The following is a 41211-nucleotide window of genomic DNA, read 5'->3' as shown; positions in this document are numbered from 1 at the left end:
TTGCGGAGGTGTTGACCGCCCCAGGTATAGACCTAGGGAACGGTGTGGTGCTTTCCCCTTTGCTTCGGCCCCGACAAGCCCCCCAAAAAAAAAGTGGGGGGGGGTTCCCGGCCACAGGCAAAACCCCCCCCACGCGTCGCGCTGCGTTACTTCCTGCTGTAGTTCGGCGCCTCGACGGTCATCTGGATGTCGTGCGGGTGGCTCTCCTTGAGGCCCGCGGAGGTGATCCGGACGAACCGGCCCTTGGACTCCATCTCGGCGACGGTGGCCGCACCCACATAGCCCATCGTCTGGCGGAGGCCGCCGACGAGCTGGTGCAGGACGTTGGAGAGCGGGCCGCGGTACGGGACCTGGCCCTCGACGCCCTCGGGCACGAGCTTGTCGTCGGAGGCGACCTCGGCCTGGAAGTAGCGGTCCTTCGAGTACGACCGGCCCTGGCCGCGGGACTGCATGGCACCGAGCGAGCCCATGCCGCGGTACGACTTGAACTGCTTGCCGTTGATGAAGAGCAGCTCGCCGGGCGACTCCTCACAGCCCGCGAGGAGGCTGCCGAGCATCACGGTGTCGGCGCCGGCGGCCAGTGCCTTGCCGATGTCGCCGGAGTACTGCAGACCGCCGTCGCCGATCAGCGGGACACCGGCGGGACGGGCCGCGAGAGAGGCCTCGTAGATGGCGGTGACCTGCGGGACGCCGATACCGGCGACCACGCGGGTGGTGCAGATGGAGCCGGGGCCGACACCGACCTTGATGCCGTCGACACCGGCGTCGATCAGCGCCTGCGCGCCGTCGCGCGTGGCGACGTTTCCGCCGATCACGTCGACGTTCACGCTCGACTTGATCTTCGCCATCCAGCTCAGGGCGTTGCTGTTGTGGCCGTGCGAGGTGTCGACGACCAGGAAGTCCACGCCGGCGGCGGCGAGCGCCTGGGCGCGCTCCAGCGCCTCGGGGCTGGCGCCCACGGCGGCACCGACGAGCAGGCGGCCCTCGGCGTCCTTGGCGGCGTTCGGGTACTTCTCCGCCTTGACGAAGTCCTTGACGGTGATGAGGCCCTTGAGCACGCCCCCGTCGTCGACCAGCGGCAGCTTCTCGATCTTGTGGCGGCGCAGCAGCTCCATGGCGTCGACGCCGGAGATGCCGACCTTGCCGGTGACCAGCGGCATCGGGGTCATGACCTCGCGGACCTGGCGGCTGCGGTCGCTCTCGAAGGCCATGTCGCGGTTGGTCACGATGCCGAGCAGCTTGCCGTCGGGGTTGGTGACCGGGACGCCGCTGATGCGGAACTTGGCGCACAGCGCGTCCGCCTCGGCGAGCGTCGCCTCCGGGTGCACGGTGATGGGGTCCGTGACCATGCCGGACTCGGAGCGCTTGACGAGGTCGACCTGGTTGACCTGGTCCTCGACGGACAGGTTCCGGTGGAGCACGCCGACGCCGCCCAGACGGGCCATCGCGATCGCCATGCGGGACTCGGTCACCTTGTCCATCGCCGCGGAGAGCAGCGGGATGTTGACCCGGACGTTGCGCGAGATGCGGGACGAGGTGTCGACCGCGTTGGGGAGCACCTCGGATGCTCCCGGCAGCAGCAGTACGTCGTCGTAGGTCAGCCCGAGTGTCGCGAATTTACCGGGCACTCCGTCGACGTTTGCAGTCATGACACCTTCCCCAATGGCCTTGATCGGTGCGGATGTCCATGCTAACGGGCCTCGACGGTGTCTCATTCCACGATCAAGATCAGAGAGCAGCTTTGGACGTTCGTACGTATACGTGAGGGCCACCGGCCCTCATCGACCCTTACTGCTCGGCCAGTGCCCGCAGACGGCTGAGCGCGCGGTGCTGCGCCACCCGTACCGCCCCCGGGGACATCCCGAGCATCTGCCCCGTCTCCTCGGCCGTGAGGCCGACCGCCACGCGCAGGACCAGCAGCTCGCGCTGGTTCTCCGGAAGGTTGGCGAGCAGCTTCTTGGCCCATTCGGCATCGTCGCTGAGCAGCGCGCGCTCCTCGGGGCCCAGGGAGTCGTCGGGCCGTTCGGGCATCTCGTCGGAGGGGACGGCCGTCGATCCCGGGTGCCGCATCGCGGCCCGCTGCAGGTCCGCGACCTTGTGTCCGGCGATGGCGAAGACGAAGGCCTCGAAGGGCCTGCCCGTGTCCCGGTAGCGCGGCAGCGCCATCAGGACGGCGACGCAGACCTCCTGCGCGAGGTCCTCGACGAAGTGGCGAGCGTCACCGGGCAGCCGGTTCAGCCGCGTACGGCAGTAGCGCAGCGCCAGCGGATGCACGCGCGCCAGAAGGTCGTGCGTGGCCTGCTCGTCCCCCTCGACGGCGCGATGGACGAGCGCACCGATCTCCCCTGGCCCTACGGGCATGGGGGATCCCATGGTCTCGTCGTCGCGCATCGCTCCATGGTGCCTTGCCGCCTCGGCGTCCGCGGCACCGCGTCCGTTGTTGTGCACCGAAGCGTTATGAGCAGGTGCGCCGGAACTCATCTCCTGCGCCCTCCCCTTCCGCTCGATCGACTCGTCCCCGAGGAACTCCACATCTCAAGGATGCGGCATCCCGCGCGGAAGTGACACAAGCCGCGGCGACCGAGGCCCGCCGACCTCCGTGACGGGACCCCGGGCCAGGGCCCCGTCCGCGCCCTGGCGGACGGGGAAACGGCAGGTCGTCACCGCCCAGGGCGTGCTGCGAGCGTCCCGCCCGGCGACGCCCGGCGCGCGCGGTCGCTGCGTTGTCGGGGCCGCCCGAGTACACCCGGCGCACGCGGTCGCTGCGTTGTCGGGTCGTCCGAGTACACCCGGCGCACGCGGTCGCTGCGTTGTCGGGTCGTCCGAGTACACCCGGCACGAGGACGACCCTCCGCCTTGCGATCGCACGCTTCCCCGAGCTCTCGGCTGCGCGCGAGCAGGGGGACCGCCGTGATCCGCGGGGCCCGCCCTTCGGGCGGACGGCGCCGCGTTCGCAACGCGCCCTAGCGGACCAGGCCCCACCGGAAGCCGAGGGCGACGGCGTGCGCCCGGTCCGATGCGCCCAGCTTCTTGAAGAGCCGCCGGGCGTGCGTCTTCACCGTGTCCTCGGAGAGGAAGAGCTCGCGTCCGATCTCCGCGTTGGACCGGCCGTGGCTCATGCCTTCGAGCACCTGGATCTCACGTGCGGTGAGCGTCGGCGCCGCGCCCATCTCGGCCGACCGCAGACGGCGCGGGGCGAGCCGCCAGGTCGGGTCGGCGAGGGCCTGGGTGACCGTGGCCCGCAGCTCGGCGCGCGAGGCGTCCTTGTGCAGATAGCCACGGGCGCCCGCGGCGACCGCGAGCGCGACACCGTCCAGGTCCTCCGCGACGGTGAGCATGATGATGCGGGCGCCGGGGTCGGCGGACAGCAGCCGGCGGACGGTCTCCACACCACCCAGACCGGGCATGCGTACGTCCATCAGGATCAGGTCCGAGCGGTCCGCGCCCCAGCGGCGGAGGACTTCCTCGCCGTTGGCCGCGGTGGTCACGCGCTCCACGCCGGGCACGGTCGCGACCGCGCGGCGAAGAGCCTCTCGGGCAAGCGGGGAGTCGTCGCAGACGAGGACGGATGTCATGGCCGCCCTCCGCAGCTGATGCGCGTCACCTAGAGCCTCCAGGGCTGGTACGTATCGTCACCTGTGCGGTTGACGCTCTCGGACACCTGCCCGAGCGCTTGTTCCTTCAACCGCCTCCGCACTCTCAACGACGGTCACTCGAAAGAGTTACGGGTCGGACGGCCGCCTTCGGCACTCTACGTGAGGGAGCGCGCACGGAAGAGAGCGCCGCAGGTCATCCGCCCTTCACTGGAAGCTATGCCCCATTTAGCGAGTTTTCTTCCCTTTCTGTGGTGTCTGTGGCTAGATTCGCAATGAGTCATATTTACATCTACTTAGACAGTAGTTGTACGGTCGGGTCGAACCCGCAGGAGCGGGTACGCGAGACCCACGGGGGAGTGAAGGGCCCCCGGCACATCAGCCATCCACCCGCCCACCAATCCGTTCGACACGGTTTCAAGGGGACAAGCGCAATGGCAGATTTCTCCCGCCTTCCGGGACCCAACGCCGATCTTTGGGACTGGCAGCTGCTCGCGGCCTGCCGCGGAGTCGACAGTTCCCTGTTCTTCCACCCCGAGGGAGAGCGTGGCGCGGCACGGAGTGCGCGTGAGAACTCGGCGAAAGAGGTCTGCATGCGGTGCCCGGTACGCGCGGAATGCGCGGCACACGCACTCGCCGTACGCGAGCCCTACGGCGTATGGGGCGGCCTCACCGAGGACGAACGCGAAGAGCTCATGGGACGGGCCCGCAATCGCCTGATCACGGCTTCGGCCACGGCGTCGGGTTCGGCAGGCGTAGGGCGCGCCTGAACTTCTGATCGCCCGAAGGTATGAAGGAACGTTTCTGCTGCTCCGGACGGGCCGGGGTCGCGCCTCTCCCGGCCCCACGGGGCCGCGGCGCACGCGGCCCGGGGCCCCTGTGGGGGCGGCGGCGGACCGTCAGCGTCCGGCCGCCCGGGTCAGTTCGTCGAGGGTCGCCGCGACCGCCGGGACCTTGGCCAGGTCGGGCAGCGTGAGGGCGACGATCTCGCGTTCCACGGCCGGCTCCACGACCACGGTCCGCGCCCCCTTGGGACGTACGGACTCGATGGCGAGCTGAGGCAGGACCGCGACGCCCAGGCCGGCGCCGACGAGCCCGACCACGGCCGGGTAGTCGTCGGTGGCGAAGTCGATGCGCGGGGTGAACCCGGCCTTCTCGCACACCTCCACGAGCTGGCGCCGGCAGCGCGGGCAGCCCGCGATCCAGGACTCCTCGGCCAGCTCGGCGATGCCCACCGCGTCCGCGTCGGCCAGGCGGTGCCCGTCGGGCACGAGGCCCACCAGGCGGTCGGCGAGCAGCGGCCGGACGATCAGGTCGTCCCACTCCGCCGGACCCGCTCCGTAGCGGAAGGCCAGGGCCACGTCGCAGTCGCCGTCGCGCAGCATCTCCACCGAGCGCGGCGGTTCGGCCTCCACGAGCGAGACCCGCGTGCCCGGGTGCGCCGCGCGCAGAGCGGCGAGGGCGGTCGGGACCAGCGTGGAGCTGCCGCTGGGGAAGGAGACCAGCCGGACGCGTCCGGCGCGCAGCCCGGCGATCGCGGCCACCTCCTCCTCGGCGGCGGTGAGCCCCGCGAGGATGCCCGAGGCATGCCGGACCAGGGCCTCGCCCGCCTGCGTGAGCCGCATCTCGCGGCCGGTCCTGATGAGCAGGGGCGTACCTGCGGAGCTCTCCAGCGCCTTCATCTGCTGGCTCACCGCGGGCTGGGTGCAGCCGAGTCGGCGTGCGGCGGCGGAGAAGGAGCCGGTCGCGGCGACGGCGCGCAGGACGCGGAGATGACGGGCCTCGATCATGGTTCGAGCATAAGCGATGCTTGGAATTCAAGGCGAATACCCCTTGGAGGCTTTGGGCCCGAGAGGACTTATGGTGCCTTTATGAAGGTTCTGAGCGTGAATGTCGGGCGGGCCATGGCCGTGGAGTACACGGACACCGCGTCCGGGATGACCGGCATCGACAAGCGTCCGGTGAAGGGTCCGGTACGGGTCGAGGCGCCGGGCCCGCGCGGTGTCGGGGCGAGCGGGCTCGCCGGGGACAGCGTGTGCGACCTCCGCTTCCACGGCGGGGACGACCGCGCCGTGTCCGCCTTCGCCCGCGAGGACATGGACGTCTGGGAGCGCGAGCTGGGCCGGCCGCTGGCCGACGGCTCCTTCGGGGAGAACCTCACCACACTCGGGCTCGACGTGAACGGGGCCCTCATCGGCGAGCGTTGGCGGGTCGGCCCCGAGGTGGTTCTCGAAGTGACCGGCGGCCGCATCCCCTGCCGTACCTTCGCGGGCTTCATCGGGGAGAAGGGGTGGGTCCGGCGCTTCATGGGGTCGACCGCGGGCCCCGGCGCCCTGCTGCGCGTGATCGAGCCGGGCTCGTTCACGGTCGGCGACCCGCTCGAGGTCGTCCACCGTCCCGACCACGACATCACCGTCTCGCTGCTGCACCGGGCCGTGACGACCGAGCGCTCGCTACTGCCGCGCACCCTGGTCGCCGCCGCGTGGATGGACGCCGAACTGCTCGAACTGGCCCGTACCCACACGGAGAAGTACGGCACCGGCTCCTGAGCGCGGGGGTCCCGGCGCGGGGCACTAACGTGCCGCCCATGACGACTGCACTGATTACAGGCGCGACGGCGGGTATCGGGGCCGCCTTCGCGCGGAGGCTGGCGGCGGACGGACACGACATCGTGCTCGTGGCCCGCGATGTGAAGCGGCTGCGGGAGCAGGCGACCGAACTGCACGACCGGCACGGCATCGAGGCCGAGGTCCTCGCGGCGGATCTGTCCGAGGAGAAGGGGATCGCGGCCGTGGAGGCCCGGCTCTCCGACCCGAAGCAGCCGGTGGACCTGCTGGTGAACAACGCGGGCTTCGGCAACAAGGGCCGGTTCCTGGAAGTCTCCATGGCCGACGAGTTGAAGATGCTGACGGTGCACTGCGAGGCGGTGCTCCGGCTGACGTCGGCCGCGGCGGAGTCCATGCGCGCCCGCGGCCGGGGCGGGGTCGTCAACGTGGCCTCGGTGGCGGCGTTCGTCCCGCGGGGCACGTACGGGGCGTCGAAGGCGTGGGTCGTGCAGTTCACGCAGGGCGCGGCACGCGACCTGGCGGACAGCGGCGTACGGCTCATGGCGCTCTGCCCGGGCTTCGTTCGGACGGAGTTCCACGAGCGGGCCGGGATGGGGACGGAGAACATCCCGGGCTGGATGTGGCTCGACGCGGACAAGCTGGTGGCCACCGCGCTGCACGATCTGTCGCGCGGGAAGACGGTCTCCATCCCCGATCCCCGCTACAAGGCGCTGATGGGTGTGGTGAAGCTGACGCCGCGTGGTCTGCTCGGCGGGGTCTCCTCCAGGGCCGGCCGCAGCTACGGCCCCAGATAGCGGAATGGGGCGCTCCATGGTCCCGCCGCGTCCGGCCCTCAGGCTCCGATTACCTCGCTCGCGTCCAGTCGGACTCCCGTCACGGTGCCGTCCCGCCAGGTCACGTGGATCGTGCGGCCGGTGACCCGGACGGTGGCGAGGGTCGTGACGGGGTCCGGGTCCGGTTCGGCGGCCAGGGGCCCCGGGCCGCCCCGGACCTAGACTGGAAGGGTCCCACCCGGTCCGGGAGGTGCCATGACATTCGTACAGATAATCGATTGCAAGACCAGTCGGTTCGAGGATCTGAACCGGCTCATGGACAAGTGGGTCGAGCAGACCCAGGGCAAGCGGACGGCCAGCCACAGCGTCATCGGCAAGGACCGATCCGACTCGGAGCATCTCGTGGAGATCGTGGAGTTCCCCTCCTACGAGGTGGCGATGACCAACTCGCAGCTCCCCGAGACGGACCGCATCTTCCGGGAGATGGTCGCGCTCTGTGACGAGATGCCGACCTTCACCGACCTGGACATCGTGCGGGACATCCAGCTGTACAAGGGCAACGCCCAGCGGTTCTTCGAGCTCATCGCCGCCGAGGGCGAGCTTCCGCCGCTCGACGAGGTCCTCGCCGAGGGCTATCACGACCACGACCCGACCAACGAGCAGGACACCATGGGCATGGACGCGATCCGGCGCCAGGTGGAGATGTGGCGGGGCGGGTTCGACTTCGACTTCACCGTGAACGACCAGATCGCCGAGGGCGACCGGGTGTGCACGCGGTGGACCTGGGTCGCGACGCACAAGGGCGACTTCATGGGCCTCATGCCCACCGCACCCCGCACGAAGGTCTCGATGACCGGCACGACGATCCACCAGTTCAGGAAGGACGGCAAGATCGCGGAGGGCTGGTGGCAGTACGACCTGCTCGGCCTCATGGAGCAGCTCGGCGCCGTGGACGCGTCGGAGACGTAGAGGCGGCGGATCCCCTGGCGGTTCGGGCGGCAGGCCCGGAGAACACCGAGGTCCGGCGCCCCCTTCTCGGGGACACCGGACCTCGGTGATCGGTTGGGCGCGCGTCAGTGCGAGTGGCCGTGACCGTGGCCGTGGCCCGCGTCCGCCGACTCCTCTTCCTTCTTCTCCACCACGAGGGTCTCGGTGGTGAGGAGGAGGGAGGCGATCGAGGCGGCGTTCTCCAGCGCGGAGCGCGTCACCTTCACCGGGTCGATGACGCCGGCCTTGACCAGGTCTCCGTACTCACCGGTCGCGGCGTTGAAGCCGTTGCCCTTGTCCAGCTCCGCCACCTTCGAGGTGATGACGTAGCCCTCGAGGCCGGCGTTCTCGGCGATCCAGCGCAGCGGCTCGACGGCGGCGCGGCGGACGACCGCGACACCCGTGGCCTCGTCGCCGGTCTTGCCGAGGTTGCCCTCCAGGACCTTGACCGCGTGGACCAGAGCGGAGCCACCACCGGAGACGATGCCCTCCTCGACCGCGGCGCGGGTCGCGGAGATGGCGTCCTCCAGACGGTGCTTCTTCTCCTTCAGCTCCACCTCGGTGGCGGCGCCGACCTTGATCACGCACACGCCGCCGGCCAGCTTCGCGAGGCGCTCCTGGAGCTTCTCGCGGTCCCAGTCGGAGTCGGTGGACTCGATCTCGGCCTTGATCTGGTTGACGCGGCCCGCGACGTCCTCGGAGTTGCCGCCACCGTCGACGATGGTGGTGTCGTCCTTGGTGATGGTCACGCGGCGGGCGGTGCCCAGCACGTCCAGACCGGCCTGGTCGAGCTTGAGGCCGACCTCCTCGGCGATGACGGTGGCACCGGTGAGGGTGGCCATGTCGCCGAGCATCGCCTTGCGGCGGTCGCCGAAGCCCGGGGCCTTGACGGCCACGGCGTTGAAGGTGCCACGGATCTTGTTGACGACCAGGGTCGACAGGGCCTCGCCCTCGACGTCCTCGGCGATGATCAGCAGCGGCTTGGAGGAGCCGGCCTGGATGACCTTCTCGAGGAGCGGCAGGAGGTCCTGGATCGAGGAGATCTTGCCCTGGTGGATCAGGATGTACGGGTCGTCGAGGACGGCCTCCATACGCTCCTGGTCGGTCACCATGTACGGGGACAGGTAGCCCTTGTCGAAGGCCATGCCCTCGGTGAAGTCGAGCTCCAGGCCGAAGGTGTTGGACTCCTCGACGGTGATGACACCGTCCTTGCCGACCTTGTCCATCGCCTCGGCGATGAGCTCGCCGACCTGCTGGTCCTGCGCGGAGAGCGCGGCCACGGCGGCGATGTCCGACTTGTCCTCGATCGGACGGGCGGTCGCGAGCAGCTCGTCGGAGACGGCCTTGACCGCGGCGTCGATGCCCTTCTTCAGGGCGGCCGGGGAGGCACCGGCGGCGACGTTCCTCAGGCCCTCGCGGACCAGAGCCTGGGCGAGCACGGTGGCGGTGGTGGTGCCGTCACCCGCGATGTCGTTGGTCTTGGTCGCCACCTCCTTCACCAGCTGGGCGCCGAGGTTCTCGTACGGGTCCTCGATCTCGACCTCACGGGCGATCGTGACACCGTCGTTGGTGATGGTGGGAGCGCCGAACTTCTTGTCGATGACGACGTTGCGACCCTTCGGGCCGATCGTCACCTTCACGGTGTCGGCAAGCTTGTTGACGCCGCGCTCAAGGGCGCGACGGGCGTCCTCGTCGAACTTCAGGATCTTCGCCATGGGAGCGATTCAGCCCTCTCGGATGTCGAAAAACTGGTGAAACCGAACTGCGCCCCGGACGCCCGGTGCGGGGTCAGGGGCGCAGCTCAAAGCATGTGCTTCAGGTACTTCGGTGAATTACTTCTCGATGATCGCGAGCACGTCGCGAGCCGAGAGGACGAGGAACTCCTCGCCGTTGTACTTCACCTCGGTGCCGCCGTACTTGCTGTACAGCACGACATCGCCGACCTTGACGTCGAGCGGCAGGCGCTCGCCGTTCTCGAAGCGGCCCGGACCCACGGCGAGGACAGCACCCTCCTGGGGCTTCTCCTTCGCGGTGTCCGGGATGACCAGGCCAGAGGCGGTGGTCTGCTCGGCGTCGAGCGGCTGGACCACAATGCGGTCCTCGAGCGGCTTGATGGCAACCTTGGAGCTGGTGGTCGTCACGATCCGACCTCCCCCTTCGGAGATCTCACGGGGCTAACTGTCTGGGGTGGCGACCAGGTGGATCCGTCGTCGCGGGTGCCGGACCTGCCCGTCGCTGTGTTGGCACTCTCCAGTGGTGAGTGCCAGAGCCGAGACTATGACTGCGATTAGCACTCGGTCAAGCGGAGTGCCAATTCAGTGCCGCGTGGCGATTCGGTCCCGGTACGGGCAACGGCGCGACGGAGCCGAAGGTTCCGTACAAGGGTGCGAGCGTGACGACCCCCCGGCCCTCGGTGCGCACCGGTGCCGCCACCCTGACCGGACCGCTCTTCCTGGTCCGCGAGGGCGTACTCGCCCTGGCCGCCCTCACCTTCCTCGCGATGCGGAAGTGGTGACCCACGCGCATCCCGCGCACCCGACCGGAACGCCCTCACCCCCGGTCGGCCTCACCGGCCCTTGACGGCGCCGCGCCGTCGTCCGGGCGGGAGAGCGTGTGCAAGACGCCGGCCGCCGTCCTCGAGAGCGCCCCGCTGCCCGCCCCCGCCTCCCCGACCCGTGCGGCCGCCTTACGGCCCAGCCGCTCGATCGGGTCCACGGACGAGGCGCTCCCCGTCACCCCCGCGAGCGCGCCGGCCAGCACCAGGACCGCCGCCACCCGGCGCGCGCGTCTCACACGTAGTCCTCGAGCTTCGCGACCGCGTACCCCTTGGCCGTGATCGTCTTCATCACGCGGCGGACCATGTCGGCCATCGAGCCCTTCCAGTCTCCCTTGCCGCGGAAGTGCGTGAGCACGATGTCACCGGGGTGCAGGTCCCGGTCCCACTCGCGCCACTCCATCCGGTCCGGGAAGGCCTCCGCGGCCCAGAGCGGGACCGCCTTCACACCACACGTCTTCGCCGCGCGCAGCGTGTCCTCGTTGTAGTTGCCGTACGGCGGGCGGAAGAGCGGGGGCCGCTTGCCGTACCGCTTCTCGATGACGTCCTGCATGCCGCAGATCTCCCGCTTCTGCGCCGCGTACGAAAGGCCGGGCAGATAGCGGTGGTTGAGGGTGTGGTTGTGCAGGGAGACCCCGGAGTCCCGCATCTTCTCGAAGTACCCGTAGTCGTCCTTGACGACGTAGTCGCTGAGGAAGGCGCTGTAGGGGATCTGCAGCTCGCTCATCATCCGCAGCAGCTCGGGGTCCTTCTCCGCACCGTCGTCGATCGTCAGGAAGACGACCTTCTGCTTGGTCGGCACGGTGGTGAAGACCGGCGGCAGGCCCTCGCCGTCGGTCTCGAAGCCCTTGCGCGTGGTGATCTTCGGCTTCACCACGGGCGGGGCCGGAGCCTCCAGGGGCGGGCGTTCGAGCCCCCACTTCTTGGCGGCGAGCACCCGCGCGGCGCGGCGCTCGCGGACCTTCTCGACGTACGAGTCGAGTGCGGCGGCCGCACCCTGGCCCTGCTGCTGGCCGGCGGCGGGAGGCGCGGGCGCCTTGCGTCCGCTCTCGGCGCCCCCTTCCTCGCCGGAGGGGCCCGCACAGGCGGATCCGAGCGCGGCGACGACAAGCGCCGCAGCCACCGAACGACGGAGGAACAGCGCCCGCTTAGTGCGCATCTGTTCTTTTTGTCTTACTAGCTGCATGGCGCCGCATCCTGTCAGCGCCGAGACCCCCAGGGCCGCCGACACCGCCGCCCGGCGCCCACCATCCCCCGGCTGGCCCACAATGGGACGGGTGACCGACCTCGCCGCCTTCACCGCCCTGCTCTCCCCCGAGGGCCAGACGCTGCTCGACGCCCTGCGCGACTACGACCCGGCCCGGGAACTCGCCGTCGCCTCCCGGCTGCGCCGTGAGCACCCCGCCGAGCTGGTCTCGGCGGCGCTCGGACAGGCCCGGCTGCGTCAGCGCGCGGTGGCGAAGTTCGGCGCCGAGGACGCGTACCGGATGTACTTCACCCCCAACGGCGTCGAGCAGTCGACGCGGGCGACGGTGGGGGCGTACCGCGCGGAGCGGCTCCGCGGGCTCGGGGTGCGCCGCGTGGCGGATCTGTGCGGCGGGATCGGCGGGGACGCCCTCGCGTTCGCCCGGGCCGGGATCGCGGTCCTGGCCGTGGACCGCGACCCGCTGACGGCCGAGGTCGCCCGCGCCAACGCCGACGCGCTCGGGCTCGCCGACCTGATCGAGGTGCGGTGCGCGGACGTGACCGAGATCGACACAAGCCCGTACGACGCCGTCTTCGTGGACCCCGCCCGCCGAGGCGGGCGGGGCAGGATCTTCGACCCCGAGGCGTACTCGCCACCGCTCTCCTGGGCCGTCGAGGCCGCCCGTACGGCCCGGCACGCGGCGCTGAAGATCGCCCCCGGCATCCCGCACGAGGCGGTGCCGGAGGAGGCCGAGGCCGAGTGGATCTCCGACGGCGGAGACGTGAAGGAGGCCGTGCTGTGGTTCGGCACTTCTCCCGGCACCCGCCGCGCCACCCTCCTCCCCTCCGGCGCGAGCCTGACCGGCCGCAGCCTGCCCGATCCGGCGGTCCGCCCGATGGGCCGCTACCTCTACGAGCCGGACGGCGCGGTCATCCGCGCGCATCTGGTCGCCGAGGTGGCCGAGGAGCTCGGCGGGGGCCTGATCGACGAGACGATCGCGTACGTCACGGCGGACGCCCTCACGCCCACCCCGTACGCCACGGCGTACGAGATCACCGACGAACTGCCCTTCAACCTCAAGAAGCTGAAGGCGCTGCTGAGGGAGCGGGAGGTCGGCACGCTGACGGTGAAGAAGCGCGGTTCGGCGGTCGAACCCGAGGAGATCCGCCGCCGGGTCAAGCCGAAGGGCCCGAACGCCGCCACCGTCGTCCTGACCCGGGTCGCGGGAGCCCCGACGATGCTGATCGGCCACCCGGCGACGTAACGGCACGGGCGGTACGACCGACCTCCGCACGACCGCCGTACGGCCCCTGGCTACGCCGCGAGCCGTACCGCCAGCCGGTAGTGCCCGATCGCCTTCACGACGCCGGTCAGGCCGCTGCCCCAGAGCCCGAGCCCCGCGCCCACGAAGTACACGACCGCGCCGTAGCCGCCGCTCCCCGGGCCGGTCGCCTCCGCGGGCACGGCCAGCGAGATCCACAGGCCGAGGGCGCACAGCGCGAGGGACACCAGCAGCCAGACCACGCTCAGCACGGGCTCCCGCAGCCGCGCGTCGGCCGCGCGGTCGCCGTCCAGGGCCGCCCACAGCACCAGCCGTTCACGCGCCTGCCGGTCACGGCGGACGCCCCGGGCGAGGAAGAAGACGGCGGGGACCACGGCACCGAGCCCGAGCGCCACGAAGAAGCAGGCGAACAGGCCCGAGAACGGGTCGAGGGACTCGTCCAGCATGATGAACCCGGCGCCGCAGATCCCCCAGCCGAGCTGGAGGGCCGCCACCCACAGCAGAAAGACCGACAGCCGCGCTCCGCCCAGCAGATGGCGGTTGAGCTCGGTCATCGCCCGTGCCCGGTCGGCCAGTCGGGCCGCACGGTCGGGCCAGCTCCGTATCTCGGCGGGCGGCGGAGGCGGAGGCAGGGGTGCGCGTGGGGACATGCGGCCGAGACTACCGAGCGCCCGACGCGCCCGACGCGCCCGGACCGTCCGCCCGTTCCGCCCATTCCCGCAGCAGCTCCCGCTCCCGCCGTTCCGCCCGTTCCGCCCGCTCCCGCAGCAGCTCCCGCTCCCGCTCGTTGCGGGTCAGCGAGGCCGCCCGCTCGAACTCCGCACGGGCCTCGTCCGACCGCCCGAGCCGTTCCAGCAGGTCTCCACGGACGCTCGGCAGCAAGTGGTACCCCGCCAGGGTGCGTTCCTCCGCCAGCTCGTCGACGAGGGCGAGGCCGGCCTCCGGGCCCTCGGCCATCGAGACGGCGACCGCGCGGTTCAACTCGACGACCGGCGAGGGGGCGACGGCCGCGAGGCGTTCGTACAGCGCGGCGATCGTCCGCCAGTCCGTCTCCTCGTAAGCCGGCGCCTTCGCGTGGCAGGCGGCGATCATGGCCTGAAGGGCGTACGGACCGTACGCACCGCTCTCGCCGGCCCGCCCGAGCGCCTCGAAACCGCGCAGGATCAGCCGCCGGTCCCAGCGGCTCCGGTTCTGGTCGGCGAGGAGGACCGGCCGTCCGTCCGAACCGGTCCTGGCCGCGGTCCGCGAGGCCTGGATCTCCAACAGGGCCGCCAGACCGTGGACTTCGCCCTCCTTCGGCATCAGTCCCGCGAGCACCCTGGCCAGCCGCAACGCGTCCTCGCACAGCGCCGGCCGCAGCAGGTCGTCGCCGGCGGTCGCCGCGTACCCCTCGTTGAAGACGAGGTAGATGACGTCCAGGACGGAGCCGAGCCGGGCGGCCCGCTCCTCCCCGTACGGCACCTCGAACTCCACGCCCGCCGTCGCCAGCGTCCGTTTCGCCCGCACGATCCGCTGCGCGACCGTCGCCTCCGGTACGAGGAAGGCGCGGGCGATCTCGTCCGTGCGCAGCCCGCCGACCAGCCGCAGGGTCAGCGCGATCCGGGCCTCGGCGGAGAGCACCGGGTGGCAGGCGGTGAAGATCAGCCGCAGCAGGTCGTCGTCGATGTCGCCGGGCCCGGACGGCTCGGGGTCGTGCGACTCCTCGGTCAGCTCCCGCCCGACCTCGGCCAGCTTGCGCGCGTACGTCTCCCGGCGCCGTACGAGGTCGACGGCGCGGTTCTTGGCCGCGGCAGTCAGCCAGGCCGCGGGCCGGTCGGGGACGCCCGTTCGCGGCCACTGCTCCAGGGCGGCCACGAAGGCGTCCTGGGCGATCTCCTCGGCGATGCCGACGTCACGGACGATCCGCGCGACGGACGCGATGATCCGTGGCGACTCCATCCGGAAGACGGTCTCGACGGCGCCGGGGGCGGGTGCGGTCATGGGTCCACCATGGCATCACCCGCCCCGGCCACGTCACATCTCCTCGATCTCGCGCACCTCACACGTCACCTTCCACTGCGGCGGGTGGATCTCCAGGAACCGCTTCGACCACTCGACCGCCTCGTCGATGTCCCGGCACTGGCTGATCGAGTAACCCCCGACGACCTCCTTGGTCTCGGTGAACGGGCCGTCGGTGTAGGAGATCTTCCCGCCGTCCCACACGACGCGCCTGCCCTCCTTGGTCGGCTTGAGCCCGGCCGTCTCCAGCATCACCCCGGCCTTGGTGATCTCCTCGAAGAGCGCGCCCATGCGCTCCTCGAAGCCGGGGTCGGCGTCCTCCATGGCGAAGGAGCCCTCTTCGATGCGGACCATCGTCAGGTAGCGCGGCATGGTCGTTCTCCTTGCGTGGCGGCGGGGCTGTTCCCCGCCTTTCACTCATACGTCGAACGGGCTCGCCCCGCATCGACACGCGGTGCGGAAAACCTTCACACGTAGTCCTCCAGGCGGGCGACCGTGAAGCCCTGCTCCTGGATGTGGCGGAGCATGTTGGCCGTCATGCGCGTCATCGACGTGCCCTTGAGCTCGGCCGGGCCGCGGAAGTGGGCCAGGATGATGTCGCCCGGGTGCAGCTTCCCGTCGGCGCGCTGGTACTGCATGTTCTTGATCTGCATCGACTCGCGCCACAGCACGATCGCGTCGACACCGCACTCGCCCGCGGCCGCGCGGGTGTCCTCGTTCCAGTTGCCGTACGGCGGGCGGAAGAGCCGCGGCTTCGCGCCGTACTCCTTCGCCAGCTTCGTCTGCTGGCCGCATATCTCCCGGCTCTGGGCGGCCCGGCCGAGGGTGCGCAGGTCGGGGTGGGTCAGGGTGTGGTTGGCCACGCCGTTGCCGAGGTCGCCCAGGCGGGCGAAGTACGCGTAGTCGGCGCGTATGGCCGAGTCGGTGAGGAACATCGTCACCGGGACCTCGAGCTCCTCCATCATCGTCACGAACTCGGGGTCCTTCTCGGCCCCGTCGTCGATCGTGATGAAGACGATCCTGTCCTTCGTCGGTATCTCGCTGATGACGGGGACGGGACCGCCCGGGCTCCGCCTGACCGGCTTGACCCGGGGCGGCGCGGGCGGGGCGGCGAAGGGCTTGAGTCCCCACTTCCGGTACGCCGCCGAGGCCTCGGCGGCACGGTCGGGAGCCGGGGCGCCTGTCCCGGCCGAGGCCGTCGCCGGCGCGGACGGTCTCGTGCCGGTGGGCTCCGCCCCCGCCGAGCCGCCGCAGCCCGTCACGAGGAGCGTGGCGACGGTCAGCGCCGCCCAGGTCACGATCTTCTTGTCCACGCCGTGTCTCACGCCGTGGATGATGCCGAACGCGGCCGGGGGGTTGCCTCAGTCCACGGACTCGAAGCGCCAGCGGTGCACCGGCCTGGTGATGAGGTCCGCCGCCGGCTCCGGCAGTTCGGGCAGCTCGGCGTCCGGCGCCGGGGCGTCCCACCAGGTCAGCACGAGCACGCGGTCCTGCGGGGCCCGGAAGGTCTCGCGCCGTAGCGGCTCGTACGGAAGCTCCCGCGACCGCGCCCACTCCAGGAGTTCGGCGCCCCGGCCCTGGACGGCCCGGGCCTCCCACATGAGCGTGAGGATCACGGGTAGAGGTTCTCCTTGCTCATCTCGTGCACATGGTCGTGGTCGTGGGTGTGACCGTGTCCGTGGTCGTGGCCGTCCGCGCCCGGCACGTGCGGGTCCGTCACCGGGAGCGAGGAGTCCGCCGACAGCTCCAGGTCGGAGGCCGGGCGGTTCCGGGCCACCATCTCCGCGCCCAGGGCCGCCACCATCGCCCCGTTGTCCGTGCACAGCCCGGGCCGCGGCACCCGCAGCCGGATCCCGGCCCGCTCGCACCGCTCCAGGGCCAGCGCCCGCAGCCGCGAGTTGGCCGCGACTCCGCCGCCGATCATCAGGTGGTCGACGCCCTCGTCCTTGCAGGCGCGCACGGCCTTCCGGGTGAGCACGTCGACGACGGCCTCCTGGAAGGACGCGGCCACGTCCCGTACCGGCACCTCCTCGCCCGCCGCCCGCTTGGCCTCGATCCAGCGGGCGACCGCCGTCTTGAGACCGGAGAAGGAGAAGTCGTACGCGGGGTCCTTCGAGCCGGTCAGTCCGCGCGGGAAGGCGATCGCGTTCGGGTCGCCCTCCCTCGCGAGCCGGTCGATGACCGGGCCGCCGGGGAAGCCGAGGTCGAGGACGCGCGCGATCTTGTCGAAGGCCTCGCCGGCCGCGTCGTCGATGGTCGCGCCCATGGGCCGGACGTCGGCGGTGATGTCGGGGGCGAGCAGCAGCGAGGAGTGCCCGCCGGAGACGAGCAGCGCCATCGTGGGCTCGGGCAGCGGGCCGTGCTCCAGCTGGTCGACGCAGATGTGCGAGGCCAGGTGGTTCACGCCGTACAGCGGCTTGCCCAGCGCGTACGCGTACGCCTTGGCCGCCGAGACGCCGACGAGCAGCGCTCCCGCGAGACCGGGGCCCGCCGTCACGGCGATGCCGTCGAGGTCGCGGGCGGAGACCCCGGCGTCCTTCAGGGCGCGCTCGATGGTAGGGACCATCGCCTCCAGGTGGGCGCGGGAGGCGATCTCGGGCACGACGCCGCCGAAGCGGGCGTGGGTGTCGACGCTGGAGGCGACGGCGTCGGCGAGCAGCGTCGTGCCCCGGACGATGCCGACCCCGGTCTCGTCGCAGGAGGTCTCGATACCGAGTACGAGCGGTTCGTCAGCAGCCATCGGAATCAGTTCCAGTTTCGGTCTCAGTTGCTTGAACGGTCAGTCGCATCACCAGCGCGTCGACGTTGCCCGGCTGGTAGTAGCCGCGCCGGAAGCCGATCGGCTCGAAGCCGAAGCGCTCGTAGAGCTTCTGGGCCCGGGTGTTGTCCACCCTCACCTCCAGGAGCACCTCTTCGCACTCGAACGCGGTGGCGTGGTGGAGCAGGTCGGTGAGCAGCCGCGCGCCGAGCCCGGTGCCCCACTGGTCGCGGGCGACGGCGATCGTCTGGACGTCGCCGAGGCCGCCGGCGGCGGCCAGCCCCGCGTACCCGACGATCCGCCCCTCGGCCTCCGCCACGACGTAACGGCGGGTGGCGCGCGGGCCACGGGCGTGGGCCAGCTCGGACCAGAACATCCCCTCGGACCAGGCGTCCTCGGGGAACAGCTCGTGTTCGAGCACGAGCACGGGCTCGAGGTCCCACCAGCGCATCTCGCGCAGCGCCGCGGCGCCGGACGCGGACGGTCCGGAACCCGCGGGCTGTCCGGCGGACGGTCCGGAACCCGCGGACGGTCCGGCTGCGGGCTGTCCTGCGGTCACTTGGGCGTGACCACCTTGTAGTTCTTCGGCACCTGGGCATCGGGGCGGCGCAGGTACATCGGCAGCGGGTCGAGGAAGTCGGCGCCCGCCGCGAGCCGCTCCGCCGCGAGCGCGGCCAGCGCGCCGGCCGACTGGTGCTCGGGGTCGCGGGCGTCCGGGAAGACCTCGGGGTACAGGCGCGCCCCCGCGCCGACGACCGGCAGCCCGGCGACCTCTTCGGCGATCTCGGCGGGCCGGTCGACAGCCGCGTCGGTGACGCGCGTACGGGAGTTCTCGTACCGCGCCCAGTAGACCTCCTTGCGGCGCGCGTCCGTCGCGACGACGAACGGCTCCTCGATCCCGGAGGCGTACGCGAGCCCGTCCAGGGTGCAGAGCCCGTGCACGGGTACGCCGAGGACGGAGGCGAAGGTCGAGGCGGTGACGAGTCCGACGCGCAGGCCGGTGTAAGGCCCCGGCCCGACGCCGACCACGAGGCCGGTGACCGCGTCGAGCTTCAGCCCCGCCTCGTTCAGGACCCGGTCGACGGCGGGCAGCAGCAGCTCCCCGTGACGGCGGGCGTCGACCTGCCGCGACTCGGCGACGACGGATTCGCCGTCGTGGAGGGCGACGGTGACGGCGGGCGTGGCGGTATCCATGGCGAGCAAGAGCACGCAAACAGCCTACGGCTCCCGGCCGGTCCGCACGGCGCCCCGTCCCGGTCGCCGGCGACTGCTACCGTCACGACCGATACGTACGTACGAAGGAAAGGTGGGCGGCAGGGTGGCACGGAGCAGCTCGGGATTCGTGGCCGGGCTCACGGCGGCGGCGATCGCCGCGGTCGCCTTCCTCGCCTACCAGGCGTCGGCGAACGCGCCCGCGGACGTCTCGGCCAAGCCGAGGACCACCGCGGCCCCCTCCTCCGCCGCCACCGGTGGCCCGCAGAAGCCCGTCAAGGACCCGCTCGCCGTGCCGGCAAACTCGGGCAGCGGAACGCGTGTCGTGTACGCGCTGGGCGAGCGGCGGGTGTGGCTGGTGGACGCGAAGGGCCAGGCCACGCAGACCTTCTCGGTCATGCCGAGCACGGTCCACCCGGCGCCGGGGTCGTACAAGGTGACCTCGCGCTCGGGCGCGGTGACCGGCTCGGACGGCGTGGCGATCGAGCACGTGGTGCGGTTCGCGAGCGTGGAGGACGTCTCGGTCGGCTTCAGCGCGGCCGTCGACGGCTCGCTCTCCACGCCCGACCCGACGCGGAAGACGGGCGGCATCCGCATGAAGCGCGCGGACGGCGACGCGATGTGGATGTTCGCGACGATCGGCGCGAAGGTCGTGGTCGTCGCGTAGGACGTCGTGGTCGTCGCGCGGCTCCAGGACGTCGTGGTCGTCGCGCAGGAACGCGACGACCGGACGCACGCGGAGCCGAGACGCCGACGCCGGCCGCCACTCCTGGCGGCGAACCGTTCGGCCGGTCGCCTCCACCGGTACCGAGCCGCCCTCGGCGCTGCCCCTGCCCCCGAACCTCGCGTGTGCCCCCGAACCTCGCGCGCCGGGCGCGCGCGGCCCACGCGCCGTGGCGTACACGCCGGGCAGTACCGGCCCTTCACCCGTACGGGCTACGCCGCCTCGCGCTCGATGTCCCGCTCGACGGTGTCCGGGCGGAGGGTCTCCGGGCTGTCGGACTCTCTCGGCGGGGTCGACACTGCGGTCGCCGCGGCACAGGAGGCCAGCAGCTCACTCATCGAGATCCGCGCCTCCGCGCGCTCGCGCTCTGGCGTCGCCATGCATGCCTCCCGTAGGTTAGGTACACCTAACCAGCTCGTGCATCCATGTGACCACGGCTCGTACGCTCGCCGCAACATCTTCCCGACACCTTGTCGGAACCTACGTACGTTCAGCTCAGCGCGAGGTTCTCGTCCGCCCACCGGGCGCCGATGCCGCGCAGCACGACCGTGCGCCGGTCGTCGTCCGTGTCGCCCACCACGCGGTGGATCAGGATGTGCAGCCGGTCGTCGGTGAGGTCCTCGACCTTGCCGTCGCCCCACTCCACGACGACCACCGACTCGGGCAGCGAGACGTCCAGGTCGAGGTCCTCCATCTCGTCGAGCCCGCCGCCGAGGCGGTACGCGTCGACGTGGACCAGGGCCGGACCGCCGACCAGGGACGGATGGACGCGGGCGATGACGAAGGTCGGGGACGTGACGGCGCCGCGCACGCCGAGGCCCTCGCCCAGGCCGCGGGTCAGCGTCGTCTTGCCGGCGCCGAGTTCGCCGGTGAGCATCACGAGGTCGCCCGGGCGCAGCAGCTTCGCCAGACGACGGCCGATCTCCTGCATCTCCTCAGGGGAGTCGATGTCAAGGGTGGCAGCGGAGTGCGGTTCTTCCATACGGCCCAACCTAACTGCTGCCGGCGCCCGCCCTGGCCGCGGTCGCGGGCACCGCTCCGACCTTCGCCAGCAGGTCCGCGAGCCGGTCCGTCACCGCCTCGGGGTGCTCCAGCATCACCAGGTGCCCGGCGTCGGGCACGATGACCAGCTCCGCTTCCGGCAGCAGATCGGCGATCGCCTCCGTGTGCGAGCTGGGGGTGACCAGGTCACGGTCGCCGGCGAGCGCGAGCACGGGCACGTCGAGGAAGGCCGTGAGCGCCGCCGCCCTGTCGTGCTCGGCGAAGGCCGGGTAGAACTCCGCCACCACGTCGATCGGGGTGGACTCGATCATCCGCTCGGCGAACCGGGCGACGGCCGGGTCCACGTCCCTGGACGAGAAGGAGTACTTCTTGATCAGCCCGGCGAACAGGTCGGCCGTGGCCCTGCGGCCCCGTTCGACGAGTTCGGCCTGCGCACCGAGCGCCTTCAGGACGCCCGGGAGAACCCTTCGCACCGCGTTGACCCCGGCCGTGGGCAGCCCGTAGTTCACCTCGCCGAGCTTCCCCGCGGACGTCCCGACGAAGGCGACGCCGACGACCCGCTCGCGGACGAGGTCGGGGTGGCGGTCGGCGAGGGCCATGATCGTCATGCCGCCCATGGAGTGCCCGACCAGGACCAGAGGCCCCTCGGGCGCGGCGGCGTCGATGACGGCCTTGAGGTCGCGGCCCAGCTGGTCGATGGCGACCGGCACGCCGTCCGGCCCGGACTGGGAGACGCCCCGACCGGAGCGGCCGTGGCTGCGCTGGTCCCAGTAGACGGTACGGACGAGTCCGCGCAGGGCGTCCCGCTGGAAGTGCCAGGAGTCCTGGCCGAGGCAGTAGCCGTGGCTGAAGACCACGGTGACGGGCGCGGGCGCCTTGCGCCCGAAGAGTCTGCGGCGGCGCGGCGCCGGCGCGTCCGACTCGACGGCGTCGGTCTCGTAGTACAGCTCGGTGCCGTCGTCGGCGACCGCCTTGCCGGGGATGCCGCGCAGGGAGCCGTAGGGCGCGGAGGTGTCGAGGGCGAGCCGCGCCTTCTGCCGCATGCCGCGCCCGACCGTGAGCCGCTCCACGGCGACCCCGGCCGCCGCGCCGGCGGCGAGGACGCCTATCGCGGCACCGGCGAGACCGGCACGCCGCCAGTTGTCGGTACTGGACTCGCTCACTGCCGCTCCCTGTTCGGTCGGTGCTTACCCGTTCGCTCGGTCGGTGCTTACCCGTTCGCTCGGTCGTTCGCTCAGCCGTTCACATAGACGCGCGGGACGCGCGCGCCGATGCGGGTGACGATCTCGTACGCGATGGTGTCGGCGGCCTCGGCCCAGTCCTGGGCCGTCGGCTCGCCCCGGTCGCCGGGTCCGAAGAGTACGGCCTCGGTGCCGGGCTCGACGGTGTCGCCGTCGAGGTCCACGACGAACTGGTCCATGGCCACCCGCCCGGCGACCCGGCGCACCCGGTCGCCGACCAGGACGGGGCCGCGGCCGGAGGCGTGGCGCGGGATGCCGTCGGCGTACCCGACCGGCACGAGACCGAGCCGGGTCTCGCGCTCGGTGACGTAGTGGTGTCCGTAGCTGACGCCGTGGCCGGCCGGGACCTGCTTCACGAGCGCGACGCTCGCCTTCAGCGTCATCACGGGCCGCAGCCCGAAGTCGGCGGGGACGCCGAGTTCGGGGCTGGGCGAGACGCCGTACATGGCGATGCCGGGCCGGACCAGGTCGAAGTGGGTCTCCGGCAGGGTGAGGGTGGCCGGGGAGTTGGCGATGTGCCGGACCTCGGGCCGGACTCCGGCCTTCTCGGCGTAGTCGAGCATCGTGCGGAAGACGTCGAGCTGGGAGGCGATGGAGGGGTGTCCCGGCTCGTCGGCGCACGCGAAGTGCGACCAGAGCCCGGTGACCGTGACGCGGCCGTCCTTCTCCGCCTTGAGCGCCTCGCCGACGAGTTCGGGCCAGTCGGCGGGCTGGCAGCCGTTGCGCCCCAGGCCGGTGTCGGCCTTGAGCTGGATACGGGCCCGCCGCCCGGTCTCCCGCGCCGCCTCGACGACCTCGCGCAGGGCCCACATCCCGCTGACGGCCATGTCGAGACCGGCTTCGATGCCCTCGGCCCAGGGGTCGCCGGGGGTCCAGAGCCAGCACAGGACCGGGACGTCCGTGATCCCGGCGGCGCGCAGGGCGAGCGCCTCGTGCGGCGTGGCGGTGCCGAGCCAGGCGGCGCCTGCGTCGAGTGCGGCGCGGGCGCAGCGGACGGCGCCGTGTCCGTAGGCGTCGGCCTTGACCACGGCCATGACCTGGGCCTGGGGCGCGACACGGGCGCGCAGCGTGCGGACGTTCGCACGCAGCGCACCGAGGTCGATCTCGGCGCGGGCTCTGCGGGGCGGGGGTGTCTCAGTCATCGCGCCCAGTCTCTCAGGTGTCGGCTCCCGTACCGCTTTCCCGGGCTGTAGCCCCGATCACCCTCACCCGTGCCGCCTCCTACGTCACCACGTCCCGCCACGCGTCCGGCAGGCACCCTCACCCGTGCCGCCCCCCTACGACACCACGTCACCACGTCCCGCCACGCGTCCGGCAGGCACCCTCACGCGTGCCGCCCCCTACGACACCACGTCCCGCCACGCGTCCGGCAGGGCCGCGGCCACGTCGCCCGCTGCGATCGGGGCGCCGCCCGAGGCGCGGCGGGCCGCCAGGCCGTGGAGGTAGGCGGCCACCGAGGCCGCGTCCCGGGCGCGCAGGCCGGCCGCGAGCAGTGACCCGGCGAGCCCGGACAGCACGTCCCCGCTGCCCGCCGTCGCCAGCCACGACGTGCCCGTCGGGTTCACCCGTACCGGACCGGAGCCCTCCGCCACCAGTGTCGTCGACCCCTTCAGCAGCACCGTCGCGCCGAAGCGCCCCGCCAACTCCCGTACCGCCGCCAGCCGTTCCGCCTCCACCGAGTCCCGCGAGGCGCCCAGCAGCGCCGCCGCCTCCCCCGCGTGCGGGGTGAGCAGGGTGGGCGCCGTGCGCGCCTGTACCGCCTCCGCGTCCAGCTCGCGCAGTCCGTCCGCGTCCACCAGGACCGGCACGTCCGAGGCCAGGACGTCCGCGACCCCCGGCCCGTCGCCGAGACCCGGCCCGACGACCCACGCCTGCACCCGCCCCGCCTTCCCCGGCGGCCCCTCGTGCACCAGCGCCTCCGGGTGGCGGGCGATCACCGCGTCCCCCGCCGGCCCCACGTACCGCACCGCGCCCGCACCGCCCCGCAGGGCGCCCGTCACGGCGAGCACCGCGGCGCCCGGGTAGCGGGCGGAGCCCGCGACGACGCCCACCACACCCCGCCGGTACTTGTCGCTCTCCGCGCCCGGTACCGGCAACAGGCGGGCCACGTCCTCGTGTTGCAGCGCCTCGACGTCCGGCACGGACGGCAGGCGGTCCGCGAGGCCGATGTCCACGAGCCGCAGCGCCCCCGCGTACTCGCGCGCCGGGTCGATCAGCAGCCCCGGCTTGTACGCCCCGAACGTCACCGTCGCGTCCGCCCGCAGCGCCTCCCCCGTGACCTGCCCGGAGTCCGCGTCCACCCCGCTCGGCAGGTCGACGGCGACCACGACCGCGTCCGAGCCGCGCGCCGCCCTGGCGACCGGGACCGCGTCCGGCCGCAGGCCGCCCTGCCCGCCGATCCCGGTGATCCCGTCGAGGACGAGGTCGGCGACGGCGAGCGCCCCGAACGGGTCCTCCGCCACCCGCCCCCCGGCCGCGAGCAGGGCGGCAAGGCCGCTCTCGTGGGCCCGCGAGCCGAGCAGTACGGCCGTCACACCCGCCCCGCGCCGGGCGAGCCGCGCCCCCGCGTACAGGGCGTCGCCGCCGTTGTCCCCGCTGCCGACGAGCAGGACGACCCTCGCCCCGTAAACATGGCCCCGGCCGAGCAGCGAGAAGCAGGCGGCGGCCAGACCCGCCGCCGCCCGCTGCATGAGCGCCCCCTCCGGCAGCGTCGCCATCAGCTCGGCCTCGGCGGCCCGTACGGTCTCCACGCGGTAAGCGGTACGCATGCACCGCAGTCTGCCGCACCTCCCGAGCGCCCGCCCGGAGGCAGGGGTTGACGCCGTTCGATGCACGACTTAGGTTAGCCTCACCTAATCAACGACGACCGGGTGACGTGGACGCCCTCACAGACCCGCGCGCGACACCTCCCGCCGGCCCCGGGGCCCGTACCCGCAGCGCCCTACCCCTCCGCGATCACCACCGCCGACGCCACCCCCGCGTCATGGCTCAGCGAGACGTGCCAGTGGCGGACGCCCAGTTCCGCCGCCCGCGCCGCCACCGTGCCGCGTACGCGCAGCCGCGGCTGACCGCTGGGCTCCAGATAGACCTCCGCGTCCGTCCAGTGCAGGCCCGCGGGCGCGCCCAGGGCCTTGGCCACCGCCTCCTTGGCGGCGAAGCGGACGGCAAGGGACGCGGTGCCCCGGCGCTCGCCGCTCGGGAGCAGCAGCTCGCCGTCGACGAAGAGGCGCCGCAGCAGCCCCGGCGTCCGTTCGATCGACAGGGCGAAGCGGTCGATCTCCGCCACGTCGATCCCCACCCCGATGATCATTCGCTCACTCCACGGTCACAGATTTCGCCAGGTTCCGCGGCTGGTCCACCTCGTTGCCCCGTGCCGTCGCCAGTTCGCAGGCGAACACCTGCAGCGGCACGGTGGAGACCAGCGGCTGTAGCAGCGTAGGCGTTGCCGGGATGCGGATCAGATGATCGGCGTACGGTACGACGGTCTCGTCGCCCTCCTCCGCGATCACGATCGTCCGCGCCCCGCGGGCCCGGATCTCCTGGATGTTGGAGACGATCTTGTCGTGCAGGACGGAGCGCCCGCGGGGCGACGGCACGACCACCACCACCGGCAGGTCCTCCTCGATGAGCGCGATCGGGCCGTGCTTCAGCTCACCGGCGGCGAAGCCCTCCGCGTGCATGTACGCCAGCTCCTTCAGCTTCAGCGCACCCTCCAGGGCGACCGGGTAGCCGACGTGCCGGCCGAGGAAGAGGACGGTGTCCTTGTCGACGAGGGAACGGGCCAGGGCCCGTACCGGCTCCATCGTCTCCAGCACGCGCTCCACCTCGTCGGCGATCCGGGCGAGCTCACGCACGACGGCGTGGATCTCGTCGCCCCACTTCGTCCCGCGCACCTGCCCGAGGTAGAGCGCGAGCAGATAGCAGGCCACCAACTGCGTCAGGAAGGCCTTGGTGGACGCGACGGCGACTTCCGGACCCGCGTGGGTGTAGAGAACGGCGTCGGACTCGCGCGGGATGGTCGAGCCGTTGGTGTTGCAGACGGCAAGCACCTTGGCGCCCTGCTCACGCGCGTGCCGCAGCGCCATGAGCGTGTCCATCGTCTCGCCCGACTGCGAGATCGCGATGACGAGCGTCCGCTGGCCGAGGATCGGATCGCGGTAGCGGAACTCGCTGGCGAGTTCCACCTCGCAGGGGATCCTGGTCCAGTGCTCGATGGCGTACTTCGCGATCATGCCCGCGTGGAAGGCGGTGCCGCACGCGATGATCACGATCTTGTCGGCCTCGCGCAGGACCGCGTCGGGGATGCGCACCTCGTCGAGCCGGAGCCGGCCGTCGCCGTCGATCCGGCCGAGCAGGGTGTCGGCGACGGCCTTCGGCTGCTCGGCGATCTCCTTGAGCATGAAGTAGTCGTATCCGCCCTTCTCGGCGGCCGAGGCGTCCCAGTCCACGTGGTACGACCGGACGTCGGCGGGGGTGCCGGCGAAGTCGGTGACCTCGACGCCCTCGCGGGACAGCTTCACGACCTGGTCCTGGCCGAGCTCGATCGCGGCGCGAGTGTGTGCGATGAAGGCCGCGACGTCGGAGGCGAGGAAGTACTCCCCCTCGCCGACGCCCACCACGAGCGGCGAGTTGCGGCGCGCGCCGACGACCACGTCGGGCTCGTCCGCGTGCACGGCGACCAGAGTGAACGCCCCGTCGAGCCGCCGGCACACGAGCCGCATCGCCTCCGCCAGGTCGCCGCAGGAGGAGAACTCCTCGGCGAGGAGGTGGGCCACGACCTCGGTGTCCGTCTCGGACGCGAGGTCGTGGCCGCGCTCCTCCAGCTCCGCGCGCAGGGCGGCGAAGTTCTCGATGATCCCGTTGTGGACGACGGCCACGCGCCCCGCGTTGTCCAGATGCGGGTGCGCGTTGGCGTCGGTCGGCCCGCCGTGGGTGGCCCAGCGGGTGTGCCCGATCCCGGTGGAACCGCTCGGCAGCGGCCGGTCGACCAGCTCCTTGTCCAGGTTGACGAGCTTGCCCGCCTTCTTCGCCGCGGCCAGGCCCCCGTCGGAGAGCACCGCGACACCGGCCGAGTCGTAGCCCCGGTACTCGAGCCGCTTGAGGCCCGCGATCACCACATCAAGCGCCGACTGCCCGCCGACGTAACCCACGATTCCGCACATGTCGGCAGCCTACGACCGAACCCGCCCGGAGCCCCGGAGTCAGCCGAGCTTGGCCGCCTGCGCGTCGATGACGGCCTTCGGGAGCTCCGCGACCACCACGGGCGGTGGCAAGCAGCGCCAAGGGCAAGGCCGTGGCTGCGAAGGGGGAACTGCACCGGACGACGACGGCTCTCAAGTCCAAGCCCATCTTTGACAGGCAGATGTCACGCACGTTGTGCACGGGCCAACCAGCGACTGCACTCGCTGATCTAACATCCTTAATACGCTGGCCGGGGCCTACCGGGAGGACACCCCATGCCTGACCTCACCCCCGACGAGAAGCATCGCCTGCACGACTTGGCCGAACAGATCGCGGAGCTCGCCGAGCATCACGAAGGCCAGTGGAAGGTGCAGACGACAGACGGCGTGATCCTCGTGGCGATGATGAGCCCCACCGCCCCCCACGGACTCAACGTGGTGCGCTTGCGGCGCCAGATCGAGGCCCAGGCACCCGAGGTCATCGCGCTCAACGACACCAACATGCACGACCCGGTGAGCGGCCTGACCAAGATTCCGGACCTCATGGTCATCACGGAAGAAGACGCCGACCAAGCGGCCAAGGTCGTGCACGCACGCGACGTCCTCATGACCGTCGAAGTCGTCTCTCCGAGCAACTCCCTGGACGACATCCACAAGAAGCTGACGGACTACCCGAAGATGGGAATTCCGATCTACGTGGTCGTCGACCCCAGGGAGAAGCAGCAGACCGTCACCGTCCACTCCGAGCCCAAGGGCGGCCCGGACGGAACGAAGTACCGCCGTTCCGTCCCCTACGCCTTCGGCGACACCGTCACAGCCGGTGCCTGGACCCTCGACACCAGCACCCTCAAGAGCTACCCGGCCGACTGGTGACCCGTCGCACCGGGAGCCGGGGCCTCCCAGCGTCGCGGCAACGTATGGCCGAAGGCCCTGGGACCTCAGGAGTCAGCTGAGCTTGGCCGCCTGCGCGTCGATGACGGTCTTCGGGAGCTCCTTGACCGTGCCCCCGAGGCTGATGACGGAGAACGACGCCAGCGTGTTGCCCTTGCGGAAGGCCACCAGCTTGCTCGTCCACGCGTCGCCGTCCACGTCGGTGGTGACGGTGAAGGCGAGCGCCTCCTCGCCGGCGGTCACGGTCTCCGGGGCGACCTTGGTGATCTTCGTCTTCTCGCCGCCGCCGACGAGCGTGAAGCCGCCCGCGCACTCCGTGCCCGCCGTCTTCAGCGAGGCCAGCGCCTCCTGGGCGCCGCCGCCGTCGTACGAGCCGAGCGTCACGGATGTCACCGGCGCGCTGAGCATGCCCAGGGCGTCCTCGGGCGAGGCCGTCGCCCCCTCCGTCTTCGGCATCTCGATGGCCTTGCGCTGCACACTGGCGCCGGGGGTGCCGGTCGCGATGAAGGACATCGCCTCGGCGAGCGGCTTGCAGGCGGGCTTGTCCGCGCTGACGTCACCGGCCTTCACGACGTCGGCGGGCTCGGCCTTCTGCACCTGGTGGCCCGTGAGGTCGGCCTGCTCGACGATCAGCTTCTCCAGCTCGGCGGCCGACAGCGCCTTCGCGTCGGGCGCGGCGGAGGCGGAGGCGGAGCCCTTGGGCGCGTCCTTCCCCTTGTCCTCGCCCTCCCCACCCCCGCCACAGGCGGCGACACCGAACGCGAGCGAAACGGCGGAGACGGCGACGGCGGTACGGCGAAGGGCGGTGGCTCTCATGTCCAACTCTCTGCTGAAGAAGGGCGATTCCGTGCGCACCCTATGTGAGCGCCGCCCGCCACCGACACCGGATTACCAACCGGTACGCGATCGCGACTTCACCCCACCCACGAACGCCCGCAGAGCCCCGGGACTCACGGCGACGACGACGTCGGGCACCTTGCTGTCGCGAAGCCGCACGGTCCCGTCGGGCGCGAGGGCGACGCAGACGCAGTTGGAGCCGTCGGGACTGTAGGAGGACTTCCTCCACTGATACATGGGCACTTCGCGCCCCTCCTCACATCTCGCGGGCGAGCCGGTGAACGAACTCTCGCGACTCGGCCGGCTTCAGGGCCGAAGCCTCCAAGCGGTCGAGCACGGTCCTGAACTTGATCAATTGAGCCTCGGCATCAAGGAACTCGCAGCCGAAATGGGTGTCGACCTGGACAGTGTCCAGCTTGGGCACCGCACCCGAGACATAGTCGACTGGCTGCCCCGTGCCGGGAAAGGCGCCGCCGCCGAAGGGCATCACCCGCACCGTGATGTTGTCCTTCTCGCTCATCTCGACGATGTGATCCAGCTGCGCGCGGGCGACATCCGGCCCCCCGAAGGCCATACGCAGCGCGGCCTCATGGATCAGCGCCGTGTACCGAATGGGCTGAGCGCCGTGCAGGATCTCCTGGCGCTTGATGCGGTGGGACAGCCGGTGCTCCACCTCATAAGGCAGCAGTGGCGGAGCCACCTCCCGGAAGAGCGCCCGGGCATGGTCCGTGGTCTGCAACAACGCGGGAATGTGGATCACCAGGGCAACCCGTAGCTCCCTGGCGTGATGCTCCAGCTCGGCCAAGTCCACGAGAGCGGCCGGAAGATACTCGCGGTACTCCTCCCACCAGCCTCGGGTCCGTCCCCCGGTCATCGCGCAGAGCGCCTCGATCAATGCCTCGTCCGCACAGTCGTACGCCCTGGCGAAGGTACGTACGCGCTCTGCGCTCACCGGGTAGCGGCCCGACTCGATGCTGCTGACTCTGGCCTGACTGATTCCAAGGACTCCTGCCGCGCCTGTCGAAGTCAGGCCCGAGCCCTCGCGGAGCTTCCGCAGCTCGATACCGAGTCGCTGCTGACGCAGGGTGGGGCTGGCGCTAGGGGGCAAGGCTCTCCGATCTCCATACGTCCGTACGGGAAGGTCACCCACACGAAGTCACTTTGGGTAGTTCCCCGCGAATCAGTAGCAGGTATTCCACCGGCGCTCTACGGTGTGAGCCACGCCACCCGGAAGCGCACCGCACCACACGGCAATGCCACCGGAGGCGATCCAACTACACCTCTCCGCAGGAGACTTCCATGCCCACCGTATCGCCGCCCGCCTCCTGGTCCTACGCCCTCCACCTCCCCCACGACCGCCACGCCCCGCGCGTCGCCCGCATGACCCTGCGCGCCGCGCTGGCCGGCCACGGCATGACCGACCGCGTCGACGCGGCCGAACTCCTCACCTCGGAGCTGGTCACCAACGCCTACCGCCACTCCCACGGTCCGTCGGCCCTCCGCCTCCGCCACACGGAGGGCGACCGGCTCCGCATCAGCGTCTGGGACACGAACCCGCACATCCCGGCCCCGTTCAACCGCCGCCACCTGACCCTGACACCGCCCCCCGACGTCGCCACCGGCCGCGGCCTCTTCCTGGTCCAGCACTACGCGGACAACTGGGGCGGCTACCCGCTGGGCGACGACCTCTTCGGCCGCGGCGGCAAACTCCTCTGGTGCGAACTCGCACCCCCACCACACCTCACTGAGCGCGTTGGCCCCGCCGACACATAGCACGTGTGCTACGCGCCCCCTCCCCGCCTGCGCTTCCACAGTTCACCGGCGGTTTCGTGCTCCGCCAACGTTCGCGGCTGCGCCCTGGCGTCCGTGGTTGTTGCCGCTCCGTCAAGCACTGCCGTCACCCACGCAGAAGCCCCGCCAGGACACACCTGACGGGGCTTCACGTTTGCTATTGCCACTCAGGGGAGGCGGTGGACGGCTGGCGAGTTCACGCCAGGGAGTCCGCCTCCGCATTATTCTCGGCGATCATCCCACGAAAGAAATCGGAGAAGGTTCGGTACCTTTCGATTTCCCCGCCCGCAAGCCAGATGACAGGGGCCGGTCGCTTCAAATCGCTCGCACACGGCATGACGAGGACGTCGATGTCTGTCCGTGACGCCCCGATGGGAATCAGGCGGGTGAAGCCTTCTCCACGCTCGATCTCCACCTCATCCTCGATCACACGCACCAATTCCTCAGCTTCGGCGTAAGCGTCGGTATCGAAGTCCGCCGTCCCGAACAGGTCAATGTCCTGCAAAATGGCCGACCAGCCATCCGCATGCAGGAGGAAATCGGCGTATTCAGGGTCCACCGAACAGTGCGTCACCGTGGCGATCCCCGCGATCCGACCCGGTACGGCGGGAGGTCGACGTTGCCCGTGACGCCATAGCCCGTCTCGGTCGCTCACCGCCAACCTGCGCTTAGCCGTTTCCATTTCCGCAAAGAGCGCCGACCAATCAGACACCGCCACCCCTGTTATCCATGAGTACGAAGCTCCTAGCTAAACCGACTGGTCTGATCAACCCACAGTTGCGCTGCACCCTCCACCCAATTCGCATTTCTCTGGCGGAGGCTTGCGCCAAGTGCAGCAGCACTAGGTTCGGGCGAATCCGGTATCCAGTTACCCCTGGCTATTGAGCGGAATTGGGTGATCTGACGTCCTGGTAGCAGGAAAGGTGCCCTAGCCTACAAGGATGCGATTGTCTAGGTCGTATCCGGTGATGGAGTCAGGACACCTTTCTGGTGCGCGAGCATGCAGGTTGGCAACGTGGTCTGGTCGTGCGGGCCGATGGGCGGGGACTGATCGGGCATGCCGGGGCGGTGCTGTTACGGCAGCTCGCCGACCGGGTTGGGCTGACTGGCGAGCCGCGGTGCTGCCCACCGGGGCCGACGCCGGCTGGCGCGACCGCGCTGCCGTGCATCGCCACCAATGTAGCGACCAAGGGTAACGACCGGGACTGCTGCAGCGTTGGGTGGCACCTGACCTGGCTTGCCCAAGGATGACCCCCTGTTCTCATGAGATAGGTGTAATAGAAGCTGGGCTCGATAGCGTACGCCGCATCTCAAACAGGCACCCCTGGGGTCATCCCGTAAGCGCTGCATTATCTGTTATGTGCATACCTTCCGGGCGGAGGGTATCTAGTCTGGCGTTGCAGGCATATTCCCAGCGGCCTCGCGTGGAAGGGCGCTGCGGTCGTCGGGCTTGCGATTCACCCGACGACCACGGATTGGCGCCTGAAGTGGAAGCGTCGAAGACGTCAACAACGGCCGCTGAAGCGCGATTCACTGCCCGGGGGCGAGTGGCGCCCCTCAGGTGTGCGCTTTATTGACCCGAAACTCTTGCGGTTCCTGCCTGTAGGGCTGTGACCAGCGGCGATGTCTGACTGGACCAGCTGCCCAAGAGTTTCGGATCAAATAGTGCCATCGCGACCTCCTTCAACCATGCCCATACCTCGGAAGTTCATCTTCGTAGTCGCAGGCCGCCACCGCCCGATAGCCCCTATTCCACAACGTCTCCAAAATAGTTCCAACGGCCTCCACGACCTGACCCAGCGTCGCCTCGGCAATCGCCTCGCATTCAACCACGGTTCCCCACTGAACAAAATCGTCCGAATTTCCCGCCATGGCCTGATAGTCATTTCGGGCGACCGTAATGCCCAGAGAAGAGAATCGAGTCATAGCAGGCGCTTCCGCGATACCTAGATGTATTGACCCGCAGCGTTGTTGACGCGACTGATGGGCGGGTGTCCGTCGAGTGCGGTGTGGCAGCGGTGGTGGTTGTAGGTGTGGAGGAAGTCTGCCAGGGCTTCGGTCCGTTCGTCGTTTGAGGTGTAGGGCCGTAGGTAGGCCCATTCGTCGAGCAGGGTGCGGTTGAAGCGTTCGACCTTGCCGTTGGTCTGGGGCCGGTAGGCCCGGGTGAGCTTGCCGGTCGCGCCGAGGTCGGCCAGGACGTTCTTCCAGGCCAGGCCCTTGCGGTAGGCCCAGGCGTTGTCGGTCAGGACCCGTTCGATGCGGGTGATGCCCTGGGAGTGGAAGACCGCGGCCGCGCGGGCGAGGAAGCCCGCGCAGGTCGCGACCTTCTCGTCGCGGTGGATCTCGCTGTAGGCGAGGCGGGTGTGGTCGTCGACGGCGGAGTGGACGTAGTCGAAGCCCATGCCGTTGCGGGTGGCCCGGCCGGCCTGGCGGCCCAGAACCTTGTGGCCGCCGCCGTCGGGAATCCGCCCGAGCTTCTTCACGTCGACGTGGATGAGTTCGCCGGGGCGGTCGCGTTCGTAGCGGCGGATGACGACGCCGGTCGGGCGGTCCAGCCATGCCAGGCGGTTGAGTCGGTGGCGGGTGAGGACGCGGTGGACGGTGGAGGCGGGCAGGCCCAGGATCGGGCCGATCCGGGCGGGTCCCAGCTTGCGGTCCGTCCGCAGGCGGCAGACCTGGGCCTCGATGTCGGACGCGGTCCGGTGCGGTGTCGTGCGGGGACGGCTGGACCGGTCGTGCAGCCCCGGCTCACCCTCGGTCCGCCAACGCCGGATCCACTTGTGAGCCGTTGCCCAGGATATGCCCATCTCGGCCGCCACATGCGCGACCGGACGGCCGGAACAGACACGGTCGACGAGTAGCCGCCTGCCATGAACGGTCAGCCGGGCATTACGGTGGGACACGAAGACCTCCGTTGTGCGGTGTGGAGCCTAGACACCTCCACCACACCGGAGGTCTTCGCCATGTTCAAGACCAGACCAGTGTCAACAACGCTCGTGATCAATACACCTAGAGCGCGCACAAGCAGCCCGAAAATTGATTCTGGAGACTCTGCGTCGACATAGACGTTGCAATCCTTATCGACTTCGGGATCACTGGCCGATTCCAATGAATGGCCCATTGTCGAACTCCCCTCCGATCCGAATGATCGAAACATCGACATGGCGTACGTCGTTACCCAGAATTTGCTGCACCTGAGTCCTAATTCTACTCAATTTCGACCTCGCATCTCCGGCGGTAATCTTACCGGTCGCGATTGCAGAACTCCTCGTCCGCGCCTGCGCCGAACCCGGCTTCACATTTGACCCCGAATCGCAGTTGACGCGCTCGCCCTCCTTGCGGAGTTCGGCGGTGATCCTGGGCTCCGGGCGTGCGGTCCGGTTCTGCTTTGTGGCCCCGTTCGAACGAAAGACCGGTTGGCCTACTGAGGCACCCATGACGCCAATCGCCGCCCACGCAAAGCGCTCGGCTGGGTCCCCAGCCGAGCGCTTAATAAACCGATCGACCGGATCGACCGACAGTTGTGCAGCGGGTATCCGGGTCCGGGGTGAACCCGAACCCGGATACCTCAAACTTAGTTGACTACCGTGAACTCCGGAACCCCTTCGAGTCCATTCGGGTCATTGAAGGCTCGGAACTCTCCAGCTGGCGTTGCGCCTGCTCTCGACACGTTGATTCCGTGAAGACAGCTTTCGCACCAGAAGAGCGCGTAACCGATCTTCTCTATTTCGTCGCCAATATAACGCAGGCGTAGGCTGTTCGACCCGCACCGGGGACACTTGCTGGGTTCGCCATCAATGTAACGCCCTAGGGTAACGACCCATTGACTTCTTTTACTCAAGACTGACCCCCTGTCCTCATGAGGTAGGTGTAGTAGAAGCTCGGTTCGATAGCATACGCCGTATCTTCGGTCAGGCGGCCTTGCTGGGTGGTCATCGATGGTCCGTGCAGTTGAAGCTGCATCACGTGGGTGCGTTCATGCCCGATTGTCTTGACCATCGTCTCGGCATTCGTAAAGGCGTCGGGATAGAACGTCATGCGCCTCGTTATCGTGTTCGTGTGTCCGAACATTTGCCTGCCTATGAGGTCGGGGTTTCGATCTATTCCCCACTTCGTCCCCGCCAGAGAGATATCCGCAGCCTTCGCGTATTGCTTTACGGATTTCCTGTTCATTGGGATCGTCAATGCCGAAAATTCGCCGACGTTCCCTCCCCTTCTGAACAGAAGGGAGGTGAAGGTCTTGCCAGCAGCGACCTCGGGAGCTACAGGACCCAAGGGTCCTACGGCGACTATTCCGCCCTGCCCGACTCCCATTTCGAAGGCGGCCGAACTCAGGTCCGCGCCGTTATCGGCGAACTCTTTTGCAGTAGCGTCGCCAGCACACTCAACTTCCCCGAACAGCTTGAAGACGTTGCAGCCGAAGGTGAGCCCCTCTACGATGCCCGTGACAATTCCTGCGGCGTAGTCAAAATCGTTTCCCCGGGGCTGGTTGACCCACGTGGTCGTGCACTTGACACGGTTACAGGTCAACTTATTGTGACCGCCCTGATCTCCTCCGCTGCCGCTGGCGGTCCCGTCGTTCTTGCCCTTGTCGCCACCACCCGGATCCCCAGCCGACGGCTTGCCACAGGCTTCGGGGAGATACTGGCAGTCGCGCTTCGGGTCAGCTGGTCCGTCGTCAGTCCGAAGGCCGGTTGCATCGGCGGTAGTGACAGGGTTGTTGTTCGCGTAGCTGTAACCGTTCAGCGACTGGTGCTGGTCAAGGCTGAGGATCGGGTCGACGCTGATGAATTGACCGAGGTTCGGGTCGTATTCGCGGGCGCCGATGTGGGTGAGGCCGGTTCCGGTGTCGGTGGGCTTGCCCAGGAAGGTCTTGTCGTCGGGCCAGGTGCCGGCGGTAGTTCCGCGGGCGGCGCCGAAGGGGGTGGTGTAGCGCTTGGTCAGGGTCTGGGCAGTGTCTCCGGTGATGGAGAGGTTGCCGGTGTTGTGGTGGTCGGCGGCGAGGAAGTGGAGCTTCTCGGTGCCGGTTTCGTTGGTGCGGAGTGCGATGGTGGCGCCGGCCGCCGCGTAGTAGCGGTTGGCCCACTTGCTGGTGCCCTTGAGGTGGACTTCGGTGGCGCCCAGGTAGAGGACGGTCTCACCACTGGTACCGGAGGCGCGGCGGATGAGGAGTTGTCCGTCGGCGTCGTAGAGGTAGTCCGTTGCGGTGGCGCCTTCGGTGAGCTTGGTGAGCTTGCCTTCGGCAGACCAAGCAAGGGACTGAGTGGTCGTGCTGCCCGGCGTCTCGACGCGGGCGGTGGTGTTGCCCGTGTCGTCGTACGTGTACCGGGTGGTCTCGTCGGTGCAGTTGCCGTCGGTCGTGGTGGCCTTCAGCGCGTGCGTGCGAGTGGTGTCGTAGCAGTAGGTGCGGGTAACCGGAGTGGCGGAGTTCTGCTTCTCAGTGGCCCGCTGGCCTGCCGCGTTGTAGGTGTAGGACGTCCAGTAGGGGGCGGCTCCGCCGAGATTGGCCACGGTGCGCCCCTGGGCGGCACAGTCCGCGGTCTTCGGTGTCCAGGCTTCGGTCACACGGCGCTGGCCGTCGTAGGTGAAGCACTGGAAGTCGGCGCCGTTGCCGGTGTTCGCGTGGTCGAAGATCGACGTGACGTTGCCGCTGGGGTCGTAGGTGTAGTCGGTGTCGCGCACCGCCCCACGGGTCTGGTCGTCGACGTCCGCACCGGTCAGGCGACCGGTGCCCTCCTCGTAGAAGTTGCTGAGGAAGACCTTCTTGTTACCGCCGGCGGTGGAAGTTCCCAGGGTGAGTTGCTGTACCTGACCCAGGTCGGTGTAGGAGGCGCCCAGCAGGTAGCCGGATGCGCCGGAGAGGCCGATGGGCAGGCTGAGGCTGTTGTAGGCGGTGCTGACGACTTCCTGGGGGAGACCGCCGGCCGCCGGTTCGGTGACACTGTTGACCGTCCCGTCGAGACGGTAGGAGACCTTCGCGGTGGTGGTGGCGGTGACCGCTCCCGAGGTGACCAGCGGGTCGTCGGCAGGGAGTGTCAGGGTGGTGGAGGTCGGGCGGCTCATGGAGTCATAGGCCGTGACCGTCTTGGTGTAGGCCTTGCTGGCGGTCTGGCCTTTGCCTCCGGTGTAGCGGATGGAGGCGTCGGGAAGGCCCCTGAGGAGCGAGTCGTACGTCCACTCCGCGAGGAGGTTGGCGTCGCTCTTGCTGTTCTGCCACAGACCGGTCTTGCGGCCGATCTCGTCGTATCCATGGACCAGGATCCGGTCTTCGGCGTCCTTGGTCGTCTGGATCTGGTCGAGGTCGGTGTAGGAGCTGGAGGCAGTGCCCTTGTCAGGGTCGGTTGCGGTGTCCTGCCGTCCGTAGAGGTCGTACGTGTACGACCACTTCGCGCCGTCCGGGCCGGTCACCTGCTTCTGCTTGCCGTCCCGGAAATAGCCGTAGCTGACGGACGTGTACGTGGCGCCGAGCCCGCCACCGTAGGCGACATCGTCCGGCTGGGTGCCCGCGTAGGTGCGGGTCTCGGTGGTGCGGCCCAGGGCGTCGGAAATCGTGCGGGTGGCGTTACCGCCCTGCTGAGCCGTGGTGGCCACGGAGTCACCGGTGTAGGAGGTGACGACCGGGGCGAACTTCTGAACGCCCTTGACCAGGAGCGTGGACTTCACCTGCCGGCCGACGCCGTCGAACTCCACATTGACCTGCTTGGGCGCGCCACCGTACTCGGCACGGGTCCAGGCGCTGCTGGGCGCGCTGGTGGAGTCGAAAATGTCGGCGTAGGTCTCGTAGGCCAGCCCGCGGTCGTTGTACCGGGTGTCGGTCAGGATGCGGCCGCCGTTGGGGGCCGGGGACTGGGACTGGAGAGGGCGGAGCAGGGAGTCCACCAGGCTGTAGCTGGTGGTGTAGGTCTGGCCGTCCGGCTTGAGGGTGGACACGGAGGTCCAGGAGGGAAGGTTGGTCTGGTTGATGCCGTAGTCGAAGGTGGCGGTGGCGGTGTCACCGCCGGACTTGGAGCGGTTGGGTGCCCAGGTCGCCGTGATGCGGCCCAGCGCGTCGTAGGTGTGCTCGGTCCGCTTGAGGTTGGCGTCCAGGGTGCGGGTTACGGAGCCGCGCGCGGGATCGTAGTACGTGTAAGCCTTGTGGGCTTGACCGTTGGTGAGCGTCGGCTTGGTGACAATCGTGGAGGTGAGCGGACCTGCCGTCGCCGGGTAGTAGGCCGTGGTGGTGACCTTGCCGTTGGCGTCCGTCACCGTGAGGGGACGGCCCAGCTTGGCGGTCGCTCCGTCGTACGTGACCTTGGTCAGCGTCTGCCAGCTGGTGGGATCGCGGTCGGCGGTGCTGCCGGCGACGGCGGCCGGGTACCCCTTGGCACGGCCGGTCCAGGTGGGAAGGCCCAGTGTCGGGGTCTGGTCGGCGGTCCAGCCGGTGGCGCCGGTGTTGTCGTAGACAGTGGCGGTGTCGGACAGGACGTCACCGCGCTGGTCCGGGGCCTCGGTGCTCGTGTACTTGTGGGTGATGCCGGTGGGCATCTTCAGCTGGTCGTCGGTGAGCGCACAGGCCTGACCCACGGTGCGGGTGCGAGAGACCAGTCCGGTCAGGCCCTTGGCGTCGTTTCGGGCGTACCAGATGCGTGTGCATGTCTCATCGCCGACAGGTGACAACTCACCGCGGTTCTCCGTGTGGATGGTCATGCCGTAGTTGTCGTACGTGTAGCTGAAAGCCGAGGTGCGCCACTTCTTTGTAGCCGTGAGATACGTATGGGTGTAGGCCCTTGAGGTGCGGACCATGTACGCCTTGATGTTGGCGTACGACTTCTGCTGGCTGGCTGTCTGCCGGTACCAGATGCTGTTGAACTTGTTGCTGACGGCGATGGCACCGTCGTAGGTGATCTGTTGGCGCAGCCGGCCTGCGTACTGCTCACGGTCGTAGCTGTCGGAAAGGTTCAGCTCGCCCCCGGCGCTGCCGGGGACGTTGTCCAGGTCGATGCTCGTGAGGGTGACGCTGCGGGTCAGCGGGTTGCCGTTGGCGTCCTTCGCCTTGAGCCGGTCGCCGTGCATGCCCTGCATGTACAGGCTGACGGTCTTGGCACGGGTGGCTCCGACCGATCCGGTGTAGGCGGTCACCTGCCGGTAGCCGCGCCAGGAGGACCAGGTGCGTTCCTTCTCCTTGGTGAAGGGGTCGTCGTTGTAGTGCCAGGCCGGGCCCTCGTAGGTGTAGGCGTGTTCCACGCTGGGGTTGCGTCCGGCGGGGTCAGCGGTGTTGACCGCGATCACTCGGTACTTGTGGAACCAGTCCAGCTGGGGCTCGCCGCCGTTGACGGGCCAGTACACCGGGTAGCAGGAGAGATTGTTGTCGTCCTCGGCCGCGGGCATCTTGGTGCCTCGCACGCACTCGGGCTCGGAGAAGGCGACGGTGGTGATCGCTCCGGTCTCCGAGGTGAGGGTGGAGATACGCGGGCGCGTCAGGGGTACGACATCGTCTGCGGCTCCGTCGACGCGGTTCGCGCGCTGCTGGTAGGTGAAGCCGATGGTCGGCAGGCCGATGGCCGTACCGTTCTTACCGGTCCGCTTCAGCCCGGTGAGGGTCCATACCTGGTCGGAGCTGTTGCCGATGTCCTGACCGTCGAAGATCTCCTGCGTCAGGGTGTAGGAGTCGACCGGTTTGTAGGCATCGGGCTCGGCAGTGGTGGACCAGACGTGGGTGTGGATGGCCGACAGCAGCTTCCGGGTGAAGAACGCCGGGCCGGTGGCCATGCAATCCGTTTCCGTCGACGTGCAGATCGAGTCGAAGGGAACGTCGGGCCAGTTGTCCGCGGTGTCTTCGGTCAACGTGCCGCAGCCGTTGCCACTGTCCTTGCAGCGCTCTTTGTAGTCGAAGGTCACCTTGCCGGAGGCGATCCCGGTGAACAGGGTGTTGGAGCGCTGCCCGTAGCGGATCTCGTTCAGGTAGCCGCCGCGGGTGTACGACTCGAGTGCGGTCTTGTCGCCGTTCTTGGCGTAGTGGTTGGAGTCAGCCGTGTACCAGTAGGTGGAGGCGCTGCCGTGGACGTCCTCGACCAGGTCGAGGTTCCAGCGCCATGCCTGCTTCTTGGCGCGGCCTGAGAACGAAGTGCCGGCGGAGTAGCCGGGTTCCCCGGCGTCGTCGCCGAAGACCGGAACCGCCCAAACCGAGTTGGTGCGCTCGCTGCCCGCACCGTCGAGCTTGTTCAGGCCGAAGGTGTACGTGGTGCCGTCACCCGTGACCACCTTCCAGTACTCACCGACACCGTCGACGGAGGCATCTCCCTCGTCGCCGTTGTCGGCACCAGTGGCGTGAATGACCTTGGAGGCGTCGTCGTCCTTGAGCCGCCACTGGCCGCTCGTGTCGTCCTTGACCAGCTCCGTGGCCTTGCCGTTCAGGACGAGGGAGGCGTTCTCGTACTTCCAGCACTGGTCGTTCTTGTCGGTCTGGCCGTCGTCGTCGCACGAGCCGTACTTACGCTCGATGTACGAGGACGTCAGGCCGAAGCCCTCGCCGACAACCGAGCCCTGGTTGTTGGTGTTCGCGGTGCGCCCGTCGATGCTGCCCGAGTCGTAGGACAGCGCCAGAGACGGCACCGGACCGGCCACCGCAGGCGGAACCGAGATCGGATACGACCAGGTGAACGAGCCCGACGAACCGCCGGCCTCCCACGACGAGGAGCCGGACAGCGGGGTGGCCTTGTAGTCGCCCGCGCCCTTGTCCGAGCCGCCCGACGAGGTCGCGGCCAGGGCAAGGACCCGCGGAGCGGAGTCGACCGCGTCCAGGCGGCCGGTGACGGTCTGCTCCCCGACATCGTTCTGAGACGGGACCGGCGTGGTCTCACGACACTCGGCCTTGCCCGGTGTCGTCAGCGCGCAAGCAGGCAGAGACACCAGCCCGAGGCGGGTGGCCCAGGCACCGCCGATCGCGGAGCCGAAGGAGCTGTAGTCGATCTGCACCTCGGCCGCACCCGGCCTCTGGGCTGCCACGGAGAACAGCACGCCGGTGACGCCGGCTGCACGCGTCGCCTTCTGGTCGAGCACCTTCACCGTGGACATGCCGGACGCCGGGCGCTGCACCAGCCGGGCCGGCCCAGCGCCCTCGGCGCCGCGCACCTCCACCAGCGTGCCGCTCGCGGGAGCGGATGAGGCATCCAGCCGGTCGGTGAGTGTCTGTGCCTTCGGCCAAGTGCTGCGTGCGCGTTCGCGTTCGGCAGCGGCGGCCAGCGCGCGGTTGGCTGCTCGCTCCCGGCTGACCTTGGCGCGTTCCTTCTGGGCTCCTGGCTCCGTGACCTCGTACACCTTCACGGGTGCGGACCGCGGAACCTCGGGACGTCCCGGGAACTCAGCGGCTTGCGCCAAGGGCACCAGCGGCGTGGGTATCGACAATGCGAAAGCGAGCGTGCCGATTACGGCACCTTGGCGTCTGCGTAGACGCACACGTCTGGACACGACGGAAATACTCCTTGTGATCATTCGATCGAGCGGATGGGAGACGCGGAAGTGTGTGCCCGGAGTGGGGCAGCGCCGGGCGAGCCGAAGAAGAGTCCCCGCTCCTGCCCCCCAAGGCGGTAAAAAACGGCCCTTTGTGTATCCCCCCTCCCCAAACAGTCTTCCCCTTGTGCGTGTTTTCCGTAAGCC

Annotated in this window: 39 protein-coding genes; 9 read left to right on the top strand and 30 right to left on the bottom strand. The window is 69.7% G+C overall.

Translation table 11 applies throughout. The annotated features are described in order from the left end of the window. Positions 1-146 precede the first annotated feature (146 nt). From guaB to ACFUJR_RS04375, 3 genes are all read right to left on the bottom strand, one after another. Positions 147-1649, bottom strand: a complete 1503-nt coding sequence (gene guaB, locus ACFUJR_RS04385; protein ID WP_383173956.1) for an IMP dehydrogenase — start codon at positions 1647-1649, stop codon at positions 147-149. Positions 1650-1788: 139 nt separating this feature from the next. Then, positions 1789-2391 (bottom strand): sigma-70 family RNA polymerase sigma factor, encoded by a 603-nt coding sequence (locus tag ACFUJR_RS04380; RefSeq protein WP_383173959.1) that lies wholly within the window; start codon positions 2389-2391, stop codon positions 1789-1791. 572 nt (positions 2392-2963) lie between these two features. After that, positions 2964-3575 (bottom strand): response regulator transcription factor, encoded by a 612-nt coding sequence (locus ACFUJR_RS04375; protein ID WP_003948568.1) that lies wholly within the window; start codon positions 3573-3575, stop codon positions 2964-2966. A 452-nt stretch (positions 3576-4027) separates the two neighbouring features. Between ACFUJR_RS04375 and ACFUJR_RS04370 the strand changes: the two genes are divergently transcribed. Then, the gene (locus tag ACFUJR_RS04370; RefSeq protein WP_352188429.1) at positions 4028-4363 is read left to right on the top strand and encodes a WhiB family transcriptional regulator; all 336 of its coding nucleotides are present in this window, start codon (positions 4028-4030) and stop codon (positions 4361-4363) included. A 129-nt stretch (positions 4364-4492) separates the two neighbouring features. Here the strand turns inward: ACFUJR_RS04370 and ACFUJR_RS04365 are convergent, their stop codons facing one another. After that, positions 4493-5383: a LysR family transcriptional regulator gene (locus tag ACFUJR_RS04365; RefSeq protein WP_383173962.1), complete on the bottom strand. Its 891-nt coding sequence runs from the start codon at positions 5381-5383 to the stop codon at positions 4493-4495. 81 nt (positions 5384-5464) lie between these two features. Here ACFUJR_RS04365 and ACFUJR_RS04360 point away from each other — a divergent pair, with 81 nt between their 5' ends. The 3 genes from ACFUJR_RS04360 to ACFUJR_RS04350 all read left to right on the top strand — a co-directional run bounded on the left by ACFUJR_RS04360 (position 5465) and on the right by ACFUJR_RS04350 (position 7902). After that, the gene (locus tag ACFUJR_RS04360) at positions 5465-6142 is read left to right on the top strand and encodes an MOSC domain-containing protein (RefSeq protein WP_383173965.1); all 678 of its coding nucleotides are present in this window, start codon (positions 5465-5467) and stop codon (positions 6140-6142) included. A 38-nt stretch (positions 6143-6180) separates the two neighbouring features. Next, positions 6181-6954: an SDR family NAD(P)-dependent oxidoreductase gene (locus ACFUJR_RS04355; protein WP_383173968.1), complete on the top strand. Its 774-nt coding sequence runs from the start codon at positions 6181-6183 to the stop codon at positions 6952-6954. 234 nt (positions 6955-7188) lie between these two features. Beyond that, positions 7189-7902: an ester cyclase gene (locus ACFUJR_RS04350; RefSeq protein WP_383173971.1), complete on the top strand. Its 714-nt coding sequence runs from the start codon at positions 7189-7191 to the stop codon at positions 7900-7902. A 104-nt stretch (positions 7903-8006) separates the two neighbouring features. Here ACFUJR_RS04350 and groL read toward each other — a convergent pair whose 3' ends face one another. After that, complete coding sequence (gene groL, locus ACFUJR_RS04345; RefSeq protein WP_383173974.1) at positions 8007-9635, bottom strand: chaperonin GroEL; 1629 nt, start codon at positions 9633-9635, stop codon at positions 8007-8009. 117 nt (positions 9636-9752) lie between these two features. Further along, positions 9753-10061 (bottom strand): co-chaperone GroES, encoded by a 309-nt coding sequence (groES, locus tag ACFUJR_RS04340; protein ID WP_057584642.1) that lies wholly within the window; start codon positions 10059-10061, stop codon positions 9753-9755. Positions 10062-10312: 251 nt separating this feature from the next. Between groES and ACFUJR_RS04335 the strand changes: the two genes are divergently transcribed. Continuing rightward, complete coding sequence (locus ACFUJR_RS04335) at positions 10313-10435, top strand: hypothetical protein (RefSeq protein ID WP_383173978.1); 123 nt, start codon at positions 10313-10315, stop codon at positions 10433-10435. Positions 10436-10470: 35 nt separating this feature from the next. Here the strand turns inward: ACFUJR_RS04335 and ACFUJR_RS04330 are convergent, their stop codons facing one another. Together ACFUJR_RS04330 and ACFUJR_RS04325 are read right to left on the bottom strand one after the other, a co-directional pair. Continuing rightward, the gene (locus ACFUJR_RS04330) at positions 10471-10713 is read right to left on the bottom strand and encodes a hypothetical protein (RefSeq protein WP_383173981.1); all 243 of its coding nucleotides are present in this window, start codon (positions 10711-10713) and stop codon (positions 10471-10473) included. Further along, on the bottom strand, positions 10710-11633 hold the full coding sequence (locus tag ACFUJR_RS04325; RefSeq protein ID WP_383173984.1) for a polysaccharide deacetylase family protein: 924 nt from the start codon (positions 11631-11633) through the stop codon (positions 10710-10712). Before ACFUJR_RS04325 ends, ACFUJR_RS04330 begins: the two co-directional genes overlap by 4 nt. 109 nt (positions 11634-11742) lie before the next feature. Here ACFUJR_RS04325 and ACFUJR_RS04320 point away from each other — a divergent pair, with 109 nt between their 5' ends. Then, entirely contained in the window at positions 11743-12924 is a 1182-nt protein-coding gene (locus ACFUJR_RS04320; RefSeq protein WP_383174019.1) for an SAM-dependent methyltransferase, read from the top strand. Between the two features lie 50 nt (positions 12925-12974). On the opposite strand, the gene ACFUJR_RS04315 is transcribed toward ACFUJR_RS04320, so the two are convergent. The 8 genes from ACFUJR_RS04315 to tsaB all read right to left on the bottom strand — a co-directional run bounded on the left by ACFUJR_RS04315 (position 12975) and on the right by tsaB (position 18907). After that, entirely contained in the window at positions 12975-13592 is a 618-nt protein-coding gene (locus ACFUJR_RS04315; protein ID WP_383173987.1) for a hypothetical protein, read from the bottom strand. A gap of 10 nt (positions 13593-13602) precedes the next feature. After that, complete coding sequence (locus ACFUJR_RS04310; RefSeq protein WP_383173990.1) at positions 13603-14922, bottom strand: RNA polymerase sigma factor; 1320 nt, start codon at positions 14920-14922, stop codon at positions 13603-13605. 33 nt (positions 14923-14955) lie between these two features. Continuing rightward, positions 14956-15312 (bottom strand): YciI family protein, encoded by a 357-nt coding sequence (locus ACFUJR_RS04305; RefSeq protein WP_383173993.1) that lies wholly within the window; start codon positions 15310-15312, stop codon positions 14956-14958. 95 nt (positions 15313-15407) lie between these two features. Next, entirely contained in the window at positions 15408-16265 is an 858-nt protein-coding gene (locus tag ACFUJR_RS04300; protein WP_383173996.1) for a polysaccharide deacetylase family protein, read from the bottom strand. Between the two features lie 36 nt (positions 16266-16301). Then, positions 16302-16556, bottom strand: a complete 255-nt coding sequence (locus ACFUJR_RS04295) for a hypothetical protein (protein WP_352188417.1) — start codon at positions 16554-16556, stop codon at positions 16302-16304. Beyond that, entirely contained in the window at positions 16553-17680 is a 1128-nt protein-coding gene (gene tsaD, locus ACFUJR_RS04290; protein ID WP_383174000.1) for a tRNA (adenosine(37)-N6)-threonylcarbamoyltransferase complex transferase subunit TsaD, read from the bottom strand. Before tsaD ends, ACFUJR_RS04295 begins: the two co-directional genes overlap by 4 nt. Next, positions 17670-18149, bottom strand: coding sequence for a ribosomal protein S18-alanine N-acetyltransferase (gene rimI / locus ACFUJR_RS04285; RefSeq protein ID WP_383174022.1), 480 nt, complete (start codon positions 18147-18149; stop codon positions 17670-17672). Before rimI ends, tsaD begins: the two co-directional genes overlap by 11 nt. Positions 18150-18253: 104 nt before the next feature. Then, positions 18254-18907 (bottom strand): tRNA (adenosine(37)-N6)-threonylcarbamoyltransferase complex dimerization subunit type 1 TsaB, encoded by a 654-nt coding sequence (gene tsaB / locus ACFUJR_RS04280; RefSeq protein WP_383174003.1) that lies wholly within the window; start codon positions 18905-18907, stop codon positions 18254-18256. Positions 18908-19040: 133 nt separating this feature from the next. Here tsaB and ACFUJR_RS04275 point away from each other — a divergent pair, with 133 nt between their 5' ends. Further along, the gene (locus ACFUJR_RS04275; RefSeq protein WP_383174025.1) at positions 19041-19577 is read left to right on the top strand and encodes a hypothetical protein; all 537 of its coding nucleotides are present in this window, start codon (positions 19041-19043) and stop codon (positions 19575-19577) included. A gap of 269 nt (positions 19578-19846) precedes the next feature. Here the strand turns inward: ACFUJR_RS04275 and ACFUJR_RS04270 are convergent, their stop codons facing one another. The 7 genes from ACFUJR_RS04270 to glmS all read right to left on the bottom strand — a co-directional run bounded on the left by ACFUJR_RS04270 (position 19847) and on the right by glmS (position 27039). Further along, positions 19847-20014 carry a hypothetical protein gene (locus ACFUJR_RS04270; RefSeq protein ID WP_383174006.1) on the bottom strand — a complete coding sequence of 56 codons (168 nt, stop codon included), beginning with the start codon at positions 20012-20014 and terminating at the stop codon, positions 19847-19849. A gap of 110 nt (positions 20015-20124) precedes the next feature. Then, positions 20125-20616, bottom strand: a complete 492-nt coding sequence (gene tsaE / locus ACFUJR_RS04265) for a tRNA (adenosine(37)-N6)-threonylcarbamoyltransferase complex ATPase subunit type 1 TsaE (protein ID WP_361442520.1) — start codon at positions 20614-20616, stop codon at positions 20125-20127. Positions 20617-20626: 10 nt separating this feature from the next. Next, complete coding sequence (locus ACFUJR_RS04260) at positions 20627-21799, bottom strand: alpha/beta fold hydrolase (RefSeq protein ID WP_383174010.1); 1173 nt, start codon at positions 21797-21799, stop codon at positions 20627-20629. A 71-nt stretch (positions 21800-21870) separates the two neighbouring features. Beyond that, positions 21871-23019: an alanine racemase gene (gene alr, locus ACFUJR_RS04255; protein ID WP_383174013.1), complete on the bottom strand. Its 1149-nt coding sequence runs from the start codon at positions 23017-23019 to the stop codon at positions 21871-21873. Between the two features lie 198 nt (positions 23020-23217). Continuing rightward, positions 23218-24645: an NAD(P)H-hydrate dehydratase gene (locus ACFUJR_RS04250; RefSeq protein ID WP_383174016.1), complete on the bottom strand. Its 1428-nt coding sequence runs from the start codon at positions 24643-24645 to the stop codon at positions 23218-23220. Between the two features lie 173 nt (positions 24646-24818). Further along, positions 24819-25187: a holo-ACP synthase gene (locus ACFUJR_RS04245; RefSeq protein WP_383176920.1), complete on the bottom strand. Its 369-nt coding sequence runs from the start codon at positions 25185-25187 to the stop codon at positions 24819-24821. A gap of 4 nt (positions 25188-25191) precedes the next feature. Then, positions 25192-27039, bottom strand: a complete 1848-nt coding sequence (gene glmS, locus ACFUJR_RS04240; protein ID WP_383176923.1) for a glutamine--fructose-6-phosphate transaminase (isomerizing) — start codon at positions 27037-27039, stop codon at positions 25192-25194. A gap of 294 nt (positions 27040-27333) precedes the next feature. On the opposite strand from glmS, the gene ACFUJR_RS04235 reads away from it, so the two are divergent. Next, positions 27334-27930: a Uma2 family endonuclease gene (locus tag ACFUJR_RS04235; protein ID WP_383176926.1), complete on the top strand. Its 597-nt coding sequence runs from the start codon at positions 27334-27336 to the stop codon at positions 27928-27930. A gap of 72 nt (positions 27931-28002) precedes the next feature. On the opposite strand, the gene ACFUJR_RS04230 is transcribed toward ACFUJR_RS04235, so the two are convergent. The 3 genes from ACFUJR_RS04230 to ACFUJR_RS04220 form a co-directional block, all read right to left on the bottom strand. Then, on the bottom strand, positions 28003-28764 hold the full coding sequence (locus ACFUJR_RS04230) for a hypothetical protein (RefSeq protein ID WP_383176929.1): 762 nt from the start codon (positions 28762-28764) through the stop codon (positions 28003-28005). A 72-nt stretch (positions 28765-28836) separates the two neighbouring features. Beyond that, entirely contained in the window at positions 28837-29022 is a 186-nt protein-coding gene (locus ACFUJR_RS04225; RefSeq protein WP_383176950.1) for a DUF397 domain-containing protein, read from the bottom strand. A gap of 19 nt (positions 29023-29041) precedes the next feature. Continuing rightward, complete coding sequence (locus ACFUJR_RS04220; RefSeq protein WP_383176932.1) at positions 29042-29893, bottom strand: helix-turn-helix domain-containing protein; 852 nt, start codon at positions 29891-29893, stop codon at positions 29042-29044. A 191-nt stretch (positions 29894-30084) separates the two neighbouring features. Here ACFUJR_RS04220 and ACFUJR_RS04215 point away from each other — a divergent pair, with 191 nt between their 5' ends. After that, a complete protein-coding gene (locus ACFUJR_RS04215; protein ID WP_383176935.1) occupies positions 30085-30558 on the top strand; it encodes an ATP-binding protein in 474 nt (157 codons plus the stop codon). A 214-nt stretch (positions 30559-30772) separates the two neighbouring features. Here the strand turns inward: ACFUJR_RS04215 and ACFUJR_RS04210 are convergent, their stop codons facing one another. The 4 genes from ACFUJR_RS04210 to ACFUJR_RS04195 all read right to left on the bottom strand — a co-directional run bounded on the left by ACFUJR_RS04210 (position 30773) and on the right by ACFUJR_RS04195 (position 40878). Continuing rightward, positions 30773-31294 (bottom strand): hypothetical protein, encoded by a 522-nt coding sequence (locus ACFUJR_RS04210; protein ID WP_383176938.1) that lies wholly within the window; start codon positions 31292-31294, stop codon positions 30773-30775. A 965-nt stretch (positions 31295-32259) separates the two neighbouring features. Then, entirely contained in the window at positions 32260-32502 is a 243-nt protein-coding gene (locus ACFUJR_RS04205) for a hypothetical protein (RefSeq protein ID WP_383176941.1), read from the bottom strand. A 20-nt stretch (positions 32503-32522) separates the two neighbouring features. Then, entirely contained in the window at positions 32523-33479 is a 957-nt protein-coding gene (locus tag ACFUJR_RS04200) for an IS481 family transposase (RefSeq protein ID WP_383176944.1), read from the bottom strand. A gap of 934 nt (positions 33480-34413) precedes the next feature. After that, entirely contained in the window at positions 34414-40878 is a 6465-nt protein-coding gene (locus tag ACFUJR_RS04195; RefSeq protein WP_383176947.1) for an RHS repeat-associated core domain-containing protein, read from the bottom strand. Positions 40879-41211 lie beyond the last annotated feature (333 nt).

This window comes from Streptomyces sp. NPDC057271 (assembly GCF_042668715.1).
In the GTDB taxonomy this organism is placed as follows: domain Bacteria; phylum Actinomycetota; class Actinomycetes; order Streptomycetales; family Streptomycetaceae; genus Streptomyces.
The sequence above is the reverse complement of the archived record's forward strand: the minus strand, read 5'-3'. Positions and strand labels throughout refer to the sequence as shown.

Bases quoted from the DNA above. Each gene is read 5' to 3' on its own strand.
- guaB (WP_383173956.1), bottom strand. From the start codon at position 1,649: ATGACTGCAAACGTCGACGGAGTGCCCGGTAAATTCGCGACACTCGGG.
- ACFUJR_RS04380 (WP_383173959.1), bottom strand. From the start codon at position 2,391: ATGCGCGACGACGAGACCATGGGATCCCCCATGCCCGTAGGGCCAGGG.
- ACFUJR_RS04375 (WP_003948568.1), bottom strand. From the start codon at position 3,575: ATGACATCCGTCCTCGTCTGCGACGACTCCCCGCTTGCCCGAGAGGCT.
- ACFUJR_RS04370 (WP_352188429.1), top strand. From the start codon at position 4,028: ATGGCAGATTTCTCCCGCCTTCCGGGACCCAACGCCGATCTTTGGGAC.
- ACFUJR_RS04365 (WP_383173962.1), bottom strand. From the start codon at position 5,383: ATGATCGAGGCCCGTCATCTCCGCGTCCTGCGCGCCGTCGCCGCGACC.
- ACFUJR_RS04360 (WP_383173965.1), top strand. From the start codon at position 5,465: ATGAAGGTTCTGAGCGTGAATGTCGGGCGGGCCATGGCCGTGGAGTAC.
- ACFUJR_RS04355 (WP_383173968.1), top strand. From the start codon at position 6,181: ATGACGACTGCACTGATTACAGGCGCGACGGCGGGTATCGGGGCCGCC.
- ACFUJR_RS04350 (WP_383173971.1), top strand. From the start codon at position 7,189: ATGACATTCGTACAGATAATCGATTGCAAGACCAGTCGGTTCGAGGAT.
- groL (WP_383173974.1), bottom strand. From the start codon at position 9,635: ATGGCGAAGATCCTGAAGTTCGACGAGGACGCCCGTCGCGCCCTTGAG.
- ACFUJR_RS04325 (WP_383173984.1), bottom strand. From the start codon at position 11,633: ATGCGCACTAAGCGGGCGCTGTTCCTCCGTCGTTCGGTGGCTGCGGCG.
- ACFUJR_RS04320 (WP_383174019.1), top strand. From the start codon at position 11,743: ATGGGACGGGTGACCGACCTCGCCGCCTTCACCGCCCTGCTCTCCCCC.
- ACFUJR_RS04315 (WP_383173987.1), bottom strand. From the start codon at position 13,592: ATGTCCCCACGCGCACCCCTGCCTCCGCCTCCGCCGCCCGCCGAGATA.
- ACFUJR_RS04310 (WP_383173990.1), bottom strand. From the start codon at position 14,922: ATGACCGCACCCGCCCCCGGCGCCGTCGAGACCGTCTTCCGGATGGAG.
- ACFUJR_RS04305 (WP_383173993.1), bottom strand. From the start codon at position 15,312: ATGCCGCGCTACCTGACGATGGTCCGCATCGAAGAGGGCTCCTTCGCC.
- tsaD (WP_383174000.1), bottom strand. From the start codon at position 17,680: ATGGCTGCTGACGAACCGCTCGTACTCGGTATCGAGACCTCCTGCGAC.
- rimI (WP_383174022.1), bottom strand. From the start codon at position 18,149: ATGCGCTGGTGGGACCTCGAGCCCGTGCTCGTGCTCGAACACGAGCTG.
- ACFUJR_RS04270 (WP_383174006.1), bottom strand. From the start codon at position 20,014: ATGGCGACGCCAGAGCGCGAGCGCGCGGAGGCGCGGATCTCGATGAGT.
- tsaE (WP_361442520.1), bottom strand. From the start codon at position 20,616: ATGGAAGAACCGCACTCCGCTGCCACCCTTGACATCGACTCCCCTGAG.
- alr (WP_383174013.1), bottom strand. From the start codon at position 23,019: ATGACTGAGACACCCCCGCCCCGCAGAGCCCGCGCCGAGATCGACCTC.
- ACFUJR_RS04250 (WP_383174016.1), bottom strand. From the start codon at position 24,645: ATGCGTACCGCTTACCGCGTGGAGACCGTACGGGCCGCCGAGGCCGAG.
- ACFUJR_RS04245 (WP_383176920.1), bottom strand. From the start codon at position 25,187: ATGATCATCGGGGTGGGGATCGACGTGGCGGAGATCGACCGCTTCGCC.
- glmS (WP_383176923.1), bottom strand. From the start codon at position 27,039: ATGTGCGGAATCGTGGGTTACGTCGGCGGGCAGTCGGCGCTTGATGTG.
- ACFUJR_RS04235 (WP_383176926.1), top strand. From the start codon at position 27,334: ATGCCTGACCTCACCCCCGACGAGAAGCATCGCCTGCACGACTTGGCC.
- ACFUJR_RS04230 (WP_383176929.1), bottom strand. From the start codon at position 28,764: ATGAGAGCCACCGCCCTTCGCCGTACCGCCGTCGCCGTCTCCGCCGTT.
- ACFUJR_RS04225 (WP_383176950.1), bottom strand. From the start codon at position 29,022: ATGTATCAGTGGAGGAAGTCCTCCTACAGTCCCGACGGCTCCAACTGC.
- ACFUJR_RS04215 (WP_383176935.1), top strand. From the start codon at position 30,085: ATGCCCACCGTATCGCCGCCCGCCTCCTGGTCCTACGCCCTCCACCTC.
- ACFUJR_RS04205 (WP_383176941.1), bottom strand. From the start codon at position 32,502: ATGACTCGATTCTCTTCTCTGGGCATTACGGTCGCCCGAAATGACTAT.